Origin of the sequence: Janthinobacterium sp. GW456P (genome assembly GCF_002127655.1) — a bacterium.
Classification (GTDB): domain Bacteria; phylum Pseudomonadota; class Gammaproteobacteria; order Burkholderiales; family Burkholderiaceae_D; genus Janthinobacterium.
Genome location: NZ_NEHB01000008.1, coordinates 1 through 57,671, shown reverse-complemented (window position 1 = coordinate 57,671; position 57,671 = coordinate 1). Strand labels below are relative to the sequence as shown.

Below are 57,671 nucleotides of genomic sequence, written 5' to 3'. Positions count from 1 at the left end.
CACGTCATGGCCCATGCTTTCGAGCAGGGTGCCGATGATGATCTGGTTGGTGCGTACGTCTTCGGCGCACAGGATGCGCAGGCGGCAGGCGTGGCGCGCCTGGCGCACCGGTCGGCGCGCGTCTGCCGCTGGCGCGCTGCCGTCTTCCAGCGGCAAGGTGAAGTGGAAGCGCGAACCGATGCCGACCCGGCTTTCCACGCCAATCGTGCCGTGCATCAGTTCGACCAGTTCCTTGCAAATGGCCAGACCCAGGCCCGTGCCGCCGTAGCGGCGCGTGGTGGAATGGTCGGCCTGCTCGAATTTCTGGAACAGGCGCGGCAAGGTGTCCGCATCGATGCCGGGGCCCGTGTCGCTGATGATGAATTCGATCTCGCTGCGGCCATCGCGGCGCGGCGGCGTGCGGGCGCGCCGCACTTCCAGCAGCACTTCGCCATTGGCCGTGAATTTCAGCGCGTTGCCCAGCAGGTTGATGAGGATTTGCCGCAGGCGCGTAGGGTCGGCGCGCACGTAGCGCGGCAAGTCCAGCGCCAGTTCGCGGCGCAGCAGCAGGCTCTTGGCGTCGGCCTGGCCCTGCACGATGCCGGCCGCGTCGCCGATCAGCGCCAGCAAGTCGAAGTCCACGGTTTCCAGGGGCAGCTTGCCCGCGTCGATCTTCGAAAAGTCGAGGATGTCATTGAGGATGGTCAGGAGCGACACGCCATTGTGCAAACCGATGCGCAGGTATTCCTGCGTGCGACCCTTGACAGACTGGTCGCGCAGGGCGAATTTCAGCATGCCGATCACGCCGGCCAGCGGCGTGCGGATGTCGTGGCTCATGGCCGACAGAAAATCGATGCGGTGGCGGCTGACCACCTCCGCGTGCTCCTTGGCCTTCAGCAGGGCGTCGTTGCTGAGGGTTAGCGCCAGGGTGCGTTCCTGCACGCGCTGTTCCAGGTTGTTGCGCAGCAGGCGGATCTGGTCGGCCAGTGCGAAGGCCAGCAGCAAGCCGTCGAGCGTGCCGCCCAGCAGGGTGACCAGCTGGGCGTTGGCCACCATGGCCGGCATCAGGCCCAGGTTGGCCGGCAGGATCAGAAAGCCGGGCAGCATCAGCGCGACGAAGGCCAGCACGAAGAAGCGCGCCGGCTGGTAGCCGCGGCGCCAGACGACGATGCCGCAGATCAGCGCCAGCAGCATCCAGATGCTGATGGCGATGGTGGCCAGCGTGTGCGCATACGACAGGGCGAAGAAACAGCTGGGCAGGAGCAGCAGGGGCAGCGCCAGGTTGACCTTGCTGAGACGGTACAGCAGCAGAGAGTAGTCGCGCAGGCGCAGGAAATGCATGTAGAACAGGGTGCTGAAGACGGGCAGCAGGAAAAACGGCACGTAATGGAGCTGCAGCTGGTGCCAGTCGAACAGGTCGGCAAACACGTGGAAGGTCATGGCCCAGGCCAGGCCGTACGTCAGCACGTACAGCGCGTAATACGCCGAGGCTTTGTCCAGGGTGATGGAAAAGATGAAGAAATTGAACAGGCCCAGCGCCAGCAGGGCGCCGATGGACGCCACCATCAGGAAGTTTTCCTTGCCCACCAGCTTGCGGTATTCCTGCTGCGTCTTCACGCCGAACAGGGGGGCGCGCGCGTAGTAGGGGCTGGAAAAGCGGATCAGTATGTCATACGTGGCGCCCGGCGCCAGCTGCACGTTCGTGCCATAGTGCAGCAAATAGTCATGCGGCCGCTGGTAGCCCGTCAGCAAGGTACGCGGCGCCGTGTGCGCCCCGGGGCCATACACGTGCAGATCGACCAGTTCGATCAGGGTGTCGTTCGGGTCGATGACCCAGGCCGCTTCGTTGCTGTCGTTGCGCACCTGCGCATGCAGCCAGTAGGCGCCGCCGAACAGGTCGACCTGCCCGGCCGGGCGCTGGCGCGCCAGCCAGGCGGGCAGGGCGGCGGCATCGGCCGGCGCGGCTTCATTTTCGGCAAGAAATAGTTGTCCGCCCTTGCCCAGGTGAGCGATGCCTTGTTTGCTCATAGGTAAGGGCGTCGCCTGCGCCGCGCCCGCCAGGCCCAGCAGGCCGAACAGCAGGCTGAGCACGAGCGGCCAGCCGCATAGCCAGGCGCTGACGCGGGAGCTGGAAGCGCGGTGGCAGGGAGGGAGCGAGTGGGCTGGCATCGATGGAGTGGGTGATGGTCGCGCGGGAAGCGGCGGCAACGCCGTTTGCTGTGGAGTGCCCATTTTAATCGACTCTCGGTGACATACGGGCAATTTCCTGTCCTGTCCGCCTAGCGCCCGCTCCGGTATCATGCCGCTTTTGCCCGCGAGATAGTCATGCTCAGTCCCGACCAGTTCCTGGCCTTCCTGGCCGCCGCCGTTTTGATCACCGCCAGTCCCGGCCCCGACAACCTGATGGTGCTGGGTGTGGGCATGTCGCGCGGGCGCCGCCAGGGCATGGCGTTCGGCCTGGGCTGCGCCCTTGGCTGCCTCACGCACACAGTGCTGGCGACCATCGGCGTGTCGGCCCTGCTGGCCGCTTCGCCGACGGCGTTCACCGTACTGAAAGTAGCCGGCGGGCTGTATCTGGTGTGGCTGGGCATCGGCGCCCTGCGCAGCCGTGGCGGCGCCAGAGTCGATGGCGCGGCGGCCTTGCCCGACGAATCCTTGCTGCGTTTGTTCGGCAAAGGCTTGTTCGCCAACAGTATCAATCCGAAAGTCGTGCTGTTTTTCCTGTCGTTCCTGCCGCAGTTCATCGTCGCGGGCCAGGGCAATGCCAGCTGGCAGACGGCGCAGCTGGGCCTGGTCTTCACGGCGCAGGCGTGCGTGCTGTTCGGCCTGCTCGGCTATTTTTCCGGCGCCGTCGGCCTGTGGCTGAACCGCCGCCCGCGCGCCGGCCTGTGGCTGGACCGCGTGGCCGGCACCATCTTCATCGGCCTGGGCTTGCGCCTGATCCTGGCCCGTTGAGGTCCTGCCGGGCGGTGATGCGGAACGCCAGTTCCATCTGATCCTGCACGGCCATGGCGCCGCCCAGGATGGCGAAGGGCACGATGCCGAAGTCGCTTTGTTTCAGCAGCAGGTTGCCGCTGGCCTGCAGGCGGCGCCCATCGGCCGCTTGCTCGACGCGCACCGGCAGCCGCACCGTGCGCGTCACGCCATGCAGGGTGATGTCGGCATCAAACACCTCTTTGTCGCCCGTGCGGCGCGCCTCGATGCTGACCCACGGATAGCGTTCCGCCTCGAGCACGCGCACCAGCATGTTGTGGCGCGTGCCGGCGATGGCGTCGGCCGACGGCGTCGTCGTCAAGCCGGCCGCCTGGCGCAGGCTTTCTTCATCCACACGCATCTCGTCGAGCCGGAAGCGGAACTGCGCGCGTCCCAGCGCGGGCGCCACCACGCCCTGCAGGGTATGGCTGGACACCACGTGGTCATGCCCGAGCCGCGCCAGCGCGCCACCGCGGCGCACGGTGATGGTGAGCAGCGATTCGTCGGGCGCGATGTGCAGCACTTGCACGCCTGGCCGCTGCCATGCGGGCGTGGGCATGGCTGCGGGGATGGCTGGCGCGGGCGCGGGGGCCGGTGCCGGAGGCAAGGGCGTGCAGGCGGCCAGCACGGCGCAGGCCAGCAGAAACGTGATGCGGATGGCGGAGGGCCAGGGGCGGTGATGGCTGGGCATGGGCAGTCGGGACGGTACGGGCAAGGGCGATGGGGGAATAGTACGCGATCGGCGCGGCGGCGCGCGTGCAATGTTAGAGCTACGTCATAAGGCGGTCATATGACGCTGCTATGATGCTTTCGTTGGCACACAGCATGCATTGCGCAAATCACTACGCTCCGGGAGCGATAGGATGCAGGCATGACTCAACAGCTTAGCCGGTGAGCTCAACCATCGGCACCAGACATGTAAAACTTGTTTTATCATAATGATCGCAGGACTTGGCAGGGGAAATGCAGGAATCGGGCGGGGATTTAATGAAGTCCTAAGCCTGGCTCAGGGAAGGGCTGGCATAGTGGATACATGGCGCACGGAAACCCCGGGCGCAAGGTTGCCGGACACCTCAATGACCGGCACGATTTCCACTTTTTCATGTGTTTTCTTGTTTATCCCTGCGCTCTGAAACAGCGTTTCAACCGGCTACCGCACTGTGCGAAGCCGGTTTTTTTTGCCTGCGTTTTCATCAGTTCCCGGCGCCGCGGCGCCGGGGAACCACTTAGCCCGCCTGTTTCGCCAGCCACGCATCGACGGCCGGCAGCCGTTCGGCGCGCAGCTTGATGCGGTACTTGATGCCGGCCACGGAACTGTCGGCGTCGCCGCGCGCGCCGGCCGGCAGGTGCGCCTGCGCGTATGCTTCCAGCTTGGCGATCATGTCCGGCTGCGCCGAACCGGCCGCCAGGCGCGGGAAGTAGCGGCTGCGCGAGCTGGCGTCGATGCGCGCATTGACTTGCTCCAGGTGCGCCAGCGCGAAGTCGAAGGCCAGTTCCGGATGCGTGCGCGACACGCGCGAGATCATGGCCGGGCTGTTGGTCACGCCCGGTTCATCCGTCAGCGCCAGCGCCAATGCGCGCCGCGCCAGGGCGGGATCGTCGCTCGAGGCCAGCAGGTCGTACAGCTGATTCTTCACCAGCGGCGTCTTTTCCTGCTGTGCCTTTGCGTGCAGCTGCTCCCAGGTGGCGGCGTCCGCATGCTGCGCCACCACGCCCAGGATGGTGCGGCGCAGCGGCGCGGGCATGGCGGCCGGGTCTTGCTCGCTGGCCGCGTAGCGGCGGCGCGCCTCGGCGATCACGCCCGGTTCGCCCATGTCGCCGAGAATGGCGATCAGCTGGCCGCGCAGGGTCGCCACGCTCGAGGCTTCGCCCGCGCGCGCTTCCCAGCCCGTCTGCGCCATCATCGGCGCCAGGCGCGCCATGGCGAAGCGGCCGAAGGCCTGCTGGCGCGCTTTGCTTTCCGCGCTATCGCCCGCATACTGTTCGTACAGGCTGCCCAGGGAGGCGGCCACCTTGCCCAGCACCTGCGGATCGGCCGACAGCGGCGTCGCTTTCACCAGTTCCAGGAAATCGGCCAGGTTTTGCGCGCCGGCCAGGCCCAGCGACTGGCTGTCCGCCAGCAAGCCCAGCTGGTCGATCGGCGCCAGGCGCGCAAAGCTGCGCGCCAGCGCGCGCGTGTTGGCAGGCGCGTACACGGTGCGGTAGTAGCCGCTCTGGCCCGCGTTCACCAGCAGGGCGCCGCAGCCGGGCACGTTCAGGGTCGCCTTGCCATTCCTGACCAGCACCGTGGCCTGCTTGCCGTTGCCGACCGTCGAGGCGATCACGGGCACTTTCCACGACAACGGTTTTTTATCCGGCTGGTCCTTGGAAAATTCCGTCTGCGTCAGGCGCACGCGCGTATTGCCGTTCCGGCACACGGCCTGGCCCACCGTGATCATCGGCACGCCCGGCTGCAAGGTGAAATCATGGGCGATGGCGCTGACCGGCTTGCCGGCGGCCGCGTCGACTTCGCGCCACAGGTCGTCGGACACCGTATTGCCATACGCATGCTTGCGCATGTAGTTGCGCACGGCCGTGCGCCACGTGTCGGCGCCGACATACGCTTCGAGCATGCGGATCACCGCCTCGCCCTTTTGATAGGTGATGCCGTCGAAGGCCTGGCTGGCCTGCTCCACGGTGGCGATGCGCTGCACCACCGGATGCGTGGTGCGCAGCGCGTCCTGGCTCATGGCCGACTCGCGCCCGCCCACGCTGGACAGGGCCGTGTTCCACTCGGGGTGCAGACGCTCCGTGGTGCGGCTTTCCATCCACGACGCAAAACCTTCGTTGAGCCACAGGTCGTCCCACCAGCGCATGGTGACCAGGTCGCCGAACCACTGGTGCGCCATTTCATGCGACAGGGTGGTGTAGATGTTTTCCTTGTCGGCCTGGGTCGAGATGGCCGGGTCAAGCAGCAAGCCGTATTCGAAAGTGAAGACGGCGCCCCAGTTTTCCATGGCGCCGAAGAACTGGCTGCGCCCCGGCGCGGCGATGTTGTCGAGCTTGGGCAGCGGGTAGCGCACGCCGAAATAATCGTTGTATTCGCGCAGCAGGGCGCTTGACTCGTCGAGCGCGAAGCGGCTTTGCGCCAGCGCGCCCCGCTTCGTGATGACGCCGATCTCCGTGCCGTCGCTCATGGCCGTGGCCCGCTCGAAGTCGCCCAGGCCGAAGAACAGCAGGTAGGTCGACATGCGCGGCGTGGTGGCGAAGTACACGTGCTTCATGCCATTGCCCAGCTCTTCGCTGCTGGCGATCGGCATGTTGCCGACTGCCATCTGGTTGCTCGGCACGACCACGTTGAGATCGAAGGTGGCCTTGTAGTCCGGTTCATCCCACGATGGCAGCATGCTGCGCGCGTCCGAATTTTCGAACTGCGTGTACAGCGCCCGCTGGCGGCCTTGCGGCGTGTCGTAGTCGAGCGAGAACAGGCCCGTGGCCTGCGTGCCGATCTTGCCGCTGTAATCGATGCGCAGCAGGTACTCGCCCTTGGCCACGGGTTCGGCGAAATGCACGGTGGCCGTCTGCTTGTCCGCATCGAACTCGATCTTGCGCGTCACCTGCTTGCTGCCGCCCGCGCCTTCGATGGCGGCGGCCGCAAACGCCAGGTTCAAGGCATTGAAGGTGATGCTGGCGGTCGGCGCGTCGACGGCCACCTTGATGGCCACCTCGCCTTTGAAGGTAGAGGCGGCGGCGTCCGGCGTGATCGACACAATATAGTGCAAAGGCGTGACGCCGCGCGGCAGCTGCGTGGTGGTGCCGGGCGCATGGCTGGCCGAGACGTACCTGGCGGCGGGAGCGGCGTTGCCCGCATGGGCTGCGGTGATGGAAGCCAGTGCCAGGACGGCGGCGGCCAGTTGGCTGCGCCGGAAGCGCGGAGTCGGTGTGCGATGCATGGTATGCCCTTGGTTCATGGATAAAACGCCCGCCAGCCGGATAGGCTGCGGGCGTTGATGACGTGTGGGGGACATCGCTGGAACTGGCGGCCAGCGTTCCCGTACAGCAATCTAAGGCGAAACGGGGGCAAAGTCAACGCGCGAGGGGCGCCGCACCATGCCGGTGCGCTGGTATGATGGGCGCCTGACTGCATTGCCACAGGCTGGTGCCGCGCCTGATTGGCCACCACCATAACGAGACGAGACCTGCACATGAAACTCTATATCAGCCCCCGCACGCCCAATCCGCGCCGCGTCACCATGTTCATCGCCGAGAAGGGCATCAGCGGCATCGAAGAAGTGGCGCTCGACCTGATGGCGGGCCAGCACCGCGATCCCGCCTTTCTGGCGAAAAACCCGCTGGGCCGCGTGCCCGTGCTGGAACTGGACGACGGACGCGTGCTGACCGAGACGCGCGCCATCTGCACCTACCTGGAAGGCTTGCAGCCGCAGCCGAACCTGATGGGCGAGGGCTTCGAGGAGCGCGCATTCATTGAAATGGCTGACCGCCGCGTGGAACTGCATCTGTTCAGCGCCGCCGCCAACTGGGTGCGCCACGGCCATCCGGCCCTGGTGGCGCTGGAAAACCCGCAGTTTCCCGATTTCGCCACGGCGCAGGCGGGCAAGCTGCGCGAGACGGCGCAATGGCTGGACCAGGTGCTGGCTCACCAGCCCTACATCGCCGGCGAGCGGTTTACGATTGCCGACATCACGGCCTTCTGCGCGCTGGAATTTGCGCGCGGCCTGATGAAATACCGTCCCGGCGCGGAAGGTTTATCCAATCTGCAGGCCTACCGCGACCGCATCGCCGAACGGCCCAGCGCGCAGGCGAAGTAGGCCATGCTTGCGGCCCGCGTCGACCTCCGGTCTGCGGCGGCCGCTTTCGCCCCGTAGGTTGGATTAGCGGGACGCGTAATCCAACATCATCGCGGGCGGGCCAACAATGTTGTCGGCTTACGCCCGTTGGGCTAAGCCGACCTACGCCGACCTACGCCGACCTACGCCGACCTACGCCGGCCTGCGTCTACCGACAGCCCGCCAGGTCGGATTGGCGGGACCCGTAATCCGGCCTCACCACTCACTTCAGCTGCTCGTGCAGGAAGGTGTAGGTCAGCGCCCACATCAGCGCCTGCTGGTCGTTGTTGGCCGCGCCCGCGTGGCCGCCTTCCGTGTTTTCCCAGTACAGCACGTCGTGGCCTTGCTCTTCCATCTTCGCCACCATCTTGCGCGCATGACCGGGGTGGACCCGGTCGTCGCGCGTCGAGGTGGTAAACAGCACGCGCGGATATTTCTTGTCCTTGAAGACGTTCTGGTACGGCGAGTATTTGCTGATGTAGGCCCATTGTTCCGGCATGTCGGGGTCGCCGTATTCTCCCATCCACGAAGCGCCCGCCAGCATCTTGTTATAGCGGCGCATGTCGAGCAGCGGCACCTGGCTGACGACGGCGTTGAACAAATCGGGACGCTGCACCAGCACGGCGCCCGTCAGCAGGCCGCCATTGCTGCCGCCCATGATGCCCAGGTGGCGCGGACTGGTGACCTTGCGCTTGATCAAATCCTGCGCCACCGAGATGAAATCGTCATACGCGCGCTGGCGGTTTTCCTTCAGCGCCGCCTGGTGCCAGCGGGGGCCGAATTCGCCGCCGCCGCGGATATTCGCCAGCACATACACGCCGCCTTTTTCCAGCCACGCCACGCCGGTGGTGCCGCTGTAGCTCGGTTTCAGCGACACTTCAAAGCCGCCGTAGCCATACAGCACCGTGGGGTTGCTGCCGTCGAACTTCGTCTTCTTGCTCATGATGGCGAAGTAGGGCACCTTGGTGCCGTCCTTCGACGTCGATTCGAACTGCTCCACCTTGTACGGCGTCGCATCGTAGTAGGCGGGCAGCGACTTGATTTTCGTGCGCTGGTCGCTTTGCGCCGTGGCCAGATACAGGGTGGTCGGATTGAGGAAGTCGGTCACCGTCAGGAAGTACTGCTCCGAGTCGACGGGATCGAGCGCGCTGACGGCCAGGGTACCCAGCTTCGGCGCGTCGACGGCGCGGCGCTGCCACTTGCCGTTCACGTGACGCAGTTCCGTCAGGCGGTTCTTGACCTTGTCCAGGGTGGTGACGAGGATGGCCGATTTGGTGGCCGTGACATTGTCCAGCGACGAGGTGGCCGTGGGCGCGTACAGCACTTCCAGTTCCTGCTTGCCTTGCATGAAAGACTTGAAGTCGATCGCCAGCAGCGAGCCTTGCAGGTAGGTCTTGCCGTTGACCTTCCAGTCCGAGCGCAGGGTGATGATCAATTGGTCGCGCACGGTGAAGGCCGTCGCGTCGTCCGGCTTCGGCACTTTTTTCAGATCCGCACCTTCGCGCAGGAAGGTTTCGCCGCTGTAAAAATCGATTTGCCGCTCGATGAACTGGTGTTCGTGGCCGGGCGTGAAATCCTTGTAGGCACCCGCGCTCAGATCATCGGGCTTGGCTTCATACAAGGTTTGCGCCTGCGCCAGCGGCGTGCCGCGCTGCCACTCTTTGATGATGCGCGGATAGCCCGAGCTGGTCATCGAGCCGGGGCCGAAATCGGTGGACACGAACAGGGTATCCTGGTCGATCCAGCTGGCGCTGCCCTTCGCTTCGGGCAGGGTGAAGCCGCCGTCGACAAACGCGCGCTTGGCCACGTCATATTCGCGCACCACCTTGGCGTCGCCGCCGCCGCGCGACAGGGAAATGAGGCAGCGTTCGCCCTTCGGATACAGGCAGGAGGCGCCGCCCCAGACCCAGTTTTCGTTCTCGCCGGCGGCCAGCTGGTCGAGGTCGATCACGGTTTCCCACGCGGGTTCGGCCAGCTGGTACTGCGCCAGGGTGGTGCGGCGCCAGATGCCGCGCACGTGCTGGGCATCGCGCCAGAAATTGTAGTAATACTCGCCTTCCTTGCTGACGTAGGGAATGCGTTCCTTCGAGTTGAGGATGGTTTTCAGGCGCGCCTGCAGGGCCGTGAAGCCGGGCCGGGCTTCCAGCTCTTTGGTGGTGACGGCATTGTGCTGCCTGACCCAGGCCAACGGCTTGTCGCCGAGGACTTCTTCCAGCCACTGGTGGGGATCGGTGTTGGCGGCGGCAGGGGCGGGGGCTTGCGCGTGGGCGATGCCCGCTGCGGCCAGGCCGAGCAGCATGCTGCCGGCGAGAGTGCGATATGACGACATGTAAGGTTCCTGGTTGGTCCGGTGGAGGCCGCGTTGCAGGCAAAACGGCGCAGCCATGGTGCCATGGATTGCTGTGAGGAACCAGTGTCTATGGACGGCTACCTGAAAAAATAGTTACTTTTCCAATATTGTTTGCTGGAAAGGATCAGGGCCGTAGATTCTGCGGCACTTGGTATGCCAGTCCGTGCCGTTGCCGTGCCCTGATGTGCGGCGTTCACGGCAGCTGATTGACCCACACGGGCGCCGACCAGACGATGTTGCCGTCGTCCTGCGTCAGGCGCGCGTAATAGACATGGGGGCCGGGCGCGGGCGTGACAATGAGCTCGGCCTGGTCCGATATGGGGGTGACGGAGCCGTTGCCGCCGGGCACGCCGTGGAAGATGGCGATGGCGGCAGCTTGCCGGCCCGCGCTGTTGCTGAAACTGGTGGATAGTTGCAAAGGCCCGTGGTTGTCGAAACGTTCGCCCATCAGCTTGCCATTGGCCGTGAACAGCAGCTGCGCGTGCTTGTCCATGGTGGCAAACACGCGGCGCGCGCGCAGCGCTTCGAGGAAGCTGTCGCGTGACAGGGGCTGGGGCATGCCGGCGGCTGGGCTGGCCACCAGCACGGCCGTGCGGTTGCCGTAGGCCGCGCCCCAGTTGGCGCAGTGGTTGTCCTGGTTGCTGCTGAAGGCCACATGGTAGCCGGCCGCCAGGGCACGGTTGCAGGCCGCCTCGTAATTGCTGCGCCGCGTTTCCGTTTCCTGGTCGTTGGTGGAAAACGCGGACGTATTCATCACTTCGCACAGCACCATGGCCGCGTCGCCATCCTGCGTATAGCCGAGCGGCTGGCCATCGACGAGAAACTGGCCCGCATAGGCAGGGTGGTTGAACTGGCCGATCCAGCCCCGTTCGCGCATCAGCGCATACAGGGCGGCGTAGTCGCTTTTCGGCGTTTCCAGGTCGGCCAGCAATTCGCCCCGGGCATTCCTTTCCCAGCCCAGCAATTGGTCGCTATTGAAGATGTTCAGGTGGCCGCCCTTGTTGATGACGCCCCATTCCATGCCGTACAGGGCAAGGAAACCGGGGTGGGCGTTTGTATAGGCGGCCGCTTCGGCCAGCCCCGTCTGGTACAAGGCCTTCGCTTCGGCAGGCGTGGCTGCGGGGTTTGTTCCGTCCGAACCGTCATACATATGGTTGTGCTCGGATGTCAGCAGGGCGTCCAGGCCGTGCTCCTGCGCATACTTATAGGCATCGATGGGGCCGAACGGCGCCGTTTGCGGGTCTTGCGCGCCATGGCAGGCGTCAAGCGCCGCGCCGCCGTCGCTGTGGCGCGTCTGGCTGTGCAGGTTGGCGTAGACGATGCGGTAGCCGGACTGGCCTTCCAGGCTTTGAAGTTGTCGCAGGCCGGCCTCGAAGGCGCGCACCCTGGGCGCCGTGCTGGCGCCCCGCTGCACCGCGATTTGCCATTGCTGTTCCACCTGCGCCTCGCGCGGCGTGCCGGTCTCGGCCGCGGCCAGCAGGCGCAGCTGGTATAAGCCGTCCGGCGCCAGCATGCGCCGTTCGCGCGCATCGGCGTCGGCGCGGCCATCCCAGGGCAAGTTGACGCTCTTGCCGCCGGCGCCCACCTGTTCCAGGCCCGACCAGCGCCGCAGCACGGCGCCTTGCGGGCCGGGACCGGACAAGGTCAAGGTCCAGCGCACGGCATGCGGGCGGCCTTCGTCCGGGTAGCTGAGCCACACGACAAATGTGCGCGCCTGCGTGAGCCGCTCGCCGCGCGCCGCGTGGAAGGGAGCGAAGACAGTGGCGTCCAGCTCGCTGTGCTCCTTGGGTTCGGGAGACTCATCTTGCGCTGCGGCAGTGTTACTCCAGGCGATCAAGAGCGCACCCACGCAGACGCATGCCAGCGCGCGCGCCAAGCCGCGCCGTGGCTGCCATTGCCGCAGTTGCCCGAACATGCCGGCCTCCGCTTCATGAACTCAATGTCAATTAGACAAACATTGCACTTTCGAGTTCCCAACGCACCAAGAAGAGGCGTGCCTGCACCGCCAGGTGCCATGACCTGGCGCAAAGTCCGTACAAATACGCAGGCTGCTCCTGGAACGGGCCTGGCACGGCGCTTGCTAAACAGACGGTACGGATCAACGGCGATCCCTTGAATAAACTTAACAACGGTCCAACGACGGACCACCTGGACAACGGCGTCCGCTCTGGCTGATTTTTTCATCGGCGGGTGCGGGCGCCGTTTTGTTTTATCAACGGGATATTTCGGGAACCTATCATGGCCAGCCAAAAAGCAACGCGCATCGCGCTCTTCTCCCTCGCCACGCCGCCCATGCGGGCATTCCACCTGACGTGGATGGCATTTTTCGTGTGTTTCTTCGCCTGGTTCGCCTGCGCGCCGCTGATGCCGGTCATCAAGGGCGAGTTTGGCCTGTCCCTGGCGCAAGTGGCGAACATCAATATCGCGGCCGTTGCCATCACCATCCTCGTGCGCCTGATCGTCGGACCCTTGTGCGACCGCTACGGCCCGCGCAAGACCTACACGGGCTTGCTGCTGCTGGGCGCCATCCCCGTGCTGGGCGTGGCCGCCTCGCAAAGCTATGAAAGTTTCCTGTTCTTCCGCCTGGGCATCGGCGCCGTCGGTGCCAGCTTTGTCATCACGCAATATCACACCTCCGTGATGTTCGCCCCGCGTGTCGTCGGCACGGCCAATGCGGCCGCTGCCGGCTGGGGCAATGCGGGCGGCGGCGCGGCGCAGGCGCTGATGCCCTTGCTGCTCGGCGCCGTGCTGATGCTGGGCGTGTCCGAATCGCTGGGCTGGCGCGTGGCGCTGCTGGTGCCGGGCGTCTTGATGCTGGTGATGGCGGCCCTGTACTGGCGTTATACGCAGGATTGTCCGGAAGGGAACTACTCGGACTTGCGCGCCGCCGGCAGCGCCATCGAAGGGGGCAAGGGCGGCGGCAAAAGCGGCGGCTGGGCCAGCTTCAAGGCGGCCAGTTCCAACTACCGCGTGTGGCTGCTGTTCGTCACCTACGGCGCCTGCTTCGGCATCGAAATTTTCATCCACAACATCGCCGCCGTCTACTACGTCGACCATTTCGGCCTGTCCTTGAAATCGGCCGGCCTGGCCGCCGGCAGCTTCGGCTTGCTGGCCCTGTTCGCCCGTGCCTTGGGCGGCTGGCTGTCCGACAAGCTGGCGCTGCGCGGCAACCTGAATAGCCGCGTGACCCTGCTGTTCATGCTGATGATCGGCGAAGGCGTGGGCTTGCTGTGGTTTGCCAAGGTCGACAGCGTCACCTATGCCGTCATCGCCATGCTGGTCTTTGGCCTGTTCACCCACATGGCCTGCGGCGCCACCTACGCGCTGGTGCCCTTCATCGACAGCCGCGCCCTCGGCGGCGTGGCCGGCATCATCGGCGCTGGCGGCAACGTGGGCGCCGTGGCGGCCGGCTTCCTGATGAAGGGCACGGGCGACATCCGCCAGACCCTGATCATCCTGAGCGCGCTGGTGGTGGTCTCGGCCCTGTGCGCCATCGCCGTGCGCTTTACCCGTGTAGCGGCCGAACCGAACATGGCCGCGGCCTGAGGAGAGCAAGATGAATCACCCCCTGAAGATCGTCGTCCTGGGCCATGGCATGGTCGGACACAAATTCCTCGAACGCCTGGCCCTGGACAACGCGCCGCACTTGTCCGTGACGGTCTTGTGCGAAGAGCCGCGCCCCGCCTACGACAGGGTGCACCTGTCCGAATTTTTCAGCGGCAAATCGGCCGAGGACCTGTCGCTGGTGGCGCCCGGCTTCTTCGACAAGGGCAACGTCGTGTTGAAGCTCAATGCGCGCGCCGTGGCCATCGACCGCGCGGCGAAAACCGTCACCGCCAGCACGGGCGAAGTCTTGATGTACGACAAACTCGTGTTTGCCACCGGCTCGACGCCCTTCGTGCCGCCGCTGCCGGGCAAGGAGAGGGATGGCTGCTTCGTCTACCGCACCATCGAAGACCTGGAAGCCATGCTGGCCTGGGGCAGTCAATCCAAAACGGGCGTGGTGATCGGCGGGGGATTGCTGGGCCTCGAATGCGCGAAAGCCTTGCGCGACCTGAAACTTGATACCCACGTGGTGGAATTCGCGCCGCGCCTGATGGCCGTGCAGGTCGATGAAGGCGGCGCGCGCGTGCTGCGCCGCAAGATCGAGGAACTGGGCGTGACCGTGCACACGCAAAAAAATACGCTGGCCATCGTTGACGGCGAATCTGCCACGCACCGCATGCAGTTCGCCGACGGCAGCCACCTGGAAGCGGACATGATCGTCTTCTCGGCCGGCATCCGCCCGCGCGACGAACTGGCGCGCGCCTGCGGCCTGGAGGTGGGGCCGCGCGGCGGCATCGCCATCGACGACCGCTGCGTCACCTCCGACCCGGACATCTACGCGATCGGCGAATGCGCGCTGTGGGGCGGCCTGGTCTTCGGCCTGGTGGCGCCCGGCTATGAAATGGCGCGCATCGCGGCGCGCCACCTGCTGCAGGAGGAGGGCGAAGCCGCGTTCAAGGGCGCCGACATGAGCACCAAGCTCAAACTGATGGGCGTGGACGTGGCCAGCCTGGGCGACCCGCACGGCCATGCGCCGGGCAGCCGCTCCTACCAGTTCATGGATGAACGCAAGCAGATCTACAAGAAGATCGTCGTGTCCGATTGCGGCAAATACCTGCTGGGCGGCGTGATGGTGGGCGACGCCAGCGAATACGGCACGCTCTTGCAGATGATGCTGAATAAAATCGAGCTGCCGGCATCGCCCGAATTCCTGATCCTGCCGCAGGCCGATGGCCAGCACAAGGCGGGACTGGGCGTCGACGCCTTGCCCGAGTCAGCGCAAATCTGCTCGTGCAACGACGTCTCGAAAGGCGCGCTGTGCGCGGCCGTTGCCGGTGGCGCCACCAGCATCGGCGCCCTGAAAAGTGCTACGTGCGCGGGGACGGCGTGCGGCGGCTGCGTGCCGCTGGTGACGCAGATCATGAAGGCGGAAATGCAGAAGCAGGGCCTGGCCGTGAATAATCATGTGTGCGAACACTTTGCCTACTCGCGCCAGGAACTGCACCACCTGGTGCGCGTCGGCAAAATCCGCAGCTTCGGCGCACTGCTGTCCGCGCATGGCCAGGGCCTCGGCTGCGACGTGTGCAAGCCCGTGGCGGCGAATATCCTGGCGTCTTGCTGGAACGATTTCGTGCTGTCGCCCGTGCACGCCAGCCTGCAGGACAGCAACGACTACTTCCTTGGCAATATCCAGAAGGATGGCACGTACTCGGTGGTGCCGCGCATGCCCGGTGGCGAAGTGACGGCCGACGGCTTGATCGCCGTGGGCATGGTGGCGAAAAAATACGGTTTATATACCAAAATCACGGGCGGCCAGCGGGTCGACCTGTTCGGCGCGCGCGTGGACCAGTTGCCGGCCATCTGGGAAGAACTGATCGCGGCCGGCTTCGAGTCGGGCCACGCCTACGGAAAATCCTTGCGCACGGTGAAATCGTGCGTCGGTTCCACCTGGTGCCGCTACGGCGTGGCCGACAGCGTGGGCTTTGCGATCCAGCTGGAAAACCGCTACAAGGGCTTGCGCACGCCGCACAAGATCAAGTTCGGCGTCTCCGGCTGCACGCGCGAATGCGCCGAGGCGCAGGGCAAGGACATCGGCCTGATCGCCACGGAAAAGGGCTGGAATCTGTACGTGTGCGGCAATGGCGGCATGAAGCCGCGCCATGCGGAACTGATCGCCTCCGATCTTGATGAAGCCACGCTGGTGCGCTATGTCGACCGCTTTTTGATGTTTTACGTGCGCACGGCCGACCGCCTCCAGCGCACCAGCGTGTGGCGCGACAACCTGGAAGGGGGCCTCGATTATCTCAAGCGCGTCATCATCGACGACAGCCTGGGCCTGGCGGCGGAACTGGAAGCGGACATGCAGCACGTGGTCGACACCTATGCCTGCGAGTGGAAAACGGCCGTCACCGATCCCGCCGTGCGCCAGCGCTTCCGCCATTTCGTCAACAGCGAAAAGAACGATGAAAACGTGGTGTTCGTCGAAGAGCGGGGCCAGATCCGGCCCGCCACCGAGCTGGAACGCCGCAGCACCGTGATCCCCATCCTTGCCGTGGAGGCGTGAGCCATGAATGCGATGAATGAATTGAACAGCGCCCTCGCCGATAACTGGGTGGCGATCTGCCCCTTGACGGATATCGTGCCGGACACGGGCGTGTGCGCGCTGCTGGGCGGCCGCCACGTGGCCGTGTTCCGCGTCGGCGATGCCGCGCCGCGCGTGTACGCCATCGACAATGTCGACCCGAACGCGGGCGCTTCCGTGCTGTCGCGCGGGCTGGTCGGCAGCATCGGCGAGCGCGTCGTCGTCGCCTCGCCCATCTACAAGCAGCATTTCGACCTGGCCAGCGGCGAATGCATCGAAGCGCCCGAACACTCGGTGGACACGTGGCCTGCGCGCGTGGCCGACGGCCAGGTCTGGGTGGCCATATGAACCGGGCCCGGCGTCTCTCGCTGGTTGTCGTTGGCAACGGCATGGCCGGCATGCGCACGGTCGAGGAATTGCTGAAACTCGCGCCGGACCTGTACGACATCACCGTGTTCGGCGCCGAGCCGCACGGCAATTACAACCGCATCCTGCTGTCTCCTGTGCTGGCCGGCGAAAAGACGGTGGACGACATCATGCTGCATACGCGCGACTGGTATGCGCACAACGGCATCACCCTGCACGCGGGCGACCCCGTCGTGCGCATCGACCGCCAGACGCGCACCGTGCAGGCGCTGTCGGGCATCGAGGTGCGTTATGACCGCCTGCTGCTGGCCACGGGTTCCACGCCCTTCATCGTGCCCGTGCCGGGCCATGAGCTGCCCGGCGTGATCGGTTTTCGCGATATCGACGATGTCGACACCATGCTGCGGGCGGCGCGCCAGCACCGCCACGCGGTCGTCATCGGCGGCGGCTTGCTGGGGCTGGAAGCGGCCAACGGCCTGCAGCGCCAGGGCATGGATGTGACGGTGGTGCACATGAGCGGCGCGCTGATGAACCAGCAGCTGGACGCGCCCGCATCGATGCTGCTGAAATCGGCGCTGGAAGCGCGCGGCCTGCGGTTTTTGATGCAGGCGCAAACGGCGGAAATCCTCGGCACCGGCCGCGTGCAGGGCGTTCGCTTTGCCGATGGTAGCTCGATCCCCGCCGACCTGGTGGTGATGACGGCCGGCGTGCGCCCGAACATCGCGCTGGCGCAAGCGGCCGGTCTGCACTGCGAACGGGCCATCGTCGTCGACGACTGCCTGCAAAGCTACGACCCGCGCGTGTACGCGGTGGGCGAATGCGTGCAGCACCGGCGCGCCACCTTCGGCCTGGTCGCGCCCATCTGGGAGCAGGCGCGCGTGTGCGGCGCGCATCTGGCCGGCGCCGGACACCGCCGCTACGTGCAGCAAGCCAGCGCGACGAAATTGAAAGTGACGGGCATCGACCTGTATTCGGCCGGCGACATCCTCGGCGGCGAGGGCAGCGAAGACCTGGTGCTGCGCGATCCGAGGCGTGGCGTCTACAAGCGCCTGGTGGTGCAGGGCAGCCGCCTGGCCGGCGCCGTGCTGTATGGCGACGTGCAGGACGGCCCCTGGTATTTCGACCTGATCCAGCAGCGCCGCGACATCAGCCAGCTGCGTACCCATTTATTGTTTGGCCAGGCGCTGTGCGCCCAGGCCGCCTGACAGCGACCAACAGGATACGCCCATGACCAGCTGCACGTCAGTGAAAACCACTTGCCCCTACTGCGGCGTCGGCTGCGGCGTGGAAGCGACACGCCTGCCCGACGGCGCCATCCGCATCGCCGGCGATGCAACGCACCCGGCCAACCTGGGCCGCCTGTGCGTGAAAGGTTCGGCCCTGGGCGACACCTTGGACCTTGACCAGCGCCTGCTCTACCCGCAGGTGCGCACCGATGGCGCGCTGCGGCGCGCTTCCTGGGATACCGCGCTGGACCAGGTGGCCGGCGGCCTGCGCGCCATCATAGCCGAGCACGGGCCCGACGCCGTCGCCCTGTACGTCTCGGGCCAGCTGCTGACGGAAGACTATTACATCGCCAACAAATTCATGAAGGGCTACGTGGGCAGCGCGAACATCGACACCAATTCGCGCCTGTGCATGTCTTCGGCCGTCGCCGGCCACAAGCGCGCGTTCGGCGAAGACATCGTGCCCGGCTGTTATGAAGACCTGGAGCTGGCCGACATGGTCGTGCTGGTGGGCTCGAACACGGCCTGGTGCCACCCCATCCTGTTCCAGCGCATCGCCCGCCTCCGCGAAACACGGCCGCAGATGAAGCTGGTGGTGATCGACCCGCGCCGCACGGCCACCTGCGAGCTGGCCGACCTGCATTTGCCCGTGAAACCGGGTACCGACGTGTGGCTGTTCAACGGCTTGCTGTGCTATCTGGCGAAGGAGGGCGTGATCGACGACGCCTTTGTCACGCATCACAGCCGCGGCCTCGACGCGGCGCTGGCGGCCGCGCACGCGGACTGCGGCGACCCCTTGCAGGTGGCGAAGATCTGCAAGGTCGATCCGCAAGCCTTGCTGGCGTTTTACCAGGCGTTTGCCGCCACGCGCCAGGTCGTCACGGCCTTTTCGCAGGGCGTGAACCAGTCGTCCTCCGGCACGGACAAGGTCAACAGCATCATCAACTGCCATCTGGCGACGGGGCGCATCGGCCAGCCCGGCATGGGGCCGTTTTCGTTGACGGGCCAGCCGAACGCCATGGGCGGGCGCGAAGTGGGCGGCCTGGCCAATATGCTGGCGGCGCACCTGGAGCTGGACAATCCGCTGCACCGCGACACCGTGCAAACCTTCTGGGACTCTCCCCGCATCGCCGCCAAACCGGGCTTGAAGGCGGTGGACCTGTTCCAGGCGATCGAGGCGGGTAAAGTCAAAGCCGTGTGGATCATCGCCACCAATCCTCTGGTCAGCATGCCGGACGCCGACCAGGTGCGCCGAGCGCTGGCCAGATGCGAGCTGGTGGTGGTGTCGGACATCAGCGCGCAATCGGATACGAATGTCCATGCCGACGTGCTGCTGCCGGCCCTGGGCTGGGGCGAGAAGGACGGTACGGTGACGAACTCGGAGCGGCGCATCTCGCGCCAGCGCGCTTTTTTGCCGGCACCGGGCGAGGCGCGCGCCGACTGGGACGTGCTGTGCGATGTGGCGCGGCGCATGGGTTATGCCGGCTTCGATTTCGCGGCGCCGCAGGCCATTTTTGCCGAACACGCGCGGCTGTCGATCTTCCGCAACGGGGCGGAAACGGCGCGGCTGTTCAATCTGACGGGCCTGGACAACCTGGACGCGGCGCAGTACGACGCCCTGGTGCCGCAGCAGTGGCCGCAGGGCCAGGCGCGTTTGTTCGGCGACGGCCGTTTCGCCCATGCGGACGGGCGCGCGCGCTTCGTGCCGACGGCGCCGCGCGCGCCGCGCAACATGCCCGACGAAGACTATCCGCTGATCCTGAACACGGGCCGGGTGCGCGACCAGTGGCACACGATGACGCGCACGGGCAAGGCGGCGAAACTGTCGGGCCACGTCGCCGAAGCGTTCATCGACATCCACCCGCAGGACGCGCTGCTGTACAGCGTGCGCGAGGGCGAGCTGGCGCGCATTTCCAGCGCCTGGGGCGCGATGGTGGCGCGCGTCGTGCATGGCGGCGGCATCGCGCGCGGCCAGGTCTTCGTGCCCATCCACTGGAGCGACGCGAATGCCTCCGACGCGCGCGTGGGCGCCGTCGTCAATCCGGTCGTCGACCCCGTCTCGGGCGAGCCGGAATTCAAGCACACGCCTGTGCGCATCGAACAATTCCGCGTGCACTGGCATGCGTTTGTCCTGAGCCGCACGCCGCTCCACCTGGACGGCGTGGCGCACTGGACGCGCGTGCAGGGCGAGCAATTCCTGCGCTACGAACTGGCGGGCCGCCAGCGCATCGAGGATCTCGGCGCCTGGGCGCGCGCGCTGCTCGGCGTCACGGACGACAACGCCGACTGGCTCGATTACGCGGATGCCAGCGCCGGCGTGTACCGCGCCGTGCACCTGGACGAGGGGCGCATCGTGCAATGCGTGTATGTCTCGCCCCGTCCCGACCTGCCGTCGCGCAGCTGGCTGGCCAGCCTGTTTGCGCATGCGCAAATGGAGGCGCTTGATCGCGCCGGCGTGCTGCTGGGTCAGCCCATCGGCCAGGGCGCGGATGCCGGTCCCATGGTGTGCTCGTGCTTTGGCGTGGGGCGCAACACCATCTGCGCCGCCATCGTGGAGCAGAAGCTGACGACGGCGGCGCAGGTGACGGCCTGCCTCAAGGCGGGCGGCAATTGCGGCTCCTGCGTGCCCGAGATACGACAGTTGCTGCTTGAGGCGCGCAGCGCGGCCTGAAAATCTGTCCTTTCCGCCACGGCTTTGTTATATTGCCTGCTCTATAAGAGAGAGGCAGTGTGATGACAGCAGCACAACATCCTACGGTCTGGCTGACGGGCTTGAGCGGCGCCGGCAAGACCACCGTCGCCGATGCGCTGGCGCGCCAGCTCAAGGCCCAGGGCCGCCCCGTGGCGGTGCTCGATGGCGACCAGTTGCGCCATGGCTTGAACCGCGACCTGGGTTTTACGCCCCAAGACCGGCATGAAAACATCCGCCGCGTCGCTGAAGTGGCGCGCCTGATGAACGAAGCGGGCTTGACCGTCATCGCCGCCTTCATTTCTCCCTACCGCGCGGACCGGGCCATGGCCGCCGCCATCATCGGCGCGGCGCATTTCATTGAAGTCCACGTCAGCACGCCGCTCGCCGTGTGCGAGGCGCGCGATCCCAAGGGCCTGTATGAAAAGGCGCGGGCAGGGCAGCTGGCGCAATTCACAGGCATTTCCGCGCCGTATGAAGCGCCGCTGGCCGCCGCCCTGACGCTCGATACCCAGGCGCTGGCGCTGGACGAGTCGGTCGAGCGCATTTGCCGGTACCTGCGGCAGCGGCCGTGACGACCTGGCGCAAACGATTGCGCCGGCGCCTGCCGGCCAGCCTCAAGGCGCGCATGAGCGTGGTCGTCTTCCTGCTCGTGCTCGCTGCCGTGGCCTCGCTGGCGCTGGCCACCCTGTCCGTGGCCGAGCGCGGCATGCGCGACGTGACGGGCCGGCAGCAGTACGTCTCGCTGTCCAGCGCCGCCGTCTTCATCGATGAGGAACTCGACGCGAAGCGCAAGGTGCTGCGCGCCATCGCCGACAGCCTGCCGGCCGGCGCCGCGCACGACGGCGCCAGCCTGCAGCGTTACCTGGCTGCGCAAACGGTGCTGCGCAAGGAATTTTATTCGGCCGGCGTGGTCGGTATCGACGGCGCCGTGCTGGCCAGCGTGAGTCCCTTCAAGCCGCAGGCGGGGCTGAACGTGAAGGGCCGCCCTTACTTTGAACAGACGCTGGCGACCCGGCGCTCGGTGATTTCCGCACCCCTCAACGGCAGCATTTCCGGCATGCCCATCGTCGTGGTGACGCAGCCCGTGTTCGACGCGCAGGGCGCCGTGCGTTATGTGCTGGCGGCCAGCGTCAACCTGCGCCAGCCCGATTTCCTGGGCCGCCTGGGCGCGCTCAAGCCGGGCACGGGCGGCTACCTGTACATCATGACCGGCGAAGGCGTCATCGTCGAGCATCCCGACAAGTCGCGCATCATGCAGCATATCGAGGCGCATGGCCCCATCAGCGTGCCCACGCGGCGCGCCTTGCAGGGTTTCGAGGGCTGGCTGTCGGGTACCACCACGCAGGGCGTCGATGCCCTGTTTGCCTACCACCGCATCGCGTCGACGGGCTGGATACTGGCGTCCGTGTATCCCATGCGCGACGCGTTCGCGCCGCTGCACGCCATCCGCAGCAAGATATTGCTGGCCGCCGTGCTGCTGGCGGCGCTGGCGGGGCTGGCCGGCTGGCGCGTGGTGCTGCGCCTGCTGCTGCCTTTGGCGCGGCTGCGCCATCATGTGCATGAAATCCGCCGCCAGCGCCTGGGCATCGAGGCGCTCCAGATCGAGCGGCGCGACGAGATCGGCGACTTGAGCCGCGATTTTTACTCGCTGATGGCCGAGCGCGAAATCGCCGTGGCGCAGACGCGCGACAGCGAGCGGCGTTTGAAGCTGCTGACGGACCACGTTCCCGTGGTGATCGTTTACATCGACCGCGAGCACCGCTACCAGTTCATCAATGCGACGTTTGAAAAATGGTTCGGCGTCTCGGCCAAGGAGAGCCTGATGCATTCCATGCGCGAGGTGCTGGGCGAGCAGGCCTACCAGCTGCGCGAGCAGCACCTGCTGCGCGCCTTCTCGGGCGAGGAGGTTGAGTATGAGTTCACCATTGGCGGTGACGGAGATGCTGGCCAGCGCGCCTTCCATACCAGCTACGTGCCCGATGTGGGCGAGAGCGGCGCGGTGGAAGGCGTGTATGGCTTGATTCACGAAATCACCAAGACCAAGGCGATGCACACGGCGCTGCAGTTTGCCGCCGCCACCGACACCCTGACGGGCATCGCCAACCGGCGCCGTTTCGACGAGCAGCTGGCGCAAAGCATGCAGCGCACGCGGGCCGCGCGCGCGCCGATGGCGCTGGCCTATCTCGACATCGACCGTTTCAAGGCCATCAACGACAGCCTGGGGCACAAGGCGGGGGACGAGGTGCTCAAGGAGTTCGCCGCGCGCCTGGTGCGCAGCGTGCGCGCCAGCGACCTGGTGGCGCGCCTGGCCGGCGACGAATTCGTGATCATTCTCGAAGGGGTGAACGGCGCGGCCGAAGTGCGCCAGGTCGGCGCCAAGATCGTCGAGGCCATCCGCCAGCCGTTTGCGCTGGCCGGCGGCCCGCTGCCGGTGACGACCAGCGTCGGCATGGCCATCTTTCGCGAAGGCGCGCTGACGCCGGCGCAGTTGCTCGATCTGGCCGACCAGGCCCTGTACGCCGCCAAGGGGCAGGGCCGCGATGGCGTGGCGCTGCGCGAGGCGGCGTCGTAGCTGTTACAGGGTGGCGCTCCAGTGGTCGAGCTGCTGCGTGGTGGCCGTCACGCCGCCGCAGACGATGACGAGCACGTTGCGGTAGGGCGCCAGTGCCGGCGCCTTGCCGTAGACGGCCGCCAGCGCCGCGCCGCAGGCCGGCTCCACCACCAGGCGCTGGTCGGTGATAAAACGCTGGCAGGCGTCGACGGCGGCGCGGTCCGACACCACCACGCTGTGCAGCAGGCGCGTCTGGCTGATGGCGTATGCCTGGGAGCACACTTGGCGCGCGGCCAGCGAGGTGGCGATGCTGCTGACGGCCGGCAGGGCCACGTGTTCGCGCGCGGACACGGCCGCCGCCAGCGAGGCGGCGCCTTGCGTTTCCACGGCCACGATGGCCACGTCATTCCAGCCGTTGCGCTGCAAGCCTTCGGCCACGCCGGCCAGCAGGCCGCCGCCGCCCACCGACAGCACCACCGCGTCCGGTTTCAGGCCGGCGCGGGCCACTTCATCGATCATGCCGGCATGGCCCTGCCACAGCAGCGGGTCGTCGAAGGGGTGCAGAAAGGCGTCTTGCGGCGTGAGCATCGATTGCGCCAGCGCGTTCGCTTCTTGCCAGGCGGCGCCGTGCACGATGACTTCGGCGCCTTCCTGGGCGATCAGGGCCTTGGCCCGTTCGCTGGTCGTTTCCGGCACGACGACGATGACGGGAATGCCGAGCTGGCGTCCCGCATAGGCGACGGCGATGCCGGCATTGCCGCCGGAAGAGGAAATGAAGCGGCTGGCGCCGCGCCGCGCGTATTCTTCACAGGCCAGGCCGATGCCCCGGATTTTGAAGGAGCCGGGCGGCTGCAAGGCTTCGAGCTTGAGCCAGATGGCGCGCTCGCTATGCAGGCTCAAGGCGCGCGAGTTGAGCAAGGGAGTTTCGATGTGCAGGGCCATGCATATTCCTGGTAAACAGTCAGGCCAGCATCATAGCCGAAGCGTCCGCGCCACCGTGTCTCCCTTGCCGGGAGCAGTTTAGTTCAGCGGGACGCTCTTGAGCTGATGCGTGCGCGCCACTTCCTTCATCGCCTCGAGCAGGTCGTCGCGCAGCTGGCGCGGCAGCTTGCCGAAGAATTCCTCGTCGTTCTGATCGGCCATCTCGGCCAGCACGGGCACCAGCGCCTCGCCTTCCGTGGTCAGTTCGATCGAATGCTGGCGGCGGTCGGCCAGCAGGATGGATTTGCTGACCATGCCCTTGCTTTCCAGGCGGTCGATCAGTTTCGACACGGCCCCCTTGCTCATGCCGGACACTTGCGCCAGCACCGTGGGCGAGGTGCAGCCCAGGCGGAACATTTCGCGCAGCACCACCCATTCGGACACCGTCACGCCATTGGCTTCGGCTTTCTTCTGGAAGCTGTGGGACACATGGTTGGAAACGAAACGCAGCCAGTAACCGAGATGGGCTTCCAGTTCGCTGACGGGAACGCTGTTGGGATGGGCGGCTTGCGTGGCGGCCGATTCAAAATTATGGCTCATTTCTCTTCCTTCACTGGGCGGCGTTGCGGGCATGGTTAGGGCCTTCACGCTTGCTGTCGAGTGGTTTGTTGGGGAACTATCGTCATGCTTGAGGTATTTCTAACACTGTTTTCACAGGAAATCACTCAGCGGCAAAGAGTTTTTCCTTTTTTCTTGCTCTGAATACATAAAAAAAGCAATATCAAGCAAATAATCGTATTGCGAGAGAGGAAGATTAAAAAAATAACTCATGTTGCATCAATGGTAACAGCATTTTTGCCGAATTGATAAATATTTCATATCATTCTGTATGCTTGCCCACACAAGACGTATTGCCCGCGCGACAGCACGAGGCTTTCCTGCAGCAATGCGGCCCGCTCAGGCCAGCACCACCTTCACGCCCGCTTCGCGCAATACCTCCGCAAAGCGGGGCGGCGGCGGCGCGTCCGTAAACAGGATGTCGACTTGTGCCAGGTCGGCCAGGCGCACCAGCGCCTTGCGGCCGAACTTATGCTGGTCGGCCACCAGCCATACTTCGCGCGACTGCTCGATGATCGCTTGCGCCACTTTCACTTCGCGCGCGTCGAAGTCGCGCAGGCTGCCGTCTTCGTCGATGCTGGAAATGCCGATGATGCCGATATCGACCTTGAACTGGCGGATGAAGTCGATGGTGGCCTCGCCGACGATGCCGCGGTCGCGCCCGCGCACCACGCCGCCGGCCACGATGACTTCGCAGGCCGCGTTGTCGGCCAGGATGGCGGCCACGTTCAGGTTGTTCGTTACCACGTGCAAGCCCGTGTGGCGGCCCAGCGCGCGCGCCACTTCCTCGGTGGTCGTGCCGATATTGATCAGCAGCGAACAGCCGTGCGGCACTTGTGTGGCGACGGCGGCGGCGATGCGCCGCTTGGCATCGCTGTTGAACACTTGCCGCTGGCTGTAATCGATGTTTTCCACGGACGAGGGCAAGCCGACCCCGCCGTGGTAGCGGGCCAGCAGGCGCGCTTCTTCCATCTGCTTGACGTCGCGGCGCACGGTTTGCGGCGTCACGTCCAGCTGCTGCGCCAGCTCCTCGACGGACATGGTGACCTTCTGGCGCACCACTTCGAGCAGGCGGCGCTGGCGGGGATTCAAAATCATGGGCTTGTCTCTTTAGAAATCACAAACGAACAAAAACGAACAAATAGTGATAAAAATATGTTGCTATCGATTCGCAATCTGGCGTATCTTATCCATATTGCATTCGAATTACAGCTGTATTGATCTTAACGACAGTCGCCGGCGATGCCTAGTCTTTCCTCGCCGGCCGTTCCCCCGACAGACACGGAGTCCCGATGGCGGCAGCACGGCAAGGTGTGGAAGCAGCGGCAACAGACACGCTGGCATGCGACGTTCTCGTGGTGGGCGGCGGCATCAATGGCGCCGGCATCGCGCGCGACGCGGCAGGGCGGGGCTTGTCCGTGGTGCTGTGCGAAAAGGACGACCTCGCCGCCCACACCTCGTCGGCCTCCACCAAGCTGATACACGGCGGCTTGCGCTACCTCGAATACTATGAATTCGGCCTCGTGCGCAAGGCGCTGATCGAGCGCGAAGTGCTGCTGCGCTCGGCGCCGCACATCATGTGGCCGCTGCGCTTCGTCATGCCGCATGCCCAGGGCCAGCGCCCGGCCTGGCTGATACGCGCCGGCCTGTTTCTGTACGACATGCTGGCGAAGCGCGAAATCCTGCCCGCTTCCAGCGGCATCGCTCTGACCCGTCACGCGGCAGGCACACCGTTGCAACCCCAGTTCAAGCGCGGCTTCGTGTATTCCGACGGCTGGGTCGACGATGCGCGCCTGGTGGTGCTGAACGCCATCGACGCGGGGGACAAGGGCGCGGCCATCCTGACGCGGACGCGCTGCACGGCCCTGCGGCAAGATGGAGCGGGGGCGGACGCTTCCTGGCTGGCCACCCTGCAGCACGCCAGCGGCCGGCAGACGCTGGTGCGCGCGCGCAGCGTCGTCAACGCGGCCGGACCGTGGACGGCCGAATTCCTGCAGCAGGCGGCGCCGGGCGGGCAGGGCCGGCATTTGCGCCTGATCAAGGGCAGCCATATCGTCGTCAAGCGATTGTTCGAGCATGATCATGCCTACATCTTCCAGCATCCGGACGGGCGCATCGTGTTTGCGATTCCGTATGAGACAGATTTCACCCTGATCGGCACCACCGATCTCGATTACCACGGCGACAGCGGCAAGGTGGAAATCGATGACGAGGAAATTCGTTACTTGTGCGAGCTTTCCAGTTACTATTTCAGCAAGCCCGTCAATCCGGCCGACGTGGTGTGGACGTATGCGGGCGTGCGCCCGCTGGTGGAAGACGCGGCGGCCGACGCCAAGGCCGTCACGCGCGATTACCGCTTCGAGCTGGACCGGAAAGGCGCGCCGCTGCTGAGCATTTTCGGCGGCAAGATCACCACGTTCCGCAAGCTGGCGGAGGAAGCGATGGATTTGCTGGCGCCCCTGCTGGGCAATGCGCGGCCGGCCTGGACGGCCAGCGCCTGCCTGCCCGGCGGCGATGTGTTCGGCGGCACGCCGCAGAACCGGTCCGTGCGCGAGTTTGGCCAGTTCGTGCAGGGCTTGCAGCGCGAATACGCATGGCTGCCGGCGGCGCTGGTGGCGCGCTATGCACGCGCCTACGGCACGCGCATCCATATGCTGCTGGCCGGGCGGACGGATGTGGCGGCCATGGGCGAGGAAATCGCCGCCGGGCTGTACGCGGCGGAAGTCGATTATCTGCGGCGCCATGAGTGGGCCGTCAGCGCGGCCGACATCCTGTGGCGGCGCTCCAAGCTGGGCCTGCACCTGCCGCGCGAGACGGCGGGCACGCTCGACGCCTGGCTGTTGCAGCACCCGTTGTCGTCGTAGGCAGCACACGTTGGCGACCGCGCCCCGCAGAGGGTGCGGCGAAGAATAAGAAACCATCACTGGAGGAGAAGCGCGTGCAACTGGTACTGGACAAGATCAGCAGGAAGCAGGGGGCTGACGACTTTTTATATCCGATGTCGCTGGCCTTGGTGCCGGGCGCCATCAACGTCTTGCTGGGCACCACGCGTGCGGGCAAGACGACCCTGATGCGCGTGATGGCGGGGCTGGACAAGCCCAGCGCGGGCACGGTGACGGCCGACGGCGTCGACGTGACGGGCGTGCCCGTCAGCAAACGCAACCTGGCCATGGTGTACCAGCAATTCATCAATTATCCGGCCTTCACCGTCTACGACAATATCGCTTCGCCCTTGCGTTTGCGCAAGGTGCCCGAGGAACAGATCCGCACGAAAGTGCTGGCGCTGGCCGAGCGCCTGCACATCACGCCGTATCTGCAGCGCACGCCCGGAGAATTGTCCGGCGGCCAGCAGCAGCGCACGGCACTGGGGCGCGCGCTGATCAAGGATGCGTCCTTGCTGCTGCTCGACGAGCCCCTGGTCAACCTCGACTACAAACTGCGCGAGGAATTGCGCCGCGAATTGACGGAACTGTTTTCCAGCGGCAGCACGACGGTCGTGTACGCCACCACGGAACCGCTGGAAGCACTGCAGCTGGGCGGCCACGTGGCCGTGCTGCACGAGGGACGCCTGCTGCAGCAGGGGCCGACCCTGGATGTCTTCAACGCCCCCAATTCCATAGCCGTGGCGCGCACCTTCAGCGATCCGCCGATCAACCTGATTCCCGCCCGCGTGGATGCTGCCGGCGTGGCGCAGGCGGCGGATGGCCTGTCGATACACCTGAGCGGCGCACAGCGCGCCCGCCTCGGCGAGCGGCGCGACGTGATCCTCGGCGTGCGCGCGCACAGCCTGCATTTATCTCCCCAGTCCGAGGGCGACGTGGCCATCGCGGCGCAGGTGGACCTGGCCGAAATCAGCGGCTCGGAAACCTATGTGCATGCGCGCCGCGGCGAGCTGGCCCTGGTGGCACAGCTGGGCGGCGTGCACAACCTGGAGATCGGCAGCGCCTGCACCGTGTATTGCCAGCCGCACGCCTTGCTGATCTTTGGCGATGATGGCGCGCTGCTGTTCGCACCCTCGACAGGGGGAGCCTGACATGGCGCGCATCGAACTGGTCGATCTGGCCCATGCCTACAAACCGAATCCCACAGCACCGGCCGACTATGCGCTGCGGCCCATGAGCATGGAGTGGCACGACGGCGGCGCCTACGCCTTGCTGGGGCCGTCCGGCTGCGGCAAGACGACCTTGCTCAATATCATTTCCGGCCTCGTGAAACCGTCGCATGGCAAGGTGCTGTTCGACGGCAAGGACGTGACGCAGCTGCCGACCGAGGCGAGGAATATCGCGCAAGTGTTCCAGTTTCCCGTCATTTACGACACCATGACCGTGCACGACAACCTGGCGTTTCCGCTGCGTAATCGCGGCTGGAAAGAGAGCGAGGTGAAAAAGCGCGTGCAGCAGGTGGCGCAGATGCTGGAATTGACGGGCGACCTGAAATTGCGCGCCAGCGGCTTGTCCGTGGATGCCAAGCAAAAGATTTCGCTGGGCCGGGGCCTCGTGCGCCCCGACGTGGCGGCCGTGCTGTTCGATGAACCGCTGACGGTGATCGACCCGCATCTGAAATGGTTGCTGCGCAGGAAGTTGAAGGAAATCCACCATGAACTGAAATTATCCCTGATCTATGTCACGCACGATCAGGTGGAAGCGCTGACCTTTGCCGACCAGGTGGTCGTCATGACGCAGGGCGAAGTGGTGCAGACGGGCAGCGCGCAAGCGCTGTTCGAGGAACCGGAACACACGTTTGTCGGCTATTTCATCGGCAACCCGGGCATGAACTTGCTCGACTGCACCCTGGATGATGGCGGCGTGCGCGTGGCGGGGCAGGCGCTGGCCGTCTCCGCTTCCGCACGCGCGGCCCTGGCTGGCGCGCAAGGGAAAATCACCGTGGGCGTGCGGCCGGAATTCGTCGAATGCCTGCCGGCGGGGACGCAGGGCGACCATTGCCTGGACGCCACGGTGACGGCCGTGCGCAATATGGGCACGCATTACCTGGCGGAATTCCAGCTGGGCGGCGCGACGGTGGCGGCCAAGCTGCGCGCCATCGATGCCGTCGCCGGTGATGCTGTGCGGTTGCATTTTCCTCCGCAACGCACCCTTTTCTATGTCAACGATAAACGGGTGGCCTGATGATACATAACGGTAAAACCGATAACAACCGCCGCGCCTGGCTCTTGATCTTGCCCGTGCTGCTGTGCGTGGCCTTTTCCGCCATCCTGCCCTTGATGACGGTGGTGAATTATTCCGTGCAGGATATTCTGAGCCCCACGCAAAAGGTATTCGTCGGCACCGAATGGTTCCGCATGGTCATGCTCGACGGCGACCTGCACAGCGCCTTGCTGCGCCAGCTGCTGTTTTCCGGCTCCGTGCTGGCGATCCAGATTCCGCTCGGCATATTGATCGCCCTGTGCATGCCGGCCGATGGCTGGAAGGCGTCGCTGGCGCTGGTGCTGATCGCGCTGCCCTTGCTGATCCCCTGGAACGTGGTGGGCACCATCTGGCAAATCTTTGGCCGCGGCGACATCGGCCTGATGGGCTACACCCTGAACCAGCTGGGTATTGACTACAATTACAACGGCAATTCGCTCGACGCCTGGCTGACGGTGATGGTGATGGATATCTGGCACTGGACGCCGCTGGTCGTGCTGCTTTGCTATGCGGGCTTGCGCGCCATTCCCGACGCGTATTACCAGGCGGCACGCATCGATGGCGCTTCGCGCCTGGCCGTGTTCCGCTACATCCAGCTGCCGAAACTGCGCAATGTCCTGATGATCGCCGTGCTGCTGCGCTTCATGGACAGTTTCATGATCTACACGGAACCTTTCGTGCTGACGGGCGGCGGACCGGGCAATGCCACCACCTTTTTGTCGCAATACCTGACGCAAAAGGCCGTGGGCCAGTTCGACCTGGGGCCGGCCTCGGCGTTTTCATTGATTTACTTCCTCATCATCCTGCTGTTCTGCTTTGTGCTGTACACGTGGATGCAGCGCGTCGGCACGGGAGACCAGAAATGATGCACAAGAAAATGAGCAGCACCATCCTGATCATCTTTCTGCTGGGCTCCTTGCTGCCCATCTACTGGATGCTCAACATGTCGCTCAAGACCAACGAGGAGATCGTGGGCGTGCTGAGCCTGTGGCCGCAGCAGCTGACGTTTGCCAACTACCACACGATTTTTACCGATCGTTCCTGGTATAGCGGCTACCTCAATTCCATGATCTACGTGGCGCTGAACATGGTCATGTCGGTCACGGTCGCCTTGCCGGCCGCGTATGCTTTTTCCCGCTATAACTTTGTCGGCGACAAGCATCTTTTTTTCTGGCTCTTGACCAACCGCATGACGCCGCCCGCCGTCTTCCTCGTGCCTTTCTTCCAGCTGTATTCGACGGTGGGCCTGATGGATACGCATCTGGCCGTGGCGCTGGCGCACATGGTCTTCAACGTGCCGCTGGCCGTGTGGATCCTGGAAGGCTTCATGTCCGGCGTGCCCAAGGAAATCGACGAGACGGCATATATCGACGGCTACAGCTTCCCCCGCTTCTTCATCCGCATCTTCTTGCCGATGATCAAGTCGGGCGTGGGCGTGACGGCGTTCTTCTGCTTCATGTTCAGCTGGGTGGAATTGCTGTTGGCGCGCACCCTGACCTCCGTCAATGCCAAGCCGATTGCCGCCACCATGACGCGCACCGTCTCGGCGGCCGGCATGGACTGGGGCGTGCTGGCGGCGGCCGGCGTGCTGACCATCGTGCCCGGCGCGCTGGTGATCTGGTTCGTACGGCATTACATTGCCAAGGGTTTTGCGATGGGAAGGGTGTGACATGGAAAATACGACAGATAGCACAGCCAGCCTGTTCGGCTGGATGGCGTGGACGCCGGAAGTGGCCGTGTTCTTCATCTGCATCGGCCTGATGCTGGCCGGCATGACGGTGTGGCAAATCCGCTCGCCCAGCATCGAACGCAAGGGCTTCCTGCCGATGCCGACGACGCGCGGCGACCGTTTGTTCATCGGCTTGCTCACGGCCGCCTATGTGAACCTGGCCTGGGCGGGCTTTACGGAAATGCAGCAGGCGATCGGCGCCGCCATCAGTTTTGTGTTGTTGTTGATTGTTATGCGTTGGGGATGACCGGCTTGCCGGTGTTGATGGATGCCGTACCGCCAGCAGGCGGCCGGTAAAAACTATAAAAGGAGATTCACGATGAAATTGAAGTTCACGGTCTTCGCGGCTGCGGCCATGCTCGTGTCGAACGCGGCCCTGGCCGACGCCAAGCAGGCGCAAACCTGGATCGACAAGGAATTCCAGCCATCCAGCCTGAGCAAGCAGCAACAGCTTGCTGAAATGCAGTGGTTCATCGATGCGGCGGCCAAGCTGAAAGCCAAGGGCATCAAGGAAATTTCCGTGGTCTCGGAAACCATCGACACCCACGTCTACGAATCGAAGACCCTGGCCAAGGCCTTCGAGGAAATCACGGGCATCAAGGTGCGCCACGACATCATCCAGGAAGGCGACGTGGTGGAAAAGCTGCAAACGTCGATGCAGTCGGGCAAGAGCATCTATGACGGCTGGATTTCCGATTCCGACCTGATCGGCACCCACTACCGCTATGGCGCCGTCGAACCGCTGTCCGACTACATGGCCGCCAAGGGCAAGGAGTTTACCAATCCCGGTCTCGATCTGAAAGATTTCATCGGCATCAGCTTTACCACGGCGCCGGACGGCAAGGTGTACCAACTGCCCGACCAGCAGTTCGCCAACCTGTACTGGTTCCGCGCCGACTGGTTCGCGCGCAAGGATTTGCAAGCCAAGTTCAAGGCCAAGTATGGCTACGAGCTGGGCGTGCCGCAAAACTGGTCCGCGTATGAAGACATCGCCGATTTCTTCACGAATGACGTGAAGGAACTGGATGGCAAGAAAGTCTATGGCCACATGGATTACGGCAAGAAAGATCCATCCCTGGGCTGGCGTTTTACCGATGCGTGGCTGTCGATGGCTGGCGCGGCCGACAAGGGCATCCCGAACGGCATGCCCGTCGATGAATGGGGCATCAAGGTGGCGGCCGACAAGTGCACGCCCGTGGGCGCCTCGATGTCGCGCGGCGGCGCCACCAATTCGCCGGCGGCCGTGTTTGCGCTGACGAAATATATCGACTGGATGAAGAAATACGCGCCGCCGCAGGCGAACGGCATGAATTTCTCGGAATCGGGCCCCGTACCGGCGCAGGGCGAAATCGCCCAGCAAATCTTCTGGTACACGGCGTTTACGGCCGGCATGACGAAACCGGGCTTGCCGGTGGTGAACAAGGATGGCACGCCGAAATGGCGTATGGCGCCGTCGCCGCACGGCCCGTACTGGAAAGAGGGCATGCAGAACGGCTACCAGGACGTCGGTTCCTGGTTCCTGTTCAAGTCCACGCCGGACGACCGCAAGGCCGCCGCCTGGCTGTACGCGCAATTCGTCACGTCGAAAACCGTCTCGCTGAAGAAATCCATCGTCGGCCTGACTTTTATTCGCGATTCCGACATCCGCCACGACTATTTTACGAAGCACGCGAACGAGTATGGCGGCTTGATCGAGTTCTACCGCAGCCCGGCCCGCGTGGCGTGGACGCCGACGGGCAACAACGTGCCCGACTATCCGAAGCTGGCGCAGCTGTGGTGGAAGAACGTGGCCACGGCCATCACGGCGGAAAAAACGCCGCAAGCCGCCATGGATAACCTGGCAGAAGAAATGGATCAGGTCATGGCGCGCCTGCAGCGGGCCGGCATGAAGGCGTGCGCGCCGAAGCTCAATCCCAAGGGCGACCCGAACCAGTATCTGTCGGACCAGCACGCTCCGTGGAAAAAGCTGGCAAATGAAAAGCCGAAGGGTGAAACGATTGCCTACGATAAATTATTGCAGGCTTGGAAAGAGGGCAAGGTAAGGTAGTCGTGTAAACTTCTGCCGCCGCTTTTCCCGGGGCACGGGCCTTTGCCCGTGCCTTTTTTTACTGTATAGCCGTAGTAGCGACCATGACCAAATACATACTTGCTTTAGACCAGGGCACCACCAGTTCGCGCGCCATCCTGTTCGACCATGCGGGCCGGCCGCATGCCAGCGCGCAGCGCGAATTTCGCCAGATTTTTCCCCAGCCGGGCTGGGTCGAGCATGACGCGGGCGAAATCTGGGCCTCGCAAGAGGGCGTGCTGCAGCAGGTGCTGCGCGACAGCGGCGTGGCGGCAAGCGACGTGGCCGCCATCGGCGTGACCAACCAGCGCGAAACGACGGTGCTGTGGGACCGCGCCACGGGAGCGCCCGTCGCCAACGCCATCGTCTGGCAAGACCGCCGCAATGCCGCCTATTGCGAACAGCTGGTCGAGCAGGGCAAGGCGGACCTGATCCAGCAAAAGACGGGTCTCGTGCTGGATGCGTATTTTTCCGCCACCAAGCTCAAATGGCTGCTCGACAACGTGCCCGGCGCCCGCGCGCGCGCCGAGCGGGGCGAGCTGGCCTTCGGCACCGTCGACAGCTGGCTGATCTACAAGATGAGCGGCGCCCACTTGACGGACACGAGCAACGCGGCGCGCACCATGCTGTTCAATATCCACACCCTGCAATGGGACACGGATCTGCTGGCGCTGCTGGACATTCCCGCCTCGCTGCTGCCCGATGTCGTGCCGTCGAGCGGCGTGGCCGCGCACACGCACCTTGACCTGCTGGGCGTGTCCGTGCCGATCGCCGGCATCGCGGGCGACCAGCAGGCGGCCACGTTCGGCCAGGCGTGTTTGCAGCCGGGCATGGCCAAGAATACCTACGGCACGGGCTGCTTCATGTTGATGAACGTGGGCAAGCGCCCCTTGCCATCGAAAAACCGCCTGCTGACGACGGTGGGCTGGAGCCTGGGCGCCGGCGGCGACAAGACCGATTATTTGCTCGAAGGCAGCGCCTTTATCGCGGGCGCGGCGGTGCAGTGGATGCGCGATGGGCTGGGCATCATCCGCGACTCGTCCGAAGTGGAAGCGCTGGCCAGCAGCGTGCCCGATTCGGGCGGCCTGGTCTTCGTGCCCGCGTTCGCGGGCCTCGGTGCGCCGTACTGGGACCCGTATGCGCGCGGCACCCTGATCGGCATCACGCGCGGCACGGGCAAGGCGCACATCGCGCGCGCGGCCCTGGAGGGCGTGGCATATCAAAACGTCGACGTGCTGTCGGCCATGCAGGACGACGCCGGCATCGCGCTATCGGAATTGCGCGTGGACGGCGGCGCGGCGCGCAACGACATGCTGATGCAGTTCCAGGCCGACATCTTGAATGTGCCCGTGGTGCGCCCCGTGGTGACGGAAACGACGGCCCTGGGCGCCGCCTACCTGGCGGGCCTGGCCGTGGGTTTCTGGGCATCGCAGGAAGAAATCGCCGGCCAATGGCAGGTCGGGCGCCGTTTCGAACCGAAGATGGCGGCCGACGAACGGCTGACGCGCCTGCATAAGTGGCAGCGCGCGGTGGAGCGCTCGCGCGACTGGAGCGAGTAAGAACATCTGGCCAAACCTACTGCGCGTCGCGCTTTGCGGCCTGCGATGCTCACCGTGCCCACGCACGGTTGCGCTTCTTAGCCACAAATCACTGCCGCTCGCTACGGTTTTGTCAGACGTTGTAAGAACCGGGATCAATGGCGCATGAAATACACGGCATAGCCCACGGTTTCGCGCGGCACGGAATACAGGTCGCGCAGCTCGAAATACGGCGCGTGCACGTGGCCGCTGACGGCGATGCCGGCCCGCTCCAGCGCCAGCCGGAAGCGGGGCACGTGAAAATACTGCGTGGCGACCATGGCTGTCTGCCAGCCGTGTGCGCGCATGAGAAGGGCCGCGTTACGGGCCGTGGCGTCCGTGGTCCAGCCTTGATTATCCTCAAGGATGGCGCCGGCCGGCACGCCGCGCGATTGCAAATAGCGCGCCATAGCTGCGGCCTCGTCAAAACCTTCCTTGCCCGTCGCCCCGCTGACGAGAATGCGCGGCGCCCTGTGTGCCTGGAATTGCGTCAGCGCCGCGTCGAGCCGTGCCTGCAGGCGGGGGCTGGGCGTGCCGTCGGGCAGGATCGTGTTGCCTGGCACGACGATCACGTCGGCGGGCGCCAGTTTGTCGTCGAGTCCCGCCAGCACCAGGGCGGCGGTGGCCAGCAGGAAAACACCAGCAGTCGTCAAGCCCAGCACAGTTATTTTTCGCATCGTTCATCATCAAAGAGGGAATGGACGCATGATACCCGTCCATTCCCGCCTGCGTCAGTTCGCCTGCGCCTTGCGCGCGCGCTGATTCGACAAATAGATATTGTCCTTGTCCAGCGGCTTGCCCTCGCGCACGGCATCGAGCCATTCCTGCGTGCTGGCGACGGCGGCGAAATTCGAATGGAACACGGCGCTGAACACGCGGTGGATTTCCTCGGCGCTGGCCGTGCCGCCCGCATTCGCGTAGGGCAGGGTGCCGGTGGCGTCCTGCAGGAATTCGACCTGCAAGCCGTCGTGCGCGGCGTGGTAGATGGTGGCGGCGTCGCAGTTGTGCGTCATGTAGCCGATGATGCTCAGGGTATCGATGCCATGGCCCTCCAGCCAGGCGCGCAAGTCCGTGCCCGCAAAGGCGCTGCCCATGACCTTGTTGATGCGGTGGTCGGCGGCAAACGCAGCTACTTGCGGATGCAGCTGCCAGCCATCGCTGCCTTTTGCAAAGATGGGAGAAGCTTCCGGCGCATCGTGCTGCACGACGATCACGGGCACGCCGGCGGCGCGGGCGCCGTTCATGGCGGCGACGATGTTGGGCAGGGAAATGTCGACGGATGGATATTCGATGGGCAGGTCGCCCGTGAAGTATTCATTTTGCACGTCGATGACGAGCAGGGCGCGGCGCGGTACGGTAGTGTTGGACATGCGTGACTCCTGAATGGTTGAAAGAGGAAGGACTTCCCCGATGCAGCCATTTTCAAGCTGCGCGTTGAAAACAAAAAGTGGCCCGAAGGCCTATCTGCGATAAAATCGGGCCATGCGTGCCTATCCTGCTCCCGCCCCCTTGACCATCGCCGTGATCGCCTTCGACGGCATGACGCCGTTTCACCTGTCCGTGCCTTGCCTCGTGTTCGGTGCCCAGACGGACGAGACCGATCTGCCGCCTTTCCACGTGCGCGTCTGCGCCGCCGACCCCGCGCCCCTGCGCACGGCGGCCGGCTTTGCCATCACGCCCGAGTTCGGCCTGGAAGGACTGGAGGGCGCCGATATCGTCATCATGCCGGCCTGGCACGACGATTGCCGCGATGCGGCGCCATCCCTGGTCGCGGCGCTGCAGGCGGCCAGCGATCGCGGCGCGCGCATGGTGGGGCTATGCCTGGGTGCGTTTCCGCTGGCGCAGGCGGGCTTGTTGGATGGCAAGAGCGCCGCCACGCACTGGGGCATGGCGGACCGGCTGGCGCAGCGCTATCCCAAGGTCAGGGTGGAGCGGGAGGTGCTGTACGTGGACGATGGCGGCGTGCTGACGTCGGCGGGCGTGGCGGCCGGCCTCGATTGCTGCTTGCACCTGCTGCGCCAGCTGGCGGGTGCCGAGGTGGCCAACCGGGTGGCGCGCCGGCTGCTGGTGGCGCCGCACCGCCAGGGCGGGCAGGCGCAGTTCATCGAGCGCCCGCTGCCCGTGTCCGGCAGCGAAGGGCGCTTTGCCGAGGTGCTCGCCTGCGTGACGGCCAGCCTGGGCCAGGCGCACAGCATCGACGCGCTGGCCGAGCGGGCCGCCATGAGCCGGCGCAATTTCACGCGCCACTTCCGCCAGGCCACGGGCACGTCGTTCAAGCAATGGCTGCTGAACCAGCGCCTCGCGCATGCGCAAGGCTTGCTGGAAAAAAGCGCGGCCTCGATCGATGTCGTGGCGCAGGAGGCCGGCTTCGGCACGGCCCTGTCGCTGCGCCAGCATTTCCGGGCCAGCTTGCAGACGTCGCCGTCGGCATACCGCAAGCTGTTCCGGCAGCAATCAGGCCAGATCGGGCAGCCATAGCATTGCCGGGTCCCGGCTGCCGTTGGGCAGCTTCGCGCTGACGGCGATTTGCCGCGCGATGAAGGCAGTCTGGTCAAATTCGTAGCGTTCCTGAAAAGATACGGTTTCCGCGCTCATCAGTTCGGCATATGTCTGCATCAGGGTCGAGGCGGAAAGATGCTTGCCTTGTTCCAGATAGGTGTCGATGGCGGCCAGCAGCACGGGGTAATCCACATTGTCCTTGCTGCCGCCAAAGTTGAATGACAATTGCCCGCAGGCGCGCCAGATGGGGTCCAGTTCCCCCTCCGGCACCGCCTGCGTGCGCAACCATTGCAAGGCCTTGAATGGCGGGCCGCCGAACGACGGTGGAGAGATGATGGCCTGGATGGCCAGCTTGACGGCATCGTCGATTCTTCCCGCGCGCACATACTGGCCATGCAGCAAGACCAGCGCATCCGTATATTCGGGCACGATGGCCAGCGCCGCTTCCAGCAGGGCGATGGCCGCTTCGGGGTTGCGCTGCGCGATCAATTCCTTGGCGGCCAGGAAGGCGGCGCGCGGCGAGGCGGGGTCGTCGGCCAGCGAGGGCGTGGTGACGTACTCGTCTTCCGCTGCCGTGTAGGCTTGCAGGAACGCCGCCAGGCTGGAAAAGTGCGGCTGGATGCGCCATTCGTCGTGCCACGTCTCGACGACGATGGGTTCGCACGCTTCGCGGCCGATGGGCCAGTACAGGCCGAAGGTATCGCCATTGCCCAGCGCGCCTTCGTGGAAGGGGATAAAGCCGAGGGGCGGATATGCTGTCGAGTGTTGCCAGTCTTGTTCTAGCGAGATGTGGGCGAAGCTTGCGGGTAGTTGCATGGAGGCACCAGAGCATAAAACGCCAGTGTAATGCAAGAGCGTGCCGCGCCGTGTCCGCCAGTGGCGCTTGCGGCGCCAGGCCGGCCTGGTCCGCTGCGGTCGGCGGGCACTGGAATGGGCTTGCGCAAGGGCAGGGGATGGATCGTGCTCATCAGGGCGCAGGATCATGCGGCATGCCGGCAGCGCGGGACGCCAGGCCAGCCGCGGCGGCCACTTCTGCCAGGTCCAGTAGCCGGTAGCTGCTGCGCCTTTCCGCCGAGTCCAGCGTAATCATCGTCAGCGACTGCCCGCCGAACTGGCGGAAGCTCAGCTTTGTCGCCGCATAGGCGGGAACCAGGGTGACGAGATTACGCACCAGTAATCCAAAATGTCTTGCCGCGTGCTCGATGACGACGATGCGTGCCGTGGGCGCACCCTGCTGGCCCAGCGCGATCAGCGGCAGTGTGCGTCCCTGCCAGGTACAACTGCCAAGCGGGGCGCTGATATCGCCGCACGAGGGGGCTTGCATGTCGTCGGGCGGGGCCAGGATGGTGACGATGGCGGCCATGGGTAAGGCCAGTTCCTCGCCCCCGTCGCAGACGATGTAGGCGTCGCTGCTGCGCAGGCCTTGTGCCGAAGCAAGCGTTTGCGTACTCGTTTCGCGCGATGCTTGCGGGCACAGCGCCAGCAGGGCTGCGTCATCGAGCACGAGGTGCGGCGGGCCGGACTGCGCCGTGATCGTGGCCGCCACCAGCGCGTGAGCGCACGGTCCGTCTGCGCCGTGCAGGATGCGGCTGCAATCGATATCGCGCACGTCCAGCGTCTTGTCGATGCGTAGCCCCAGGCACCGACCGTCCCGTTCCAGCACGGCCAGCAGGGGTGGCGGCGCGGGCGGTGCCGGCAAGGCGCCATTGAAAGCGGCACCGTTGAGCACATACACTTGCCGCCCGCGCCAGCGCACCACCCCCGCCAGTTGTCCATTCCAGCCGAACGCCGTATCCAGTGGCGGGCACGGCAGGACTTCGGCTACCAGCGCCGCGGGCAATGCCAGTACGCGTCCCGCCAGCTCGACCAGCGCCAGCGATGCGCTGCCGCCGTCCTGCTCTGGAGCGGGGCGCGCATCGATTCCCGTCTGTGCGCCCGCCGTCCGCGTCCAGGCTTGCGCCCGCAGCATCAGGCGCTGCGGCTCAAGCAAATTGAGCAGTTCAGCGCCGCCGGCGGGACGCGCGACGTAGCGGAAAAAGCGGTCTGGCTCCTCGTCGTGGCACACTTGTTCGATGTGCTGTGGGGCAATTTTTTGTACGTTGGAGACGGCGTCGACGGCCAGACCGGCCAGGCGGCCTTCCGCTGCCAGCAGCAGCACGTAGGCACAAGGGGCATCGGCCGGCAGGTCGAGCCAACGGCGCAAGTCGATCAAGGGTATCAGCTGGTCCAGATGTGAAAAGACGCCTGCCAGGGCGCCTGTTGCGCCCGGCATGGGCAGCACGCCGGAGGGGAGCGGCAGCGCCTGGCGCACATGGGACGAGGCTATGCCTACCTGCAGCGTGCCTATGCGCACCTGCACGTAGTCCTGCGCCGCCGGTGCAGGGGCAGACATGCTCAGTGCTCCGCGGCGGCGGTTGCCTGCAGGTCCGTCAGCAGCTGCGCCACATGCCTGCTGGAATCGACCTGGGCAGCCGTGGCCTGATCGATCTGGCCTATCGATTGTGTTGTGTTATGAACGGAGTCACGGATCTGTTCGAAGGACAGGCGCACTTGTTCCGACAGGGTGCCGCTTTGATCGACGCGGCTGATGGTGGCGTCGATCAGGCGCGCGATGTTGCGTGCGGCATCGCCGGATTTCTCGGCCAGTTTGCGCACTTCATCGGCGACGATGGCGAACCCGCGGCCATGTTCGCCTGCGCGGGCGGCCTCGACGGCCGCATTGAAGGCCAGCAGGTTGGTCTGGATCGCAATATCGCTGATGGTGCTGACGATTTCCTGCACGTCCTGCGACGATTTCTGGATTTCCAGGATGGAGTCGATCGATTGGCCGAGCAGTACGTGCCCCTGCCGGGCATGCTGTACCGTTTGCTGTGCGATGGTGCTCGCATGCGCGGCGCCATGGCCGATGCTGTCGATGGCGCCGGCGAGCTGTTGCATGGCCTCGCCGATGCCGGCGACGCGGCTGCTGACGGTCTGTTCGCGCTCGACCTGCTGCGTGATATCCATGGCGAATTTGACGACCTTGAAGGCGCGGCCATCGGTGTCGAGAATGGGATTGTACGTGGCTTGCAGCCAGATGGCGGCGCCATGCTTGGCAAAGCGGTGGAAACGTGCGCTCTTGAACTTTCCTTCGCCCAGGTCGGCCCAGAAGTTGCGGTAGCCTTCGCTCTGCACCAGGACATCGTCGCAAAACATGCTGTGGTGCTGGCCCTGCACTTCTTCCAGCGTGTAGCCGACGGCGCGCAGGAAATTGCTGTTGGCCGTCAGGATATTGCCGCGCATGTCGAATTCGATCACGGCCTGCGAACGGGCGATGGCATCGATCTTGCCCGACGTTTCGGAGCGCAGGCGCTTGGCGGCCGTGATGTCGGTGGCGAACTTGATTACCTTCAGCGGCCGGCCGTCGACATCCAGGATGGGGTTGTAGGACGCCTGTATCCAGACTTCGCGGCCCAGTTTGTCCAGCCTGCGGAATTCGCCGGATTGGAATTGCCCGCGCTCCAGTCCCTCCCATAATTGCCGGTAGCTGCTCGCCTGCACATCTTCCTCTGTGCAAAACATGCGGTGGTGGCGGCCGAGCAATTCTTGTTCCTGATAGCCGAAGGTACGCAGAAAGTTGTCATTGGCGCGCAGCACGCGGCCCTGCAAATCGAATTCGATCACGGCCTGTACCCGTTCGATGGCCTGGATCTTGCCGGAAAAATCCTGGCGCGACTGCATATTGGCCGTGATGTCGTCGATGAGCGCGATGACATGGTCGGGCTGTCCGCCATCGCGCGACAGCGGCACATAGCGGGCCTGTATCCAGACTTCCCGTCCTTGCTTGTCCACGCGGCGGAATTCGCCCGCCTGCGGCTGGCCTTCGGCCAGCAGGCTCCAGAATTGCCGTTCATCCTGATGACGCTCGCGCGTGGCCGTGCATAGCAGCTGATGTGGCTGGCCAAGCAATTCGTCGCGCTGGTAGCCGAACACGTCCAGCGCGAGAGGGTTGGCGTCGCTCACGCAGCCGCGCAGGTCGAACTGCATCAGCCCTTGCACCTTGCTCAGTGCGGCTAGCAGGCCCATGTCATCCATCCCTTGCTTCGCCATGTCAGCGGCCATCATCGGGTAGTTCATTGCATTCTCCATGTTCTCGGACCGGCGCGCGCCGGCACAACTGTTCCTGACTGTTCATGCCGCGTGCCCGTCAAGCAGGCGAGGGATGTAGCTAGATGCCGGAGGCACGGTTGCTGCGGTATCTGGAAAAAACAAATAAATTAAATATGCCCAATTAAACAAATATTTAATGAATTTGTCAATGATATTTGAGATTTTTACGTCCGATATGTCGATTTTTTCTTCTTTTTCACAGAAAGTAGGGGAATGAACGTACAAATGTTTCTTTATGGATACAGATGTGCTGGCAATGTGGCAAATAAATTTGCCAAATATATTAAATAATATGGTCGCAGCGCTTTATGGCGCAAGCGCGCCAGCGGCGTGCCGGTCAGCGCATTGAAGGTGCGCCAGATGGGATCGGTCTGCTCTTCGGCACCGACAGCGTGCGCAGCCATTGCAGGGATTTCAGCGGCGGGCCGCCAGGCGAGAGCGGCGAACTGACGGCCTGAATGGCGGCATCCGGCTTGCGCTGGACGGTCCGCTATCGCCCCTGCCCGGCACGCGCTAGGCGAACGGGGTGTGGCCGATGGGCGCGTCGTTGCGCCAGTGCCGGCCTATGGACAGGTGCGCGAGGGCGGCGGGGCATTGCGTGGCCGCCAGCGCAGAACAGCGCTGCTGGCGCGTCCCCATGGCCTACTTGCGTGGCTCGTGTATGCGGAATTTGCGCACGATGCCCGCCTGGTCGAACATGACGGCCACTTCGCGTGTGCCTTTTTCGCCCAGCAGGGGGATCAGCCGCGTCACGGCGGGTGTTTTCAGCTGGTTCTTGTAGACCCAGACTTCATAGCCGGGATCGAAGCTGACGACGGTGGCGTTGCCCAGTGCCGCGTCGAGGTCGAGGCGGGTGGTCTTGCCCACCTTGATGTTCTGATAGATGGCGCCGTTGTCGGGTGCGCGGTTGACCTTGTATTCACTGGCGGTGCACATGGCCACGGCCAGGCCCGCGAGGCAGGAAGCTGCCAGTTTTATCAATGTGTTCATATGGACTCCCAGTGTGCATCACTGCTTCCAATCTCAGAGGGGACGGGCGTGATGTCATGGCAGGAGTGTGCTTGTCTCGCCGCGAATGTGCTACAAGATTATACAAAGGCGCAAGATGCGATGCCGTCGGTACCGGCAGGCGGTACTTTTAGCGGTTTTGCAATACGTCGGTCGACAGCGCCAGGGTTTCCTTGATTTCTTCCATCACCACATAGCTTTTCGACTGCGCGGCGCCGGGCAGCTGCAGCAGCATGTCGCCCAGCAGCTTGCGGTACTCGGCCATTTCATGGATGCGCGCCTTGATCAGGTAATCGAAGTCGCCCGACACCAGGTGGCATTCCTGCACTTCGGGAATCTGCAAGACTTCGCGGCGGAATTGCTCGAAGGCGGACGCGGATTTTTGATTCAGCGTAATCTCTACAAAGACGAGCAGCTTGGCGCCCAGCGCGGACGGGTTCACCTTGGCGTGGTAGCCCGTGATGACGCCATCGCGCTCCATGCGCTTGACCCGCTCGATGCAGGGCGTGATCGACAGGCCCACCTGTTCGCCCAGGTCTTTCATCGAGATGCGGCCATCCTGCTGCAGGATGCGCAGGATGTGGCGGTCCAGCTTGTCGAGGCCACGTGCCGATTCTTTAAGGATTCTCATGATTTATTGCTGAATATCTCGATTTATACGTGAACAAATACTGGCTCTTTCCCAATATGATAGCGGTTAATCTGGCGTCAGCCTAAAAAAATATAATGAGGAAACTATGCGTATCGTGATTCTGGGTAGCGGCGTCATCGGCGTCACCAGTGCTTACTATCTGGCCAAGGCAGGACATGAGGTGACCGTCATCGACCGCCAGCCGGGCCCGGCACTGGAAACCAGCTTCGCGAATGCGGGGCAAATCTCGCCCGGCTACGCTTCGCCATGGGCCGCGCCCGGCATTCCCCTGAAAGCCGTGAAGTGGATGATGCAGCGCCACGCGCCGCTGGCCATCTCGCTCGACGGCAGCGCCGCCCAGCTCAAATGGATGTGGCAGATGTTGCGTAATTGCACACCGGAAGCCTACGCCGTGAACAAGGAGCGCATGGTGCGCCTGGCCGAATACAGCCGCGACTGCTTCAAGGTGCTGCGCGCCGAGGCCGGCATCACGTATGAAGGCCGCCAGCAAGGCACGATGCAATTGTTCCGCACCGAAAAGCAGTACAACGACGCAGCCAAGGATATCGAAGTGTTGAAAGACGCTGGTGTGCCGTATGAAGTGCTGCAGCGCAACGAGCTGTCGCGCGCCGAGCCGGCCCTCGAAGCGGTCAAGGATAAACTGTTCGGCGGCTTGCGCCTGCCCAACGATGAAACGGGCGATTGCCAGTTGTTTACCACGCGCCTGTCCGAAATGGCCGAGGCGCTGGGCGTGAAGTTCCGCTATGGCGTCTCCATCGATGCATTGCTGACGCAGGGCGATGAAATCGCCGGCGTGCAATGTGGCGCGGAAATCGTCAAGGCCGATTCCTATGTCGTGGCGCTGGGCTCCTATTCGACGGGCTTCATCAAGCCGCTGCTCGACATTCCCGTGTATCCGCTGAAGGGCTATTCGATCACCGTGCCCATCGTCAACGCGGCCAAGGCGCCCGTGTCGACCATCCTCGATGAAACGTACAAGATCGCCGTGACGCGTTTTGACGACCGCATCCGCGTGGGCGGCATGGCGGAAATCGCCGGCTACAACCTGAACCTGAACCCGCGCCGCCGCGAAACCCTGGAAATGGTCGTCAACGACCTGTTCCCCGGCGGCGGCAACACGAGCGAGGCGACCTTCTGGACGGGCTTGCGCCCGATGACGCCGGACGGCACGCCGATCGTCGGCCGCACGCCGCTGCGCAACCTGTTCCTCAACACGGGCCACGGCACGCTGGGCTGGACCATGTCCTGCGGTTCGGCGCAATTGCTGGCCGACCTGATGTCGTCGAAAAAGCCGGCGATTCTGGCCGACGACCTGTCCGTCAGCCGCTACAGCGGCGCGCAGGGCAATGGCAAACTGCAACACGCGGTGGCTTGAGATGGGGGCCAGCATGCCTCCGAAAGAACGTAGCGGCGCCATCCTGACGGTGGACCTCGATGCCGTGCGCGCCAACTACCGCTTGCTGCGCGACAAGGCGCACCCGGCCGCCTGCTCGGCCGTCGTGAAGTCCGACGCGTACGGCCTCGGCGCCGCGCAGGTGGGCGCGGCCCTGTATGAAGAAGGCTGCCGCCATTTCTTCGTGGCCCATCTGGAAGAGGGCATCAGCCTGCGCCCGCACGTGGCGCCGGACGCGGCCATCTTCGTGCTGCACGGCCCGCCCGTCGGCACGGAAGGCGAGTTCACGGCCCACGGCCTGACGCCCGTGCTCAACAGCGAGCCCCAGGTGGCGGGCTGGCGCGCGCACGCAGCAGCGCTGGGCACCGCCCTGGACGCCATCGTGCAGGTGGACACGGGCATGTCGCGCATGGGCTTGTCGCCGCGGGAAATCGACGCCTGGCTGCTGGATCCGCACTTTCTCGACGGCATCAATGTGCGCTATGTCATGAGCCACCTGGCTTGCGCCGACGAGCGCGCCAACCCGATGAATGGCGAGCAGCTGGCCCGTTTCATCGCCATCCGCGCCCGTTTGCCGCACTACCGCGCCAGCCTGGCCAATTCCTCGGGCATCTTTCTGTCGCCCGATTACCACTTCGACCTGGTGCGCCCCGGCGCGGCCCTGTACGGCATCGGGCCGCAGGGCGGCGAGCCGAATCCGCTGCGCTCCGTGGTGCGTCTGCAAGGCAAGGTCTTGCAGACGCGCACGATCGCCGCCGGCGACCACGTGGGCTACAGCCGCCGCTACACGGCCAGCGCGCCGCGCCAGGTGGCCACGGTGTCCGTCGGCTACGCCGATGGCTGGCTGCGCAGCATGAGCAATCAGGGCCTGGCCATCGTCGATGGCGTGAAAGTGCCGCAGATCGGCGCCATCTCGATGGATTCCATCACCCTGGACGTGAGCGCCATCGCCGAGGAACGCGTCGCGCCGGGCAGCCTGGTCGACCTGATCTGCGCCGAACACCCGGTCGACGCCGTGGCGGCCATGGCCAATACCATCGGCTACGAGGTATTGACGAACCTGGGCGGACGCTACTATCGCGAATACCGGGGATTGGCCGGAGCACGCTAAGCAGCGCGAAACCGATGATTGTGTGGCAAGATAGCCCTGACGTGCATCGCACCTCAGGGCTTTTTTTTAACCATCATCGGGGATTTATATGAGCCAATATCAAGTCGCAATCATCGTCGGCAGCCTGCGCAAGGATTCCTTCAACCGCAAGCTGGCCGACGCCATCATCAAGCTGGCGCCGCCCGAGTTTTCCTTCAAGCACATTGAAATCGGCGACTTGCCACTGTACAACCAAGACGACGATGGCGCGCAGGCCGAGCAGGTGCTGCGCCTCAAATCCGACATTTCCGCCTCGCAAGCCTTGCTCTTCCTCACTCCCGAATACAACCGCTCTATCCCCGGCGTGCTGAAAAACGCCCTCGACCACGGTTCGCGTCCGTATGGACAGAGCGTGTGGGGCGGCAAGCCGGGCGCCGTGCTGGGCGTGTCCGTGGGCGCCACCGGTACGGCCCTGGCGCAACAGCATTTGCGCAATGTGCTCGCTTACCTGGACGTGCCGCTGCTGGGACAGCCAGAAATGTTTATCCAAGCCAAGGACGGCCTGTTTGACGAGCACGGTGGCATCGGTCCGGCCAGCCTCGGTTTCTTCCAGGGCTGGATGCAGCGCTACGTGGGCTGGGTCCGCAAGCACGCGATTCACGCTTGATGCAAGTCAAGGCGGCGGCGCTCAGCGTTGCCGCTTGTTCACATTCTTTGACCATAGATGCCAGGATTTCAATATTGGCACGGGTGTCTCGGTATAATGCGCCCTTTCTGTAGCGCAATACTTTCCAATTTCCTGCCGACTCCATGTGGACTAAACCTGTTCCGCGCATGAACTTGCGCCGTTTGATCGTGCTCGTGGCCTTTGCCAGCGCCCTGGTGTCCCTGGCCAACACCTTTTATGCCAGCTACAGCGTGCAGCGCCAGCTGTTGATCGATACCACCCTGGAAGCGAACCACGCCTACGCGAGCAAGCTGGCCAGCACGGCCGAGGATTTCCTGCAGTCGGCGCGCCAGCAGCTGGCCTACAGTGCCGGCAGCCTGCCATCGCGCATGGGCGACGATGCCTGGCTGACGGACGAGGCGCAGCGCCTGCGGCTGCAAACGAACAGCTTCAATTCCGTGCTCATCGTCGATGCCCAGGGCAAGGTGCTGGGCGTGTCGCCGGAAACCCTGGCCCTGAAAAACCGCACGCTCGATTCGGCCGGCGCCATCCAGGCGCTGCGCGAACGGCGCCCGCTGGTGACGCAGCCGTATGTTTCCTCGGTCGGCAACCTGGTGGTCTTCATTTCGCATCCCATCGTCGGCAAGGATGGGCGCTACCTCGGTTATGTGGGCGGCAGCATTTACCTGAAACAGAAAAACATCCTGTACACCATGCTGGGCCAGCATTACTACCGCGACGGCTCTTACCTGTACGTGGTCGACCAGAACCGGCGCCTGCTGTACCACCCGGACCCCGAGCGCCTGGGCCATGTGGCCGGCAGCAATGACGTCATCGACACCATCATCACGCAGCGGGGCGGCGGCAACCGGCGCATGCATAACAGCCTGGGCGTGGACATGCTGGCCGGCTACGCCGTCATGCCGTCGACGGGCTGGGGCATCGTGGCACAGCGTCCCACGGCCATGACCCTGGCGCCGCTGAACCAGCTGATGGCCAATACAATCTGGCATTCCCTGCCGATCGCCTTGCTGAGCCTGCCATTCATCTGGTGGCTGGCCAGCCTGATTTCGCGGCCCCTGATGCAACTGGCCGAGGGGGCGCGGCGCATGGATGTGCCCGGTACGAGCGAGCACATCGCGTCCATCCGTGCCTGGTATGTGGAGGCGGCGCAGATCAAGAAAGCCTTGCTGAAGGGCCTGGCGTTGTTGCAGAACAGGATAGGCAAGTTAAAGACCGACGTGGAGACGGACCCGCTGACGGGCCTGGCGAACCGGCGCGGCATGGCGGCGGCGCTCGACGTCTGGCAGGCGCAGGCGCGGCCGTTTTCCGTCATCGCCATCGATATCGACCATTTCAAGCAAGTCAATGACCGCTGGGGCCATGCCATCGGCGATGAAGTGATCCTGCGCCTGGCGCAGCTGATGCGCGCCTGTTCGCGCGATGCCGACGTGCTGTGCCGCAATGGCGGCGACGAATTCATCATGCTGCTGCCCGATGCCGACCTGGACGTGGCCATGCAAGTGGCCGAGCGCCTGCGCGCCAAGGTGGCCGCCGCCGTGATTCCCGGCGCGGGCGCCATCACGGTCTCGCTGGGCGTGGTCTCGTCGTCGCACGGCGAGCGCAGCACGGACGCCGTGCTGCTGGCCGCCGACGCGGCCCTGTACGTGGCCAAGGAAAACGGGCGCAATTGCGTGGGCATCACGGAACCGGCCTGACAGGCGTGCCGCGCGGCATGATCTGATCCGTTGTTTTCTGTTGCATCTGAGCCTGTCCTGTTTGCCCGCCAGCGCTTACCATGGGGCCCTGATGGTGTACAACGGGGAACGGGTATGGCGACGGTGAATATTGATGACGTTTGAGCAAGAACTTGGCATCCGCTGCGAGGTCGGTGATCAGCCCCACCCGCTGGCCTTGCTCGACTGTCGCGAACTCAATTACGGTCAGCACAGCGTGCTGCCGCTGCACCCGTTCCGCCTGAGCGTGCCGGAAGCGGCGCTGGCGGGACTGCTCGACGAACCGTTCAACAGTTTCGTGCAGGATTGCCGCGAAGACGACCTGCAGTACGAGGAAAGCGACTTGCCCGAGCTTATGCAGGCCGGCTATCCCGACATCACGGCCATGCTGGCGGGCCACCGGCCGCTGCTGGCCGAAATGATTTACGACTTCATGATCGGCGACCTGATGTGGGCCATCGGGCGCGCCAGCGGCTACTGCCGGCCCCGCGCCCGTTGTTTGGGCGACGTGGAGGCGGCCGATGGCCGCGCGTATTTTACCGTCAATCAAGTGGAGAAAATCTATTTTGCCGATGGGCAGGTCATCTTGGAAGGGCAGGGCTACTACGGCGCCTATGTCATCTGGCTGACGCACGGCGGCGGGAGAAAAATAGGGACTTGACCTTCCTTGCGTGGGAAGGTTTATAGTCCTGCCATGAACCGCGCCTTTTTCCGCTCACTTGCCCGCTCGCTGCTCTGGCTGCTGGCCGTCACCTTGCCCTTGCAGGGCTTTGCGTCGGCCATGCGCAGCTGCTGCGTGGACGAGCGGGCGGCAATGGTCACTATCGCCGCTGCAGCAACGCAGGCGCCCCAGTGCCATGACATGGCCGACATGCAGATGCAGCACCAGCCGCTGCACATGGCCATGGACGACGGCGGCGCGGGCCACCCTGGCCACGATTGCGGCAACCATGGCGCCTGCACGGTGGGCGCCACGGCGCCGCCCGGCATGCCTGCCGTGCACGCCTTGACCCTGCGCGCGCCGCCTCCGGCGCTGGCACCCGATTCCCTGTTCGCCGGGCATATCCCCTCCGGCCCTGAACGTCCCCCGAGAAGCACGCGCTCCGCCTGACCGCCCGTTGAACCTGGCGGTGCCGCCGTCGCACGTCCCTGCACGTCGTACCGGCCACGCCAGCGTTCCCGTCGCGCGCCCGCCGCGCCATACCCTGTCATTCAAGGAATACCATGAAGCAATTATTCAGCCTCGTGCTGGCCGCCGGCGTTGCGCTTGCCTCGCTGCCGCTGGCCGCCGCCGCGCAATCCCGGCCCCCATCCGTCCCGCAAGAGGCGCAAGCGCCCGTGCCGGCCCCCACCTATCGCTCCGCCTTCGCCGGCTACCGTGCCGCCGCCGAGGACGACGCCACGCCCGACCAGGCCTGGCGCGCCCTCAACGAGAAAGTCGGCAAGGCAGGCGGTCACATGGGCATGATGAAGATGGACGGCCACAAGATGGAAGGCCACAAAATGCCGATGGAGAAGCCCGGTCCCAAGCCTGCCGCCCAGCCCGCCCCGCAACACCAGCATGAGGGACACTGAGATGGCACCTTTTACAAAATCAACTTGCCTCACGCCGCTGGCCCTGGCGGCCGTTTTGCTGCTCAGCGGCTGCACCAGCTTCAGCCCCGATGGCGGCATGCAGGCCGTGTCCGCGCTGGCCGACGCCCGCACGGGCGCCCCCGCGGCATTGACGGAGAAGGGCGGCGAGGAAAAGCTGGCCTCTTTGCTGGCCCAGCCCCTGGACGCCGACAGCGCCGTGCGTATCGCCCTGATGAACAACCACGGCATGAAAGCGGCGCTGGCCGAACTGGGCGCGTCCGAGGCGGACCTGGTGCAAGCGGGGCGCTTGCGCAACCCGGGCCTGTCGTTCGGCCGCTCGCATGGCAGCCACGGCAATGAAATCGACCGTGGCGTCAGCTTCGACCTGGCCGGCCTGCTGACCATGCCCATGCGCGTGAACATCGAGCGGGGCCGTTTCGAGCAAGCCAAGCTGCAGGCCGCCAGCAGCGCCGTGCAGCTGGCGCTTGATACGCGCCGCGCCTACTTCAATGCCGTGGCCGCCGTGCAGACGGAAGCGTTCATGCAGCGGGCGTTGCTGTCGGCCGAGGCGGGCGCGGAACTGGCCACGCGCCTGCGGCAGGCGGGCAACTGGAGCCGCCTCGACCAGGCGCGCCAGCAAGTGTTTTATGCGGACGCCGCCGGCGACCTGGCCCGCGCCCGCCACCAGGCATTGGTGACGCGCGAACACCTGACGCGCCTGCTGGGCCTGTGGGGCAAGCAGACGGCGTTTACCTTGCCGTCGCGCCTGCCTGACTTGCCGGCCCATGCGGCCGAGGCGGGCGATATCGAGGCGCAGGCGATGGAGCAGCGCCTCGACGTGCAGATGAGCAAACTTGACGCCCATGCCACGGCCAGCGCACTGGGCCTGTCCAAGGTCACGGGTGTCATCAATGTGCTCGACGTGGCTTATACCAACAAGAGCACGAGCGAGGCGCCGCGCGAAAACGGCTACGAGGTATCGCTGGAACTGCCGCTGTTCGACTGGGGCACGGCGCGCAACGCCAGGGCGCAAGCGCTGTACGAACAGTCGCTGCAGCGCACGGCGGGCACGGCTGTCAAGGCCCGCTCGGAAGTGCGCGAAGCGTATTCGAGCTACCGCACGGCCTACGACCTGGCGCGTCACTACCGCGATGAAGTCGTGCCGCTGCGCAAGACGATCTCGCATGAAGTATTGCTGCGTTACAACGGCATGCTGGCCAGCGTGTTCGAACTGCTGGCCGATGCGCGCGAGCAAGTCGCCAGCGTGAACAGCGCCATCGAAACCCAGCGCGATTTCTGGATCGCGCAAACCGAACTGCAAGGCGCCATCAATGGCAGCGGCCCAGCCAACAAGGAATAATGATGATTACACGTAGAAATTTTTTCATGAACGCGGGCGCCGTCGCCCTGAGTGCGGCAGCGGTGAGCCGCGTCGGTGCGGCGTCCCTGCCGGAAGCCGTCAGCATGGCTGGCGCCGACACGAAAGCGCCGCCACCGCCGCCGAACGGACGGCCGTACAACCCCGTCGTCACCCTGAATGGCTGGTCCTTGCCCTGGCGCATGAACAACAACGTCAAGGAATTTCATCTGGTGGCCGAACCCGTCGTGCGCGAACTGGCGCCCGGCATGCAAGCGAACCTGTGGGGCTATAACGGCCAGTCACCAGGGCCTACCATCGAAGTGGTGGAGGGCGACCGCGTGCGCATCTTCGTCACTAATAAATTGCCGGAACACACGAGCGTGCACTGGCATGGCCAGCGCTTGCCCAACGGCATGGATGGCGTCACGGGCCTGACCCAGCCGGGTATTCCTCCCGGCAAGACCTTCGTCTATGAATTTGTTGCCAGGCGGCCCGGTACCTTCATGTACCACCCGCATGCCGATGAAATGACGCAGATGGCCATGGGCATGATGGGTTTCTGGGTGACGCACCCGAAAGACCCGAATGTCATGAAGGTGGACCGCGATTTCGTCTTCCTGCTCAGCAATTACGACATCGATCCTGGCAGCTATACGCCGAAGATCATGACCATGACGGATTTTAATCTGTTCACGTTCAACAGCCGCGTCTTCCCCGGCATAGCCCCCATGGTCGTGCGCCAGGGCGACAAGGTGCGCGTGCGCGTGGGCAATCTGACCATGACGAACCACCCGATCCACATGCACGGCCATGAATTCGAGGTGACGGGCACGGATGGCGGCTGGACGCGTCCCGAATCGCGCTGGCCCGAGGTGACGACCGATATCGCCGTGGGGCAGATGCGCGCCGTGGAGTTTACCGCCACGGACCTCGGCGACTGGGCTTTCCACTGCCACAAATCGCACCACACGATGAATGCCATGGGACACGACGTGCCCACCATGATCGGCGTCGACCACCAGGGCGTGGCGGCGAAAATCAACCAGCTCGTGCCCGGCTACATGGTGATGGGCGAACGGGGCATGGCCGACATGGGCGAGATGCAGATGCCGATCCCCGACAATACCTTGCCGATGATGGCGGGCGACGGCCCGTTCGGCGCCGTTGGCATGGGTGGCATGTTTACCACGGTCAAGGTGCGCAAGGATCAGAAACCGGGCGATTACAGCGACCCGGGCTGGTACCAGCACCCGGCCGGCAGCGTGGCCTATGAATGGACGGGCGCCTTGCCGGAACCCGTGCGGGGCCAGGGCGCGGGCAAGCCGGCGGCAAAAAGCGGCGTGGAAATGACGGTGCGCAAGCCAGGCGGACACAGCGGCCATTGACGCTCTCCCGGGATTTGCTAGCATGGCAAGTCCCGGGACATGTTGCTTTGTATCAAGGAATTGTTGGTTAGTGACAATCCGAGCATTTTAGTGACTGTTTTTTCCTTATATTCAAGGCATACGCTTAAATTATTGGCTACCGTCTTGTCTGGGGGGAAACATGTTGAGTAAAATGAAAGTGGGGACGCGCCTGCTCGCTGCCTTCTTTTGCGTCGCGCTGATGGGGGCCATCGTGGCCGGCATCGGCATCTTCAACATGGGCAAGATCGATACCATGGCGGGGCAGATGTACAACCATGAATTGCTGGGGCTGTCGTACATCAAGGAGGCGAATATCGCCTTGATCAAGGTGGGCCGCGCGCGCAGCAATTTCTTGCTGGCCACTACCGCCGAGGAGCGCGCCACGCGCCAGGCTGACATCGGCAAATTCCTGGAGTTAAATAAAAGCTATCTGGCCAAGGCCCAGCCGCTGTTCGTCACGCCAGCCGCCAAGGAATTGTTTGCCCGCTTCGCCGCTGTCGAAGCGGAGTACATTGCCACCATGCAGCAGGCCCTGGCGCTGGCGGCGGCCGAGCCGCTGGCCCAGCGCAGCGCGCAACTGGTCGTACTGCTCAACAAGACGCGCCAGCATGCCGATGAACTCGACGGTATGCTGGATAAACTCTCGCTGCAGAAGGAAGAGCGCGCCAAGGCGGCTTCCGAGCAGGCCTCGGGCGTGTACCAGGCCAGCCGCAGCTTCATGATCGCGCTGGTGCTGGGCAGCATGGCGGCCGGCCTGGCGCTGGGGGCGCTGATCACGCGCGGACTGACGCGCCAGCTCGGCGGCGAACCGGCGTATGCCGTCAGGATCGCCGGCGCCATCGCCGAGGGCAATCTCACCATCGATATCCGCACGGCCAGCCATGACAATGCCAGCCTGCTGTTCGCCATGAAAGCCATGCGCGACAAGCTGGTGGGCATCGTCAGCCAGGTGCGCTCGGGTACGGACACCATCAACACAGCTTCGAGCGAAATCGCCCAGGGCAACCTCGACTTGTCGTCGCGCACGGAAGAGCAGGCCAGTTCGCTGGAAGAAACGGCATCATCGATGGAGCAGCTGACCTCGGCCGTGCGGCAGAACGCGGACAATGCGCGCCAGGCCAATGCGCTGGCCGGCGCCGCGTCCGACGTGGCCGGCAAGGGGGGCGCCGTGGTGGGGCAGGTGGTGCAGACGATGGAATCGATCAATGCGTCTTCGCGCAAGATCGTCGACATCATCAGTGTCATCGACAGCATCGCTTTCCAGACGAATATCCTGGCCTTGAACGCGGCCGTGGAAGCGGCCAGGGCGGGCGAGGAGGGGCGCGGTTTCGCCGTCGTCGCGGCGGAAGTGCGCAACCTGGCGCAACGCTCTGCCAGTGCCGCCAAGGAAATCAAGACCTTGATCGGCGACTCCGTTGAGCAGGTGGAAATCGGTTCCAGACTCGTGCATGACGCAGGCAAGACGATGGATGAAGTGGTGACCAGCGTGCGCCAGGTGGCTGACATCATGCAGGAAATCACGGCCGCCAGCGCCGAGCAAAGCGCCGGCATCGAGCAAGTCAACCAGGCCGTGCTGCAGATGGACCAGGTGACGCAGCAGAATGCGGCCCTGGTGGAAGAGGCGGCGGCCGCCGCTGAATCACTGCAGGACCAGGCGCAGACCCTGACCGAGCTGGTGGGCGTGTTCCGCCTGCATGCGCAGGCCGAAGGCATCGCCGTGGCGGCGGCCAGCAATGTCACGCCGCTGCGCCGGCCAGTGCCGGCCGCCAGACAGGAAGTGCGGCGCCTGGCCTGACAGCGGCCGGCTCGGGCGCAATCGGCGCGGCGGTGGTAGGCTGTCGCTATTGCGCGTTTGCCACTTCAGGGTCCCCCATGCCATCTTCTTTCCTGTCCTCCTTGAGTTTTTCCCTGTTGCTGCTGTCGTTGGCGCCCCTGGCGCAGGCGCAGGAGGGCGAGCCCGTCCTGCCTTATCGTCCATCGGTGGCCAGTCCCGCCCAGCTGCCCGTGCCGGGCCAGCTGGAATTCGAGGCGGGCGGTCTGCTGTCGAAAATGGACGACACGCGCCGCGCCAGCTTGCCGTACACGTTCAAGCTGGCGTTCACGCCCGAATGGGGCGTGCTGCTCGAAGGCGAGGGTTTCGTGCGCGCGCGCGACGGCACGGGCCGGCGCGAGACGGGCGTGGGCGACACGACGGTCGTGCTCAAACGCGCCTTTTTGCTCGACAGTGCCACGGCGCTGGGCCTGGAACTGGGCTGGAAGTTGCCCACTGCCAAGGACAGCATCGGCAGCGGCAAGAGCGATGTCTCGTTGAACGGTATTTTCAGCCGCGATCTGGGCGCCGTGCACATGGATGCCAACCTGAACGCCACGCGCCTGGGGGCTTCCGACCCTGGCACGGGCAGGGTGCAAACGGGCTGGGCGGCCTCCTTTTCCACGCCCGTCAGCGACCGCTGGGGCGCCACGGCGGAAGTGTCGGGCACGCGTTTGCGCGGCGCGCCAGCCACGGCGCAGCTGCTGCTGGCCGCCACCTACAGCCCCACGCCGCGGTTGGCCATCGATATCGGCATGGCGCGCGGCTTGACGGCGGCGTCGCCGGACTGGTCGCTGTTCAGCGGCTTGGTGGTGCCGCTGGGCACACTGTGGTGAGATTGCGACGGGATTCCTTATGTGTCCTTGCGAACAAACGGTTGCTTGCGCAAGGTCTACAATTGCGGCATAACTGATAAAAGGAGTGTCCTCATGAAAACCCTCATTCTCGCCGCCGTCCTGCTGTCGGCAGGTACCGCCGCCGTTGCCCAGGTTTCCGTCACCGTCGGCCAGCCAGGCTTTTACGGCCGCATCGACATAGGCGACTATCCCGCGCCGCAATTGATCTACGCCCAGCCCGTCATCGTGCAGCGCCCGCAATATTATTCGGCCGCCCCGATCTACCTGCGCGTACCGCCCGGCCATGCCAAACACTGGTCCAAGCACTGCCGCAAGTATAATGCCTGTAACCAAGAGGTATATTTCGTCCAAGATGGTTGGTATAACAACCAATATGTGCCCCGCTACCGCCAGCAGCATGGCGACCATGGCCGTCCCGATTACCGCGACCGCGACCGTCATGACGACAGACATGACAAGCACTATGACAAGCGCGACAAACATGATGACCATCCAGGCAAAGGCCATGGCAATGGTCGCGGCAATGGCAACGGCAACGGCAACGGGCACCGGGATTAAACACGCAAGCAGGAGGATCTTTGCACAGTAAAATCGTAATCGTAGGGGGAGGTGCAGGCGGCCTGGAGCTGGCTTGCAAACTCAGCCGCAAGCTCGGCCCAGGCCAGGTCACCCTGGTCGACAGCCGCCTGTACCATATCTGGAAGCCATCACTGCATGAAGTGGCGGCCGGCACCCTGGACATTCATCAAGAGGGCCTGTCGTACCAGATGCTGGCGCATGACAATGGTTTTACCTATGTCTATGGTCCTTTGATCGGGCTCGACGCAGCGTCGAGCAGCCTCACCGTGGGTGCCATCGCCACGGACAAGGATGAGCAGCTCTTGCCGCAGCGCCAGGTCAGCTACGACCAGCTGGTGCTGGCCGTGGGCAGCACCTCGAATTACTTCGGCGTACCCGGCGCCCAGGAAAACACGATTTCCCTGAATGCCACGGAAGACGCCGAACGTTTCCGTTTGACCCTGCTGAAACTGCTGGCCATGGCCGAACAGCGCCAGGGCGACGCGGGCCATCCCGGCGTTGACATCGTCATCATCGGCGGCGGCGCCACGGGCGTGGAACTGGCGGCCGAATTGCGCGAAGCGAGCGGCGTGTATGCCGCGTATGGTTTCCAGAATCTCAACGCCATCAAGGATGTGCGCATCACCCTGCTCGAAGGGGCGCCGCGCATCTTGGCGCCGCTGCCCGAGCGCGTCTCCATCGCCGCCTCGAAACTGCTGCACCAGCATGGCATCACGGTGGTGACCAATACGCGCGTCACCACGATCGAAGCCGACAAGGTGACGGTTGCCAGCGGCACCAGTTATGCGGCCGACATCTGCGTGTGGGCCGCCGGCATCCGCGCGCCGGAATTCCTCGCCACGTTGGGCCTGCCCACCAACCGCGCCGGCCAGCTGGAAGTGACGGGCATGCTCAATGTGCAGGGCCATGCGAATATTTTCGCGCTGGGCGACTGCGCCGCCTGTACGGGGCCCGACGGCAAGCTGGTGCCGCCGCGCGCCCAGGCTGCCCACCAGCAAGCCGATTACCTGCTGAAAACGTTCCTGCTGCAAGCGAAGGGCAAGCCGCCGCAAACCAAGCCGTACGAATACCTGGACTACGGTTCGCTCGTCTCGTTTGGCCGCACCACCTCGGTCGGCACCCTGATGGGTTCCCTGAAGGGCCTGAGCTGGTTCGTCGAAGGCTTTGTCGCGCGCATGATGTATGTCAGCCTGCATTTGATGCACCACAACGCCGTGCTGGGCAGCGTGCGCACGGCCGTCATGGCCATGGGCCGTTTCCTGATCAAGCGCAGCTCGCCGCAGGTCAAGCTGCATTAAGCGGGCTGCATGAAGCGGTTTTGCGCCGTAACAAAACAAGGGGCCTTGCGGCCCCTTTTTATTGGCTATGTCACCGTCAGATGTGGGAATGCTCCCAGCGCGGCTTTCAACAAGGTTGCCGGGGAACGGATGCGCCCCGCGTCGAGTATCCAACGCCAGCCCAGGTAGTTCGGCAGATAGCGCGTGGCCACGCCGTGAAACGGACGTAGCCATTGCCGCAGGCGGCTGTGATAGGCGTTGACGTTTTGCACGTGCACAGCTCCCTGCACGCGGATGCCGGCGCGCAAGTTGACGGCCTGGTGGCTGATGCACGCTTCCCGCGCAAAAGCCCGATAGGCGGCATGGCCATCGGTGACCAGCAGGATATCGTTGTCGATCATCGGTAATAACCGATGATGCAGCTGCGCTGTCGTGAGCGCCCCTTTGCCCGTGACGAAATCGAGGGTTT

Annotated in this window: 48 protein-coding genes (1 of these 48 running past the window's edge); 31 read left to right on the top strand and 17 right to left on the bottom strand. The window is 64.6% G+C overall.

Annotated elements, in window-relative coordinates; translation table 11 throughout:
- Positions 1–2,070, bottom strand: partial view of a hybrid sensor histidine kinase/response regulator gene (locus CBW66_RS09560; RefSeq protein WP_086136504.1) — the 5' portion only. The gene continues 753 nt to the left of window position 1, outside the view; the window shows 2,070 of its 2,823 coding nt (coding positions 1–2,070); its start codon is at positions 2,068–2,070; its stop codon lies off the left edge, out of view.
- A gap of 234 nt (positions 2,071–2,304) precedes the next feature.
- Between CBW66_RS09560 and CBW66_RS09555 the strand changes: the two genes are divergently transcribed.
- Positions 2,305–2,934, top strand: a complete 630-nt coding sequence (locus tag CBW66_RS09555) for a LysE family translocator (RefSeq protein ID WP_086136505.1) — start codon at positions 2,305–2,307, stop codon at positions 2,932–2,934.
- On the opposite strand, the gene CBW66_RS09550 is transcribed toward CBW66_RS09555, so the two are convergent.
- Positions 2,897–3,643, bottom strand: a complete 747-nt coding sequence (locus CBW66_RS09550) for a YceI family protein (RefSeq protein ID WP_230491958.1) — start codon at positions 3,641–3,643, stop codon at positions 2,897–2,899. The genes CBW66_RS09555 and CBW66_RS09550 overlap by 38 nt on opposite strands.
- A gap of 535 nt (positions 3,644–4,178) precedes the next feature.
- Positions 4,179–6,884: a M1 family metallopeptidase gene (locus CBW66_RS09545; protein ID WP_086136506.1), complete on the bottom strand. Its 2,706-nt coding sequence runs from the start codon at positions 6,882–6,884 to the stop codon at positions 4,179–4,181.
- A gap of 252 nt (positions 6,885–7,136) precedes the next feature.
- On the opposite strand from CBW66_RS09545, the gene CBW66_RS09540 reads away from it, so the two are divergent.
- On the top strand, positions 7,137–7,760 hold the full coding sequence (locus CBW66_RS09540; RefSeq protein ID WP_086136507.1) for a glutathione S-transferase family protein: 624 nt from the start codon (positions 7,137–7,139) through the stop codon (positions 7,758–7,760).
- A 241-nt stretch (positions 7,761–8,001) separates the two neighbouring features.
- Here CBW66_RS09540 and CBW66_RS09535 read toward each other — a convergent pair whose 3' ends face one another.
- Both CBW66_RS09535 and CBW66_RS09530 read right to left on the bottom strand, forming a co-directional pair.
- Positions 8,002–10,107, bottom strand: a complete 2,106-nt coding sequence (locus CBW66_RS09535) for a prolyl oligopeptidase family protein (RefSeq protein ID WP_086136508.1) — start codon at positions 10,105–10,107, stop codon at positions 8,002–8,004.
- A gap of 214 nt (positions 10,108–10,321) precedes the next feature.
- Positions 10,322–12,043: a CehA/McbA family metallohydrolase gene (locus tag CBW66_RS09530; RefSeq protein WP_086136509.1), complete on the bottom strand. Its 1,722-nt coding sequence runs from the start codon at positions 12,041–12,043 to the stop codon at positions 10,322–10,324.
- Positions 12,044–12,366: 323 nt separating this feature from the next.
- Between CBW66_RS09530 and CBW66_RS09525 the strand changes: the two genes are divergently transcribed.
- From CBW66_RS09525 to CBW66_RS09495, 7 genes are all read left to right on the top strand, one after another.
- A complete protein-coding gene (locus CBW66_RS09525; RefSeq protein WP_086136510.1) occupies positions 12,367–13,674 on the top strand; it encodes an MFS transporter in 1,308 nt (435 codons plus the stop codon).
- 10 nt (positions 13,675–13,684) lie between these two features.
- Positions 13,685–16,237 (top strand): nitrite reductase large subunit NirB, encoded by a 2,553-nt coding sequence (gene nirB, locus CBW66_RS09520; protein ID WP_086136511.1) that lies wholly within the window; start codon positions 13,685–13,687, stop codon positions 16,235–16,237.
- Positions 16,238–16,249: 12 nt separating this feature from the next.
- Positions 16,250–16,603, top strand: a complete 354-nt coding sequence (gene nirD, locus CBW66_RS09515; protein ID WP_086136681.1) for a nitrite reductase small subunit NirD — start codon at positions 16,250–16,252, stop codon at positions 16,601–16,603.
- The gene (locus CBW66_RS09510) at positions 16,600–17,826 is read left to right on the top strand and encodes an NAD(P)/FAD-dependent oxidoreductase (protein WP_086136512.1); all 1,227 of its coding nucleotides are present in this window, start codon (positions 16,600–16,602) and stop codon (positions 17,824–17,826) included. The genes nirD and CBW66_RS09510 overlap by 4 nt, the downstream gene beginning before the upstream one ends.
- Positions 17,827–17,848: 22 nt before the next feature.
- Positions 17,849–20,518, top strand: coding sequence for a nitrate reductase (locus CBW66_RS09505; RefSeq protein ID WP_086136513.1), 2,670 nt, complete (start codon positions 17,849–17,851; stop codon positions 20,516–20,518).
- A gap of 62 nt (positions 20,519–20,580) precedes the next feature.
- Positions 20,581–21,111 (top strand): adenylyl-sulfate kinase, encoded by a 531-nt coding sequence (cysC, locus tag CBW66_RS09500; protein WP_086136514.1) that lies wholly within the window; start codon positions 20,581–20,583, stop codon positions 21,109–21,111.
- Positions 21,108–23,111, top strand: coding sequence for a diguanylate cyclase (locus tag CBW66_RS09495; RefSeq protein ID WP_139841538.1), 2,004 nt, complete (start codon positions 21,108–21,110; stop codon positions 23,109–23,111). Before cysC ends, CBW66_RS09495 begins: the two co-directional genes overlap by 4 nt.
- Positions 23,112–23,114: 3 nt before the next feature.
- Here CBW66_RS09495 and CBW66_RS09490 read toward each other — a convergent pair whose 3' ends face one another.
- The 3 genes from CBW66_RS09490 to CBW66_RS09480 all read right to left on the bottom strand — a co-directional run bounded on the left by CBW66_RS09490 (position 23,115) and on the right by CBW66_RS09480 (position 25,727).
- Positions 23,115–24,032: a pyridoxal-phosphate dependent enzyme gene (locus tag CBW66_RS09490; protein ID WP_086136516.1), complete on the bottom strand. Its 918-nt coding sequence runs from the start codon at positions 24,030–24,032 to the stop codon at positions 23,115–23,117.
- Between the two features lie 78 nt (positions 24,033–24,110).
- On the bottom strand, positions 24,111–24,611 hold the full coding sequence (locus tag CBW66_RS09485; RefSeq protein WP_086136517.1) for a MarR family winged helix-turn-helix transcriptional regulator: 501 nt from the start codon (positions 24,609–24,611) through the stop codon (positions 24,111–24,113).
- A gap of 357 nt (positions 24,612–24,968) precedes the next feature.
- The gene (locus CBW66_RS09480; protein WP_170932915.1) at positions 24,969–25,727 is read right to left on the bottom strand and encodes a DeoR/GlpR family DNA-binding transcription regulator; all 759 of its coding nucleotides are present in this window, start codon (positions 25,725–25,727) and stop codon (positions 24,969–24,971) included.
- 194 nt (positions 25,728–25,921) lie between these two features.
- On the opposite strand from CBW66_RS09480, the gene glpD reads away from it, so the two are divergent.
- The 8 genes from glpD (at position 25,922) to glpK (ending at position 35,126) form a co-directional block, all read left to right on the top strand.
- A complete protein-coding gene (glpD, locus tag CBW66_RS09475; protein ID WP_086136518.1) occupies positions 25,922–27,493 on the top strand; it encodes a glycerol-3-phosphate dehydrogenase in 1,572 nt (523 codons plus the stop codon).
- A gap of 74 nt (positions 27,494–27,567) precedes the next feature.
- The gene (locus CBW66_RS09470) at positions 27,568–28,662 is read left to right on the top strand and encodes an ABC transporter ATP-binding protein (protein WP_086136519.1); all 1,095 of its coding nucleotides are present in this window, start codon (positions 27,568–27,570) and stop codon (positions 28,660–28,662) included.
- 1 nt (position 28,663) lies between these two features.
- Entirely contained in the window at positions 28,664–29,755 is a 1,092-nt protein-coding gene (locus tag CBW66_RS09465) for an ABC transporter ATP-binding protein (protein ID WP_086136520.1), read from the top strand.
- Complete coding sequence (locus CBW66_RS09460) at positions 29,755–30,639, top strand: carbohydrate ABC transporter permease (RefSeq protein ID WP_086136521.1); 885 nt, start codon at positions 29,755–29,757, stop codon at positions 30,637–30,639. The genes CBW66_RS09465 and CBW66_RS09460 overlap by 1 nt, the downstream gene beginning before the upstream one ends.
- Positions 30,639–31,442 carry a carbohydrate ABC transporter permease gene (locus CBW66_RS09455; RefSeq protein ID WP_170932917.1) on the top strand — a complete coding sequence of 268 codons (804 nt, stop codon included), beginning with the start codon at positions 30,639–30,641 and terminating at the stop codon, positions 31,440–31,442. The genes CBW66_RS09460 and CBW66_RS09455 overlap by 1 nt, the downstream gene beginning before the upstream one ends.
- Before the next feature lies 1 nt (position 31,443).
- Entirely contained in the window at positions 31,444–31,749 is a 306-nt protein-coding gene (locus CBW66_RS09450) for a DUF2160 domain-containing protein (protein WP_230491956.1), read from the top strand.
- A 72-nt stretch (positions 31,750–31,821) separates the two neighbouring features.
- Complete coding sequence (locus tag CBW66_RS09445) at positions 31,822–33,549, top strand: ABC transporter substrate-binding protein (RefSeq protein WP_086136523.1); 1,728 nt, start codon at positions 31,822–31,824, stop codon at positions 33,547–33,549.
- Positions 33,550–33,632: 83 nt separating this feature from the next.
- The gene (glpK, locus tag CBW66_RS09440) at positions 33,633–35,126 is read left to right on the top strand and encodes a glycerol kinase GlpK (protein ID WP_086136524.1); all 1,494 of its coding nucleotides are present in this window, start codon (positions 33,633–33,635) and stop codon (positions 35,124–35,126) included.
- A gap of 134 nt (positions 35,127–35,260) precedes the next feature.
- Here the strand turns inward: glpK and CBW66_RS09435 are convergent, their stop codons facing one another.
- Together CBW66_RS09435 and CBW66_RS09430 are read right to left on the bottom strand one after the other, a co-directional pair.
- Complete coding sequence (locus tag CBW66_RS09435; protein ID WP_230491955.1) at positions 35,261–35,821, bottom strand: YdcF family protein; 561 nt, start codon at positions 35,819–35,821, stop codon at positions 35,261–35,263.
- A gap of 54 nt (positions 35,822–35,875) precedes the next feature.
- On the bottom strand, positions 35,876–36,514 hold the full coding sequence (locus CBW66_RS09430; RefSeq protein WP_086136525.1) for a cysteine hydrolase family protein: 639 nt from the start codon (positions 36,512–36,514) through the stop codon (positions 35,876–35,878).
- Positions 36,515–36,626: 112 nt separating this feature from the next.
- On the opposite strand from CBW66_RS09430, the gene CBW66_RS09425 reads away from it, so the two are divergent.
- Positions 36,627–37,622: a GlxA family transcriptional regulator gene (locus CBW66_RS09425; RefSeq protein WP_170932914.1), complete on the top strand. Its 996-nt coding sequence runs from the start codon at positions 36,627–36,629 to the stop codon at positions 37,620–37,622.
- Here CBW66_RS09425 and CBW66_RS09420 read toward each other — a convergent pair.
- The 6 genes from CBW66_RS09420 to CBW66_RS09400 form a co-directional block, all read right to left on the bottom strand.
- Positions 37,599–38,459 carry a tetratricopeptide repeat protein gene (locus CBW66_RS09420; protein WP_086136527.1) on the bottom strand — a complete coding sequence of 287 codons (861 nt, stop codon included), beginning with the start codon at positions 38,457–38,459 and terminating at the stop codon, positions 37,599–37,601. The genes CBW66_RS09425 and CBW66_RS09420 overlap by 24 nt on opposite strands.
- Positions 38,460–38,610: 151 nt before the next feature.
- Complete coding sequence (locus tag CBW66_RS09415) at positions 38,611–40,035, bottom strand: chemotaxis protein CheW (protein ID WP_086136528.1); 1,425 nt, start codon at positions 40,033–40,035, stop codon at positions 38,611–38,613.
- A gap of 2 nt (positions 40,036–40,037) precedes the next feature.
- Complete coding sequence (locus CBW66_RS09410) at positions 40,038–41,759, bottom strand: PAS domain-containing methyl-accepting chemotaxis protein (protein ID WP_086136529.1); 1,722 nt, start codon at positions 41,757–41,759, stop codon at positions 40,038–40,040.
- Positions 41,760–42,025: 266 nt separating this feature from the next.
- Positions 42,026–42,196, bottom strand: coding sequence for a hypothetical protein (locus tag CBW66_RS28950; RefSeq protein ID WP_170932913.1), 171 nt, complete (start codon positions 42,194–42,196; stop codon positions 42,026–42,028).
- Between the two features lie 238 nt (positions 42,197–42,434).
- Positions 42,435–42,782: a hypothetical protein gene (locus CBW66_RS09405; protein WP_086136530.1), complete on the bottom strand. Its 348-nt coding sequence runs from the start codon at positions 42,780–42,782 to the stop codon at positions 42,435–42,437.
- 148 nt (positions 42,783–42,930) lie between these two features.
- The gene (locus CBW66_RS09400; protein ID WP_086136531.1) at positions 42,931–43,431 is read right to left on the bottom strand and encodes an Lrp/AsnC ligand binding domain-containing protein; all 501 of its coding nucleotides are present in this window, start codon (positions 43,429–43,431) and stop codon (positions 42,931–42,933) included.
- 106 nt (positions 43,432–43,537) lie between these two features.
- On the opposite strand from CBW66_RS09400, the gene CBW66_RS09395 reads away from it, so the two are divergent.
- From CBW66_RS09395 to CBW66_RS09335, 13 genes are all read left to right on the top strand, one after another.
- Positions 43,538–44,827, top strand: coding sequence for a D-amino acid dehydrogenase (locus tag CBW66_RS09395; RefSeq protein WP_086136532.1), 1,290 nt, complete (start codon positions 43,538–43,540; stop codon positions 44,825–44,827).
- Between the two features lie 13 nt (positions 44,828–44,840).
- The gene (gene alr, locus CBW66_RS09390) at positions 44,841–45,956 is read left to right on the top strand and encodes an alanine racemase (RefSeq protein WP_230491954.1); all 1,116 of its coding nucleotides are present in this window, start codon (positions 44,841–44,843) and stop codon (positions 45,954–45,956) included.
- An 88-nt stretch (positions 45,957–46,044) separates the two neighbouring features.
- Positions 46,045–46,602, top strand: coding sequence for an NADPH-dependent FMN reductase (locus CBW66_RS09385; protein WP_086136534.1), 558 nt, complete (start codon positions 46,045–46,047; stop codon positions 46,600–46,602).
- 143 nt (positions 46,603–46,745) lie between these two features.
- Complete coding sequence (locus tag CBW66_RS09380; protein ID WP_086136535.1) at positions 46,746–48,320, top strand: sensor domain-containing diguanylate cyclase; 1,575 nt, start codon at positions 46,746–46,748, stop codon at positions 48,318–48,320.
- A 133-nt stretch (positions 48,321–48,453) separates the two neighbouring features.
- Complete coding sequence (locus tag CBW66_RS09375) at positions 48,454–48,999, top strand: hypothetical protein (protein WP_086136536.1); 546 nt, start codon at positions 48,454–48,456, stop codon at positions 48,997–48,999.
- A gap of 33 nt (positions 49,000–49,032) precedes the next feature.
- Positions 49,033–49,449 (top strand): hypothetical protein, encoded by a 417-nt coding sequence (locus CBW66_RS09370; protein ID WP_086136537.1) that lies wholly within the window; start codon positions 49,033–49,035, stop codon positions 49,447–49,449.
- 113 nt (positions 49,450–49,562) lie between these two features.
- On the top strand, positions 49,563–49,913 hold the full coding sequence (locus CBW66_RS09365) for a hypothetical protein (protein WP_086136538.1): 351 nt from the start codon (positions 49,563–49,565) through the stop codon (positions 49,911–49,913).
- A 1-nt stretch (position 49,914) separates the two neighbouring features.
- A complete protein-coding gene (locus CBW66_RS09360) occupies positions 49,915–51,273 on the top strand; it encodes a TolC family protein (protein ID WP_230491953.1) in 1,359 nt (452 codons plus the stop codon).
- Between the two features lie 2 nt (positions 51,274–51,275).
- On the top strand, positions 51,276–52,658 hold the full coding sequence (locus tag CBW66_RS09355) for a multicopper oxidase family protein (RefSeq protein WP_086136540.1): 1,383 nt from the start codon (positions 51,276–51,278) through the stop codon (positions 52,656–52,658).
- 160 nt (positions 52,659–52,818) lie between these two features.
- Positions 52,819–54,474, top strand: a complete 1,656-nt coding sequence (locus tag CBW66_RS29680; protein WP_139841540.1) for a methyl-accepting chemotaxis protein — start codon at positions 52,819–52,821, stop codon at positions 54,472–54,474.
- A 77-nt stretch (positions 54,475–54,551) separates the two neighbouring features.
- The gene (locus CBW66_RS09345) at positions 54,552–55,325 is read left to right on the top strand and encodes a transporter (RefSeq protein WP_230491952.1); all 774 of its coding nucleotides are present in this window, start codon (positions 54,552–54,554) and stop codon (positions 55,323–55,325) included.
- Between the two features lie 93 nt (positions 55,326–55,418).
- Complete coding sequence (locus CBW66_RS09340; protein ID WP_086136541.1) at positions 55,419–55,904, top strand: hypothetical protein; 486 nt, start codon at positions 55,419–55,421, stop codon at positions 55,902–55,904.
- 20 nt (positions 55,905–55,924) lie between these two features.
- Positions 55,925–57,223: an NAD(P)/FAD-dependent oxidoreductase gene (locus CBW66_RS09335; RefSeq protein WP_086136542.1), complete on the top strand. Its 1,299-nt coding sequence runs from the start codon at positions 55,925–55,927 to the stop codon at positions 57,221–57,223.
- A 65-nt stretch (positions 57,224–57,288) separates the two neighbouring features.
- Here CBW66_RS09335 and CBW66_RS09330 read toward each other — a convergent pair.
- Positions 57,289–57,671 (bottom strand): IS1595 family transposase (locus tag CBW66_RS09330; RefSeq protein ID WP_139843048.1); only part of this gene is annotated, 383 nt, incomplete at its 5' end.

What these genes read in the sequence shown, in the direction of transcription:
- CBW66_RS28950 (WP_170932913.1), bottom strand. Translation starts at nt 42,196, where the DNA reads ATGGCTGCGCACGCTGTCGGTGCCGAAGAGCAGACCGATCCCATCTGG.
- CBW66_RS09525 (WP_086136510.1), top strand. Translation starts at nt 12,367, where the DNA reads ATGGCCAGCCAAAAAGCAACGCGCATCGCGCTCTTCTCCCTCGCCACG.
- CBW66_RS09395 (WP_086136532.1), top strand. Translation starts at nt 43,538, where the DNA reads ATGCGTATCGTGATTCTGGGTAGCGGCGTCATCGGCGTCACCAGTGCT.
- CBW66_RS09365 (WP_086136538.1), top strand. Translation starts at nt 49,563, where the DNA reads ATGAAGCAATTATTCAGCCTCGTGCTGGCCGCCGGCGTTGCGCTTGCC.
- CBW66_RS09535 (WP_086136508.1), bottom strand. Translation starts at nt 10,107, where the DNA reads ATGTCGTCATATCGCACTCTCGCCGGCAGCATGCTGCTCGGCCTGGCC.
- CBW66_RS09550 (WP_230491958.1), bottom strand. Translation starts at nt 3,643, where the DNA reads ATGCCCAGCCATCACCGCCCCTGGCCCTCCGCCATCCGCATCACGTTT.
- CBW66_RS09340 (WP_086136541.1), top strand. Translation starts at nt 55,419, where the DNA reads ATGAAAACCCTCATTCTCGCCGCCGTCCTGCTGTCGGCAGGTACCGCC.
- CBW66_RS09555 (WP_086136505.1), top strand. Translation starts at nt 2,305, where the DNA reads ATGCTCAGTCCCGACCAGTTCCTGGCCTTCCTGGCCGCCGCCGTTTTG.
- nirD (WP_086136681.1), top strand. Translation starts at nt 16,250, where the DNA reads ATGAATGAATTGAACAGCGCCCTCGCCGATAACTGGGTGGCGATCTGC.
- CBW66_RS09460 (WP_086136521.1), top strand. Translation starts at nt 29,755, where the DNA reads ATGATACATAACGGTAAAACCGATAACAACCGCCGCGCCTGGCTCTTG.
- CBW66_RS09355 (WP_086136540.1), top strand. Translation starts at nt 51,276, where the DNA reads ATGATTACACGTAGAAATTTTTTCATGAACGCGGGCGCCGTCGCCCTG.
- CBW66_RS09405 (WP_086136530.1), bottom strand. Translation starts at nt 42,782, where the DNA reads ATGAACACATTGATAAAACTGGCAGCTTCCTGCCTCGCGGGCCTGGCC.
- CBW66_RS09450 (WP_230491956.1), top strand. Translation starts at nt 31,444, where the DNA reads ATGGAAAATACGACAGATAGCACAGCCAGCCTGTTCGGCTGGATGGCG.
- CBW66_RS09455 (WP_170932917.1), top strand. Translation starts at nt 30,639, where the DNA reads ATGCACAAGAAAATGAGCAGCACCATCCTGATCATCTTTCTGCTGGGC.
- nirB (WP_086136511.1), top strand. Translation starts at nt 13,685, where the DNA reads ATGAATCACCCCCTGAAGATCGTCGTCCTGGGCCATGGCATGGTCGGA.
- CBW66_RS09490 (WP_086136516.1), bottom strand. Translation starts at nt 24,032, where the DNA reads ATGGCCCTGCACATCGAAACTCCCTTGCTCAACTCGCGCGCCTTGAGC.
- CBW66_RS09435 (WP_230491955.1), bottom strand. Translation starts at nt 35,821, where the DNA reads ATGCGAAAAATAACTGTGCTGGGCTTGACGACTGCTGGTGTTTTCCTG.
- CBW66_RS09345 (WP_230491952.1), top strand. Translation starts at nt 54,552, where the DNA reads ATGCCATCTTCTTTCCTGTCCTCCTTGAGTTTTTCCCTGTTGCTGCTG.
- CBW66_RS09480 (WP_170932915.1), bottom strand. Translation starts at nt 25,727, where the DNA reads ATGATTTTGAATCCCCGCCAGCGCCGCCTGCTCGAAGTGGTGCGCCAG.
- CBW66_RS29680 (WP_139841540.1), top strand. Translation starts at nt 52,819, where the DNA reads ATGTTGAGTAAAATGAAAGTGGGGACGCGCCTGCTCGCTGCCTTCTTT.
- CBW66_RS09540 (WP_086136507.1), top strand. Translation starts at nt 7,137, where the DNA reads ATGAAACTCTATATCAGCCCCCGCACGCCCAATCCGCGCCGCGTCACC.
- CBW66_RS09485 (WP_086136517.1), bottom strand. Translation starts at nt 24,611, where the DNA reads ATGAGCCATAATTTTGAATCGGCCGCCACGCAAGCCGCCCATCCCAAC.
- CBW66_RS09380 (WP_086136535.1), top strand. Translation starts at nt 46,746, where the DNA reads ATGTGGACTAAACCTGTTCCGCGCATGAACTTGCGCCGTTTGATCGTG.
- CBW66_RS09410 (WP_086136529.1), bottom strand. Translation starts at nt 41,759, where the DNA reads ATGAACTACCCGATGATGGCCGCTGACATGGCGAAGCAAGGGATGGAT.
- CBW66_RS09465 (WP_086136520.1), top strand. Translation starts at nt 28,664, where the DNA reads ATGGCGCGCATCGAACTGGTCGATCTGGCCCATGCCTACAAACCGAAT.
- CBW66_RS09545 (WP_086136506.1), bottom strand. Translation starts at nt 6,884, where the DNA reads ATGCATCGCACACCGACTCCGCGCTTCCGGCGCAGCCAACTGGCCGCC.
- CBW66_RS09420 (WP_086136527.1), bottom strand. Translation starts at nt 38,459, where the DNA reads ATGCAACTACCCGCAAGCTTCGCCCACATCTCGCTAGAACAAGACTGG.
- CBW66_RS09415 (WP_086136528.1), bottom strand. Translation starts at nt 40,035, where the DNA reads ATGTCTGCCCCTGCACCGGCGGCGCAGGACTACGTGCAGGTGCGCATA.
- CBW66_RS09400 (WP_086136531.1), bottom strand. Translation starts at nt 43,431, where the DNA reads ATGAGAATCCTTAAAGAATCGGCACGTGGCCTCGACAAGCTGGACCGC.
- cysC (WP_086136514.1), top strand. Translation starts at nt 20,581, where the DNA reads ATGACAGCAGCACAACATCCTACGGTCTGGCTGACGGGCTTGAGCGGC.
- CBW66_RS09505 (WP_086136513.1), top strand. Translation starts at nt 17,849, where the DNA reads ATGACCAGCTGCACGTCAGTGAAAACCACTTGCCCCTACTGCGGCGTC.
- CBW66_RS09370 (WP_086136537.1), top strand. Translation starts at nt 49,033, where the DNA reads ATGAACCGCGCCTTTTTCCGCTCACTTGCCCGCTCGCTGCTCTGGCTG.
- CBW66_RS09425 (WP_170932914.1), top strand. Translation starts at nt 36,627, where the DNA reads ATGCGTGCCTATCCTGCTCCCGCCCCCTTGACCATCGCCGTGATCGCC.
- CBW66_RS09445 (WP_086136523.1), top strand. Translation starts at nt 31,822, where the DNA reads ATGAAATTGAAGTTCACGGTCTTCGCGGCTGCGGCCATGCTCGTGTCG.
- CBW66_RS09510 (WP_086136512.1), top strand. Translation starts at nt 16,600, where the DNA reads ATGAACCGGGCCCGGCGTCTCTCGCTGGTTGTCGTTGGCAACGGCATG.
- CBW66_RS09385 (WP_086136534.1), top strand. Translation starts at nt 46,045, where the DNA reads ATGAGCCAATATCAAGTCGCAATCATCGTCGGCAGCCTGCGCAAGGAT.
- CBW66_RS09360 (WP_230491953.1), top strand. Translation starts at nt 49,915, where the DNA reads ATGGCACCTTTTACAAAATCAACTTGCCTCACGCCGCTGGCCCTGGCG.
- glpK (WP_086136524.1), top strand. Translation starts at nt 33,633, where the DNA reads ATGACCAAATACATACTTGCTTTAGACCAGGGCACCACCAGTTCGCGC.
- CBW66_RS09375 (WP_086136536.1), top strand. Translation starts at nt 48,454, where the DNA reads ATGACGTTTGAGCAAGAACTTGGCATCCGCTGCGAGGTCGGTGATCAG.
- CBW66_RS09430 (WP_086136525.1), bottom strand. Translation starts at nt 36,514, where the DNA reads ATGTCCAACACTACCGTACCGCGCCGCGCCCTGCTCGTCATCGACGTG.
- CBW66_RS09530 (WP_086136509.1), bottom strand. Translation starts at nt 12,043, where the DNA reads ATGTTCGGGCAACTGCGGCAATGGCAGCCACGGCGCGGCTTGGCGCGC.
- glpD (WP_086136518.1), top strand. Translation starts at nt 25,922, where the DNA reads ATGGCGGCAGCACGGCAAGGTGTGGAAGCAGCGGCAACAGACACGCTG.
- alr (WP_230491954.1), top strand. Translation starts at nt 44,841, where the DNA reads ATGCCTCCGAAAGAACGTAGCGGCGCCATCCTGACGGTGGACCTCGAT.